Source organism: Streptomyces sp. 1114.5 (assembly GCF_003635085.1).
Classification (GTDB): domain Bacteria; phylum Actinomycetota; class Actinomycetes; order Streptomycetales; family Streptomycetaceae; genus Kitasatospora.
In genome coordinates this window covers 2,402,419-2,457,835 of sequence record NZ_RBXE01000001.1, presented here as the reverse complement: position 1 = coordinate 2,457,835, position 55,417 = coordinate 2,402,419, and the positions used below count along the sequence as shown (strand labels likewise).

Annotated in this window: 56 protein-coding genes (2 of these 56 running past the window's edge); 25 read left to right on the top strand and 31 right to left on the bottom strand. The window is 72.6% G+C overall.

Going from position 1 to position 55,417, the window contains the following annotated elements; all coding sequences use genetic code 11:
• Both BX285_RS10870 and BX285_RS10865 read left to right on the top strand, forming a co-directional pair.
• Positions 1–1,502, top strand: the 3' portion of a protein-coding gene (locus BX285_RS10870; RefSeq protein ID WP_259470492.1) for a transglycosylase domain-containing protein. It extends 937 nt beyond the left edge of the window; 1,502 of the gene's 2,439 nt are visible here — the last part of the coding sequence; its start codon lies beyond the left edge, outside the window; it ends in the stop codon at positions 1,500–1,502.
• A gap of 159 nt (positions 1,503–1,661) precedes the next feature.
• The gene (locus BX285_RS10865) at positions 1,662–2,759 is read left to right on the top strand and encodes a DMT family transporter (RefSeq protein WP_097237794.1); all 1,098 of its coding nucleotides are present in this window, start codon (positions 1,662–1,664) and stop codon (positions 2,757–2,759) included.
• Here BX285_RS10865 and lepB read toward each other — a convergent pair.
• Positions 2,722–3,330: a signal peptidase I gene (gene lepB / locus BX285_RS10860; protein ID WP_101948221.1), complete on the bottom strand. Its 609-nt coding sequence runs from the start codon at positions 3,328–3,330 to the stop codon at positions 2,722–2,724. The two genes, BX285_RS10865 and lepB, sit on opposite strands and share 38 nt — an antisense overlap.
• Positions 3,331–3,722: 392 nt before the next feature.
• Complete coding sequence (locus BX285_RS10855) at positions 3,723–4,058, bottom strand: chorismate mutase (RefSeq protein WP_097237792.1); 336 nt, start codon at positions 4,056–4,058, stop codon at positions 3,723–3,725.
• 273 nt (positions 4,059–4,331) lie between these two features.
• On the opposite strand from BX285_RS10855, the gene BX285_RS10850 reads away from it, so the two are divergent.
• Together BX285_RS10850 and BX285_RS10845 are read left to right on the top strand one after the other, a co-directional pair.
• Positions 4,332–4,757, top strand: a complete 426-nt coding sequence (locus tag BX285_RS10850; protein WP_097240236.1) for an OsmC family protein — start codon at positions 4,332–4,334, stop codon at positions 4,755–4,757.
• Positions 4,758–5,158: 401 nt separating this feature from the next.
• Positions 5,159–7,282 (top strand): bifunctional diguanylate cyclase/phosphodiesterase, encoded by a 2,124-nt coding sequence (locus BX285_RS10845; protein ID WP_259470490.1) that lies wholly within the window; start codon positions 5,159–5,161, stop codon positions 7,280–7,282.
• Positions 7,283–7,410: 128 nt separating this feature from the next.
• Here BX285_RS10845 and BX285_RS10840 read toward each other — a convergent pair whose 3' ends face one another.
• Complete coding sequence (locus BX285_RS10840; protein ID WP_121175009.1) at positions 7,411–8,502, bottom strand: LLM class flavin-dependent oxidoreductase; 1,092 nt, start codon at positions 8,500–8,502, stop codon at positions 7,411–7,413.
• 645 nt (positions 8,503–9,147) lie between these two features.
• Between BX285_RS10840 and BX285_RS10835 the strand changes: the two genes are divergently transcribed.
• Complete coding sequence (locus tag BX285_RS10835) at positions 9,148–9,735, top strand: DedA family protein (protein WP_257033103.1); 588 nt, start codon at positions 9,148–9,150, stop codon at positions 9,733–9,735.
• Positions 9,736–10,143: 408 nt separating this feature from the next.
• Positions 10,144–11,424 carry a hypothetical protein gene (locus BX285_RS10830; protein WP_121175008.1) on the top strand — a complete coding sequence of 427 codons (1,281 nt, stop codon included), beginning with the start codon at positions 10,144–10,146 and terminating at the stop codon, positions 11,422–11,424.
• Between the two features lie 51 nt (positions 11,425–11,475).
• Here the strand turns inward: BX285_RS10830 and BX285_RS10825 are convergent, their stop codons facing one another.
• The 6 genes from BX285_RS10825 to BX285_RS10800 form a co-directional block, all read right to left on the bottom strand.
• Positions 11,476–12,381, bottom strand: coding sequence for an alpha/beta fold hydrolase (locus BX285_RS10825; protein WP_121175007.1), 906 nt, complete (start codon positions 12,379–12,381; stop codon positions 11,476–11,478).
• Positions 12,378–13,463, bottom strand: a complete 1,086-nt coding sequence (locus BX285_RS10820) for a branched-chain amino acid ABC transporter permease (protein WP_259470489.1) — start codon at positions 13,461–13,463, stop codon at positions 12,378–12,380. Before BX285_RS10820 ends, BX285_RS10825 begins: the two co-directional genes overlap by 4 nt.
• A gap of 248 nt (positions 13,464–13,711) precedes the next feature.
• Positions 13,712–14,578, bottom strand: coding sequence for a branched-chain amino acid ABC transporter permease (locus BX285_RS10815; protein WP_121175006.1), 867 nt, complete (start codon positions 14,576–14,578; stop codon positions 13,712–13,714).
• Positions 14,578–15,384 (bottom strand): ABC transporter ATP-binding protein, encoded by an 807-nt coding sequence (locus BX285_RS10810; RefSeq protein WP_121177404.1) that lies wholly within the window; start codon positions 15,382–15,384, stop codon positions 14,578–14,580. Before BX285_RS10810 ends, BX285_RS10815 begins: the two co-directional genes overlap by 1 nt.
• Positions 15,385–15,437: 53 nt before the next feature.
• On the bottom strand, positions 15,438–16,196 hold the full coding sequence (locus BX285_RS10805) for an ABC transporter ATP-binding protein (protein ID WP_259470488.1): 759 nt from the start codon (positions 16,194–16,196) through the stop codon (positions 15,438–15,440).
• Positions 16,197–16,285: 89 nt separating this feature from the next.
• On the bottom strand, positions 16,286–17,560 hold the full coding sequence (locus BX285_RS10800; RefSeq protein ID WP_121175004.1) for a substrate-binding domain-containing protein: 1,275 nt from the start codon (positions 17,558–17,560) through the stop codon (positions 16,286–16,288).
• A gap of 284 nt (positions 17,561–17,844) precedes the next feature.
• Between BX285_RS10800 and BX285_RS10795 the strand changes: the two genes are divergently transcribed.
• The 4 genes from BX285_RS10795 to BX285_RS10780 all read left to right on the top strand — a co-directional run bounded on the left by BX285_RS10795 (position 17,845) and on the right by BX285_RS10780 (position 23,948).
• Entirely contained in the window at positions 17,845–18,606 is a 762-nt protein-coding gene (locus BX285_RS10795; protein WP_097237784.1) for a CoA transferase subunit A, read from the top strand.
• A 4-nt stretch (positions 18,607–18,610) separates the two neighbouring features.
• Positions 18,611–19,378 (top strand): 3-oxoacid CoA-transferase subunit B, encoded by a 768-nt coding sequence (locus BX285_RS10790; RefSeq protein ID WP_121175003.1) that lies wholly within the window; start codon positions 18,611–18,613, stop codon positions 19,376–19,378.
• 489 nt (positions 19,379–19,867) lie between these two features.
• Complete coding sequence (locus BX285_RS10785; RefSeq protein ID WP_220783906.1) at positions 19,868–21,997, top strand: glycosyltransferase family 2 protein; 2,130 nt, start codon at positions 19,868–19,870, stop codon at positions 21,995–21,997.
• A gap of 19 nt (positions 21,998–22,016) precedes the next feature.
• The gene (locus tag BX285_RS10780) at positions 22,017–23,948 is read left to right on the top strand and encodes a kelch motif-containing protein (RefSeq protein WP_121175002.1); all 1,932 of its coding nucleotides are present in this window, start codon (positions 22,017–22,019) and stop codon (positions 23,946–23,948) included.
• A gap of 20 nt (positions 23,949–23,968) precedes the next feature.
• On the opposite strand, the gene BX285_RS10775 is transcribed toward BX285_RS10780, so the two are convergent.
• The 4 genes from BX285_RS10775 to BX285_RS10760 form a co-directional block, all read right to left on the bottom strand.
• Complete coding sequence (locus BX285_RS10775; protein WP_179852866.1) at positions 23,969–25,057, bottom strand: glycoside hydrolase family 6 protein; 1,089 nt, start codon at positions 25,055–25,057, stop codon at positions 23,969–23,971.
• A gap of 207 nt (positions 25,058–25,264) precedes the next feature.
• On the bottom strand, positions 25,265–25,942 hold the full coding sequence (locus BX285_RS10770; RefSeq protein ID WP_097240233.1) for a uracil-DNA glycosylase: 678 nt from the start codon (positions 25,940–25,942) through the stop codon (positions 25,265–25,267).
• A 144-nt stretch (positions 25,943–26,086) separates the two neighbouring features.
• On the bottom strand, positions 26,087–27,253 hold the full coding sequence (locus BX285_RS10765) for a low temperature requirement protein A (RefSeq protein ID WP_121175001.1): 1,167 nt from the start codon (positions 27,251–27,253) through the stop codon (positions 26,087–26,089).
• Between the two features lie 136 nt (positions 27,254–27,389).
• The gene (locus BX285_RS10760) at positions 27,390–28,169 is read right to left on the bottom strand and encodes an HAD-IIA family hydrolase (protein WP_097237778.1); all 780 of its coding nucleotides are present in this window, start codon (positions 28,167–28,169) and stop codon (positions 27,390–27,392) included.
• Positions 28,170–28,430: 261 nt separating this feature from the next.
• Between BX285_RS10760 and BX285_RS10755 the strand changes: the two genes are divergently transcribed.
• A complete protein-coding gene (locus tag BX285_RS10755) occupies positions 28,431–29,522 on the top strand; it encodes a Gfo/Idh/MocA family oxidoreductase (protein WP_121175000.1) in 1,092 nt (363 codons plus the stop codon).
• 99 nt (positions 29,523–29,621) lie between these two features.
• Here BX285_RS10755 and BX285_RS10750 read toward each other — a convergent pair whose 3' ends face one another.
• Positions 29,622–30,044 carry a type II toxin-antitoxin system VapC family toxin gene (locus BX285_RS10750; protein WP_257032739.1) on the bottom strand — a complete coding sequence of 141 codons (423 nt, stop codon included), beginning with the start codon at positions 30,042–30,044 and terminating at the stop codon, positions 29,622–29,624.
• Positions 30,037–30,321: a type II toxin-antitoxin system Phd/YefM family antitoxin gene (locus BX285_RS10745; RefSeq protein WP_097237775.1), complete on the bottom strand. Its 285-nt coding sequence runs from the start codon at positions 30,319–30,321 to the stop codon at positions 30,037–30,039. Before BX285_RS10745 ends, BX285_RS10750 begins: the two co-directional genes overlap by 8 nt.
• Before the next feature lie 166 nt (positions 30,322–30,487).
• Between BX285_RS10745 and BX285_RS10740 the strand changes: the two genes are divergently transcribed.
• Both BX285_RS10740 and BX285_RS10735 read left to right on the top strand, forming a co-directional pair.
• Positions 30,488–30,781 (top strand): DUF6412 domain-containing protein, encoded by a 294-nt coding sequence (locus BX285_RS10740; RefSeq protein WP_097237774.1) that lies wholly within the window; start codon positions 30,488–30,490, stop codon positions 30,779–30,781.
• Positions 30,782–30,869: 88 nt separating this feature from the next.
• On the top strand, positions 30,870–31,562 hold the full coding sequence (locus tag BX285_RS10735) for a YidC/Oxa1 family membrane protein insertase (protein ID WP_121174999.1): 693 nt from the start codon (positions 30,870–30,872) through the stop codon (positions 31,560–31,562).
• A 19-nt stretch (positions 31,563–31,581) separates the two neighbouring features.
• Here the strand turns inward: BX285_RS10735 and BX285_RS10730 are convergent, their stop codons facing one another.
• Complete coding sequence (locus BX285_RS10730; protein WP_259470487.1) at positions 31,582–32,268, bottom strand: HAD family hydrolase; 687 nt, start codon at positions 32,266–32,268, stop codon at positions 31,582–31,584.
• 52 nt (positions 32,269–32,320) lie between these two features.
• Positions 32,321–32,905: an NUDIX hydrolase gene (locus BX285_RS10725; protein ID WP_121174998.1), complete on the bottom strand. Its 585-nt coding sequence runs from the start codon at positions 32,903–32,905 to the stop codon at positions 32,321–32,323.
• 308 nt (positions 32,906–33,213) lie between these two features.
• Between BX285_RS10725 and BX285_RS10720 the strand changes: the two genes are divergently transcribed.
• The 3 genes from BX285_RS10720 (at position 33,214) to BX285_RS10710 (ending at position 36,573) form a co-directional block, all read left to right on the top strand.
• Positions 33,214–33,981, top strand: a complete 768-nt coding sequence (locus tag BX285_RS10720) for a CDP-alcohol phosphatidyltransferase family protein (RefSeq protein ID WP_097237771.1) — start codon at positions 33,214–33,216, stop codon at positions 33,979–33,981.
• A gap of 128 nt (positions 33,982–34,109) precedes the next feature.
• Positions 34,110–34,670, top strand: a complete 561-nt coding sequence (locus tag BX285_RS10715; RefSeq protein ID WP_259470486.1) for a hypothetical protein — start codon at positions 34,110–34,112, stop codon at positions 34,668–34,670.
• Positions 34,671–34,782: 112 nt separating this feature from the next.
• Positions 34,783–36,573, top strand: coding sequence for a hypothetical protein (locus BX285_RS10710; RefSeq protein WP_121174997.1), 1,791 nt, complete (start codon positions 34,783–34,785; stop codon positions 36,571–36,573).
• 7 nt (positions 36,574–36,580) lie between these two features.
• On the opposite strand, the gene BX285_RS10705 is transcribed toward BX285_RS10710, so the two are convergent.
• A complete protein-coding gene (locus BX285_RS10705) occupies positions 36,581–36,952 on the bottom strand; it encodes a helix-turn-helix transcriptional regulator (RefSeq protein WP_097237769.1) in 372 nt (123 codons plus the stop codon).
• Positions 36,953–37,062: 110 nt separating this feature from the next.
• Between BX285_RS10705 and BX285_RS10700 the strand changes: the two genes are divergently transcribed.
• On the top strand, positions 37,063–38,091 hold the full coding sequence (locus BX285_RS10700) for a zinc-binding dehydrogenase (protein ID WP_121174996.1): 1,029 nt from the start codon (positions 37,063–37,065) through the stop codon (positions 38,089–38,091).
• A gap of 28 nt (positions 38,092–38,119) precedes the next feature.
• On the opposite strand, the gene BX285_RS10695 is transcribed toward BX285_RS10700, so the two are convergent.
• Positions 38,120–38,893: an MBL fold metallo-hydrolase gene (locus BX285_RS10695; RefSeq protein WP_121174995.1), complete on the bottom strand. Its 774-nt coding sequence runs from the start codon at positions 38,891–38,893 to the stop codon at positions 38,120–38,122.
• A gap of 51 nt (positions 38,894–38,944) precedes the next feature.
• Here BX285_RS10695 and BX285_RS10690 point away from each other — a divergent pair, with 51 nt between their 5' ends.
• On the top strand, positions 38,945–39,823 hold the full coding sequence (locus tag BX285_RS10690) for an NmrA family NAD(P)-binding protein (protein WP_310794196.1): 879 nt from the start codon (positions 38,945–38,947) through the stop codon (positions 39,821–39,823).
• Positions 39,824–39,913: 90 nt separating this feature from the next.
• On the opposite strand, the gene BX285_RS10685 is transcribed toward BX285_RS10690, so the two are convergent.
• Positions 39,914–40,351 (bottom strand): histidine phosphatase family protein, encoded by a 438-nt coding sequence (locus tag BX285_RS10685; protein ID WP_259470485.1) that lies wholly within the window; start codon positions 40,349–40,351, stop codon positions 39,914–39,916.
• 28 nt (positions 40,352–40,379) lie between these two features.
• Positions 40,380–40,979, bottom strand: coding sequence for a TetR/AcrR family transcriptional regulator (locus BX285_RS10680; protein ID WP_183107045.1), 600 nt, complete (start codon positions 40,977–40,979; stop codon positions 40,380–40,382).
• 99 nt (positions 40,980–41,078) lie between these two features.
• Between BX285_RS10680 and BX285_RS10675 the strand changes: the two genes are divergently transcribed.
• Positions 41,079–41,930 (top strand): SDR family oxidoreductase, encoded by an 852-nt coding sequence (locus tag BX285_RS10675; RefSeq protein ID WP_121174992.1) that lies wholly within the window; start codon positions 41,079–41,081, stop codon positions 41,928–41,930.
• Between the two features lie 407 nt (positions 41,931–42,337).
• Here BX285_RS10675 and BX285_RS10670 read toward each other — a convergent pair whose 3' ends face one another.
• Entirely contained in the window at positions 42,338–42,607 is a 270-nt protein-coding gene (locus tag BX285_RS10670) for a hypothetical protein (RefSeq protein ID WP_097237763.1), read from the bottom strand.
• A complete protein-coding gene (locus tag BX285_RS10665) occupies positions 42,604–42,966 on the bottom strand; it encodes an ATP-binding protein (protein ID WP_121174991.1) in 363 nt (120 codons plus the stop codon). Before BX285_RS10665 ends, BX285_RS10670 begins: the two co-directional genes overlap by 4 nt.
• 218 nt (positions 42,967–43,184) lie before the next feature.
• Between BX285_RS10665 and BX285_RS10660 the strand changes: the two genes are divergently transcribed.
• Both BX285_RS10660 and BX285_RS39455 read left to right on the top strand, forming a co-directional pair.
• Positions 43,185–44,048, top strand: coding sequence for a helix-turn-helix transcriptional regulator (locus BX285_RS10660; protein WP_107474902.1), 864 nt, complete (start codon positions 43,185–43,187; stop codon positions 44,046–44,048).
• Complete coding sequence (locus BX285_RS39455) at positions 44,017–44,238, top strand: DUF397 domain-containing protein (protein ID WP_373560508.1); 222 nt, start codon at positions 44,017–44,019, stop codon at positions 44,236–44,238. The genes BX285_RS10660 and BX285_RS39455 overlap by 32 nt, the downstream gene beginning before the upstream one ends.
• A 45-nt stretch (positions 44,239–44,283) precedes the next feature.
• Here the strand turns inward: BX285_RS39455 and BX285_RS10650 are convergent, their stop codons facing one another.
• Entirely contained in the window at positions 44,284–45,798 is a 1,515-nt protein-coding gene (locus tag BX285_RS10650) for a serine hydrolase (protein ID WP_259470484.1), read from the bottom strand.
• A 272-nt stretch (positions 45,799–46,070) separates the two neighbouring features.
• Here BX285_RS10650 and BX285_RS10645 point away from each other — a divergent pair, with 272 nt between their 5' ends.
• The 3 genes from BX285_RS10645 to BX285_RS10635 all read left to right on the top strand — a co-directional run bounded on the left by BX285_RS10645 (position 46,071) and on the right by BX285_RS10635 (position 49,336).
• Entirely contained in the window at positions 46,071–47,789 is a 1,719-nt protein-coding gene (locus BX285_RS10645) for an immunity 49 family protein (RefSeq protein WP_259470483.1), read from the top strand.
• Positions 47,790–48,386: 597 nt separating this feature from the next.
• Positions 48,387–48,737, top strand: coding sequence for a PadR family transcriptional regulator (locus tag BX285_RS10640; RefSeq protein WP_259470482.1), 351 nt, complete (start codon positions 48,387–48,389; stop codon positions 48,735–48,737).
• The gene (locus BX285_RS10635) at positions 48,734–49,336 is read left to right on the top strand and encodes an HAAS signaling domain-containing protein (protein WP_121174989.1); all 603 of its coding nucleotides are present in this window, start codon (positions 48,734–48,736) and stop codon (positions 49,334–49,336) included. The genes BX285_RS10640 and BX285_RS10635 overlap by 4 nt, the downstream gene beginning before the upstream one ends.
• Positions 49,337–49,570: 234 nt before the next feature.
• Here BX285_RS10635 and BX285_RS10625 read toward each other — a convergent pair whose 3' ends face one another.
• Positions 49,571–50,317, bottom strand: a complete 747-nt coding sequence (locus BX285_RS10625) for a DUF6193 family natural product biosynthesis protein (protein ID WP_121174988.1) — start codon at positions 50,315–50,317, stop codon at positions 49,571–49,573.
• Between the two features lie 208 nt (positions 50,318–50,525).
• Here BX285_RS10625 and BX285_RS10620 point away from each other — a divergent pair, with 208 nt between their 5' ends.
• The gene (locus BX285_RS10620; protein WP_121174987.1) at positions 50,526–50,942 is read left to right on the top strand and encodes a hypothetical protein; all 417 of its coding nucleotides are present in this window, start codon (positions 50,526–50,528) and stop codon (positions 50,940–50,942) included.
• A gap of 100 nt (positions 50,943–51,042) precedes the next feature.
• On the opposite strand, the gene BX285_RS10615 is transcribed toward BX285_RS10620, so the two are convergent.
• From BX285_RS10615 to BX285_RS10590, 6 genes are all read right to left on the bottom strand, one after another.
• On the bottom strand, positions 51,043–51,621 hold the full coding sequence (locus BX285_RS10615; protein WP_147465139.1) for a hypothetical protein: 579 nt from the start codon (positions 51,619–51,621) through the stop codon (positions 51,043–51,045).
• A gap of 119 nt (positions 51,622–51,740) precedes the next feature.
• Positions 51,741–52,511 (bottom strand): ABC transporter permease, encoded by a 771-nt coding sequence (locus tag BX285_RS10610; RefSeq protein ID WP_097237755.1) that lies wholly within the window; start codon positions 52,509–52,511, stop codon positions 51,741–51,743.
• Positions 52,508–53,434 (bottom strand): ATP-binding cassette domain-containing protein, encoded by a 927-nt coding sequence (locus tag BX285_RS10605; RefSeq protein ID WP_097237754.1) that lies wholly within the window; start codon positions 53,432–53,434, stop codon positions 52,508–52,510. Before BX285_RS10605 ends, BX285_RS10610 begins: the two co-directional genes overlap by 4 nt.
• Entirely contained in the window at positions 53,434–54,273 is an 840-nt protein-coding gene (locus tag BX285_RS10600; RefSeq protein WP_097237753.1) for a DUF4097 family beta strand repeat-containing protein, read from the bottom strand. Before BX285_RS10600 ends, BX285_RS10605 begins: the two co-directional genes overlap by 1 nt.
• 118 nt (positions 54,274–54,391) lie before the next feature.
• Entirely contained in the window at positions 54,392–54,982 is a 591-nt protein-coding gene (locus BX285_RS10595; protein WP_121174985.1) for a toxin-antitoxin system HicB family antitoxin, read from the bottom strand.
• A gap of 166 nt (positions 54,983–55,148) precedes the next feature.
• Positions 55,149–55,417, bottom strand: partial view of an adenosine deaminase gene (locus BX285_RS10590; protein WP_373560566.1) — the final stretch only. 805 nt of this gene lie beyond the right edge of the window; 269 of the gene's 1,074 nt are visible here — the last part of the coding sequence; its start codon lies off the right edge, out of view; its stop codon occupies positions 55,149–55,151.

Here is a 55,417-nt window from a genome sequence, read left to right as displayed (position 1 = left end):
GGGACCCGCAGCCCAACCCGGGCCTGTCCGGCCAGGCCGGCTACCTGGTCGACGCGGCCACCCAGTACCTCACCGGGAACGGCGTCATCAACGAGACCGAGCTGGCCAAGGGCGGCTACACGATCAAGCTGAGCATCGACCCGGGCCGCCAGCAGGCCCTGCAGGACTCGGTCCAGGCGCAGCTGCACGACACCCTGAACCCGGACAAGCGGAAGAAGGACGCGGCCGCCCAGGCCGGCGCCGTCTCCGTGGACCCGAAGACCGGCGCGATCGTCGCCCTGTACGGCGGCGTCGACTACGTGAAGCACTTCGTGGACAACGCGACCCGGCGCGACTACCAGGCCGGTTCGACCTTCAAGGCGATCGCCCTGGCCGCCGCGTTCGAGAACGGCGCCAAGACCCAGGACGGCCGCACCGTCACCCCGCGCACCGTCTACGACGGCACCAGCGGCCGGAAGGTCCGCGGCGGCAAGGGCACCCCGTACGCGCCGCCGAACGAGGGCGACAAGAGCTACGGCCAGATCACCCTGCAGCAGGCCATCGACTGGTCGGTGAACTCGGCGTTCGCGCAGCTCGCGCAGGACACCGGACTGCAGAAGGTCAAGGACACCGGCATCGCGCTGGGCCTGCCCGGCAACACCCCGGGGCTCGACCCGGTGCCGTCCATCCCACTGGGCGCGGCCACCCCGAGCGTGCTCGACATGGCGGGCGTGTACGCCACGCTGGACAACGGCGGCAAGCAGATCACCCCGTGGCTGGTGCAGTCGGTGGACCGCGAGGGCGAGGCCATGGCGCTGCCCGCGCACAAGACCACCCAGGCGATCAGCGCGGACACCGCCAACCAGGTCACCTCGATGCTCCAGGGCGTGGTGAGCGACCCGGGCGGCACCGGCTGGCGAGCGAAGGCGCTGGGCCGCCCGGTGGCGGGCAAGACCGGCACCACCGATGACCAGAAGTCGGTCTGGTTCGTCGGCTACACCCCTGAGCTGGTCACCTCGGTCGCGCTGTTCGGCCAGGACCCGGGCACCGGCGCCCAGGTCAGCCTGAGCGGCGTCGGCGGCATCGACGGCGCGGCGGGCGGGCAGTTCCCGGCGCAGATCTGGACCGCCTACATGAAGGCCGCGCTCAAGGGCCAGCCGACCAGCGACTTCCCGACCCCGGCCGACGGCGACACCTCGGACGCCACCGACCTGCCGACCGCCCCGACCACGCCCAGCGGCACCCCGTCGGCGGGCGCGGCCACCGGCGGCCCGAGCAGCGGTGCCACCACTCCGGGCGACGGTTCCGGCGCCGGCACCAACCCGCCGTACGGCGGCGGCGGGGCGACCACGGCACCGACCGCTCCCCCGACCGGCCAGCCGACCACCCAGCCCACCACCAAGCCGACCACCCGGCCCACCACCAAGCCGACGCCGACCACCCAGCCGACGACGGTCCCGACCACGCAGCCGACCACCCAGCCCACGGGCGGGACGGACTCGCTCGCGGGGGTGGGGGGCTGATCGGGGGTGGGGGCTGATCGGGGGCTGTCCGGGGCTGATCCGGGGCTGTCCGGGGTTTTCCCGGGTGGGGTGAGTGCGCCGTTGCGCACAGTTGGATGCAGGACCAAATGACGGAATGGCGCCTTACAGAAGCGCCGGTATGACTGTCACAATGCGTCGGTGCACAGATCAACGGCCTCACCCACCCTCCCCTCAGGCAGAACCCTCGGCCTCGGTCTCGCCCTGGTCTCCGCCTTCGCCTTCGGCGGCTCCGGCACCGCGGCCAAACCGCTGATCGAAGCCGGGCTCTCCCCGATGCACGTGGTGTGGCTGCGGGTCACCGGCGCGGCCGTCGCCCTCCTGCCGATCGCCTACCGGCACCGGGACGCCGTACTGCGCCGCCCCGGCCTGCTCCTCGGCTTCGGCCTGCTCGCCGTGGCCGGCGTCCAGGCCTGCTACTTCGCGGCGATCTCCCGCATACCCGTCGGCGTGGCCCTGCTCATCGAGTACCTCGGGCCGCCGCTGCTGATCGGCTACGTCAAGTTCGTCCAGCGCAAGCCGATCACCCGGGGCGCGGCCATCGGCGCCGGCGTCGCGGTGGCCGGCCTCGCCTGCGTGGTCGAGGCCTGGAACGGCCTGAGCTTCGACGCCCTCGGCGTGCTCTTCGCCCTCGGCGCGGCCTGCTGCCAGGTCGGTTACTTCGTGCTCGCCGACGCCGGCCGCCGGGGCGAGCGCCCCGTGGACCCGCTGGCCGTCAGCGCGTACGGGCTGCTCATCGGCGCCGTCCTGCTCACCGCCGTCACCCGGCCCTGGCAGGCCGACTGGAGCCTGCTCGGCGGCGACGTGGTGATGAACGGGCACAGCCTGCCCGCGTTCGTCCCGGCCGCCTGGATGGTCCTGGTCGCGACCGTGCTGGCCTACCTCACCGGAGTGGTCGCCGTCGGCCACCTCTCCCCGCCGGTCGCCGGGGTGGTGGCCAACCTGGAGGCGATCGTCGCCACCGTGCTGGCCTGGGTGCTGCTCGGCGAGCACCTGGGGCTCCCGCAGATCGCGGGCGGCCTGCTGGTGCTGGCCGGGGCCTTCGCGGCGCAGGCGAGCAAGCCGGCGGCGGAGCCGAGCAAGCCGGCGGCGGAGGTGGGCCCGGAAGGGACTGCGTGGGCCGGGGCGACCGGGGCGACCGGCCTCCCGGATCCGGAGGACGCGAACGGCACCCGCGAGCGGGTGGCCGCCGAGCGCGGGGTCAGCGGCCGGTCCAGCCGAACCAGTCGAGGTGATTGAGCGGCCACACGACGGCCGACACCGGGCCGACCACGTTGCCCACCGGCACCGCGCCACCGCCGGGGCCGCGCTGGTGGTAGCGGGAGTCCGCCGAGTCGCTGCGGTGGTCGCCCTCGACCCAGACGTAGCCCGAGGGCACCTTCACCGGCCCGAAGTCCAGGCCCGCGCAGGAGTCGTCACCGGGGTGCAGGTACGGCTCGTTCACCTTCCGCCCGTCGACGGTCAGGGTGGTGCCCTCGCACTGCACGGTCTGGCCGCCGGTCGCGATGACCCGCTTGACCAGGTAGTTGTCGTCCTTCGGCGGCACCAGCCCGACGAAGCTGAGCACCGAGCTCACCGCGTTGGTGAACGGGTTCGGGTCGGTGGGCTGCGGCGGCAGCCAGCCGCCCGGGTCCTTGAACACCACCGGCTGCCCCGGCTCCGGCTCCCAGCCGGTCAGCGGCGCCAGCTTGTTCACGCCGACCCGGTCGCCGATCCGCAGGGTGTTCTCCATCGAACCGGAGGGGATGGAGAACACCTGGAACAGACAGGTCTTGATCAGCAGCGCGACCACCAGGCCGACCGCGGCCATCACCGGCAGCTCGATCCACCACGGCCGCGGGCGGCGGCTCGTCCGGCCGGTACGGCCTGCCCTGCCCGTACGGCCCGGCCCGCCTGCGCGGCGGGCGCGCGAACCGCGGGCCCGCCGCCTGGCCTCGGCCCGGCCGCCGGGAGCTCCGCCGGACGTTTCACCGGACGTTTCACCGGGGGTTCCGCCGGACGTTTCGCTGGGCGTTTCGGGCAGGTTCACCGCCATCGTCGCTGCTCCACCTCTCCGGCTGGGGAAACCTGCACGGTACGCCAACCGTGGAGCATGACGAAATCGGGCATTTAGCCGCCACCGACATCCGGGGCTTTGCGCGGGGGCGCCCGCTCGGTTCGCCGCCGGTCCGTTCCGGTCGGCCCGTCTCTGCCGCTTGTCCGTCAGGCGCGGGCGATGGCCTCGTGGTGGCGGATGACCTCGGCGATGATGAAGTTCAGGAACTTCTCCGCGAAGACCGGATCCAGCTTCGCTCCGGCGGCCAGCTCCCGGAGCCGCTTGATCTGGTCCCGCTCGCGCGCCGGGTCGGCCGGCGGCAGCTTGTGCTCGGCCTTGAGCCGGCCGACCCGCTGGGTCGCCTTGAAACGCTCGGCCAGCATGTGGACCACCGCGGCGTCGATGTTGTCGATGCTCTCGCGCAGGCTGGTCAGCTCCGCCCGTACGGCGTCGTCGATCCCCTCGGACTGGCCGGCGTCAGGGGTCGTGGAGTGGTCCGTCATCGGGGCGGCTCCCGGTGTCTGGGTGGGCGCCCGACCATACGGCGGCCGGGCTCGGGCCCGGGCAAATCTAACAGGGCCCCTGCTCGGGACCCGCACCGTCGCACGGATCCGTCCACGATCCGGACACCCCCGAACCGCCGCCCCGGAACCCGACGCCACCACGCCGTCCGGCCCGGCGTGACACCGCGGTCGCGGACGGGGCTGCCCGTAGGCTGGTGCGTGCATGACCGGAAGTGACCGCTCAGCTGTCCCCCAGTTATGGAGGTACCGATCGTGGCAACCACCCGCACCGCCCGTACGGCCTGGAAGGGCGACCTCATCCACGGGCAGGGCGAGACGACCTTCGCCTCGTCCGGGATCGGAACGTTCCCGGTGTCCTGGCCGGCCCGCGCCGAGCAGCCCAACGGCAAGACCAGCCCGGAGGAACTGATCGCCGGCGCTCACTCGGCCTGCTTCTCGATGGCCCTGTCGAACGGACTGACCCGCGCCGGCACCCCTCCCACCGCACTGGACACCCAGGCCGACGTCACCTTCCAGCCCGGCGAGGGCATCACCGGCATCCACCTGACCGTCACCGGCAACGTGCCAGGCCTCGACCAGGAGGGCTTCGTGAAGGCCGCCGAGGACGCCAAGGCCAACTGCCCGGTCAGCCAGGCCCTGACCGGCACCACCATCACCCTCACGGCCAACCTCGCCTGACCGTCCGCATGACCGTTCTCCTGACCCTCCGGCAGCCCCTCCGGCAGCCCTGAACCCCCGGCCGCTCCCGGCGCGCAACCAGCGCCCGGGGGCGCAGCTTCGGCGCACACGCCCCTGGCGCACATCATCCGATGTGCACCGGGGGCGTCCGCCCGTACCGCCATCCATGATCACAAAGCGGGGCGAATCACCCTCGCGGCGGTCACCGCGCGTTGTCGTCGCGGCCTATGATCGGCCGCAGCGCCCTGTTCTTCACGCGGGTCCCCGCGCGACAACGCCCCACGGCGGGCGTCCCGCAGCGGACCGACTCCGAGGACCTCGACAGAGTGCGGAGCCGGTCGTCGGATCCCGACTCACCGGCCGGACCATCGTCAAGCGTCAGCAGCGGACGGGAGCATGCCGTGCCGGGCCAGAACGAGGGGGCCGACGCACACCACCCGGGCGTGCGGCACGAGGAGACACCACACCAGCGCCACCTCGGCGCGCCGTTCCCCGGCCCGGCCGCGGGATCCGTCACCGCCCTCGGCGTCTGCCGCACGCTGCAGGAGCCCGAGGTGCTGCTCTGCCCCACCTGTTCGGCCCCACTCACCGACGGCACGCACCGGGGCCGGGCCGAGGGAAGCGGTACGGAGGACGGCGGGCCCGGCTCGGAACAGGACGGCGGAGGCGGTCCGGCGGGCGGGGGCGGTTCCACGGACGGGGGCGGTTCCGCGAGCGGGGGCACCGACCGGATGCTGGCCGCCCTGCGGGCCAGCGAGTCCCGGTTCCGGGCCGCCTTCTGCGACGCGGTCATCGGGATGGCCCTGATCGACCCCGAGGACCGGATCATCGAGGTCAACCCCGCCTTCGCCGCCCTGATCGGACGGAGCGTCGGCGAACTGGTCCGCACCCGGCTGTACGAGCTCATCGACCCGGAGGGCATGCCGGACCGGCTCTTCGCCGAACTCGTCCACGGGGAGCGGGAACGGTTCCGCGTGGAGAAACGGCTCAAGCACCGCGAGGGCCACGAGGTCTGGAGCAAGGTCACCTTCTCGCTGATCCGGGACGGCGCCGGGCAACCGCTCTACACCCTCGCCCTGGTGGAGGACCTCACCGAGCAGCGCCGGCTCGGCGACCGCCTGGAGTACCAGGCCCTGCACGACCCGCTGACCCGGCTGCCCAACCGCACCTTCTTCTTCGAACGGCTCGACGCCGCCTGCCTCGCGGTGACCGAGGAACCCGGGTCGGGCCCGGCCACCGGCGACGGACGCCGGGTCGGCGTCTGCTACCTGGACCTCGACGGCTTCGCCGCGATCAACGAAGCTCTCGGCCACCACATCGGCGACCAGCTGCTGATCGCCGTCGCCACCCGGCTGCGGCGCGCGTTCTCCGGGCACGACGCCCACCTGGTCGCCCGGATGGGCGGCGACGAGTTCGCCGTCCTGGTCACCGACAGCCTGGGCAGCGAACAGCTGACCGGGTTGGCCGGCCGGATCCTGGAAGCGCTGGAACGTCCCTTCGACGTCGCCGGGCACCGGCTGGTGATCACCGCCAGCGTGGGCGTGGTCGAGCGCTCCGTGCACGAGACCACCCCGACCGACCTGGTCAAGGACGCCGACGCCACGCTCTACTGGTCCAAGGCCGACGGCCGCGCCCGCTGGACCCTCTACGACCCGGACCGCGGTGCCCACCAGCTCACCCGGCAACTGCTCACCACCGCGCTGCGGCCGGCCCTGGAACGCGGCGAGTTCACCATCGAGTACCAGCCGCTGGTCGGCCTGGCCGACGGCGCGGTGCACGGCGCCGAGGCACTGGTCCGCTGGCGCCACCCCCGCTACGGGACGCTCTCCCCCGACCGCTTCATCCCGCTCGCCGAGGAGTCGGGCGCGATCGTGCCGCTCGGGCGGTGGGTGCTGGAGGAGTCCTGCCGCCAGGCGCAGCAGTGGCTCACCGAGTTCCCCGACACCGAGACCTTCGTGAGCGTCAACCTGGCTGCCCGCCAGATCTGGGACTCCGACGTCGTCGCCGACGTCGGCCGGGCCCTCGAACGCACCGGACTGCCGGCCCGGCTGCTCCAGTTGGAGATCACCGAGAGTGCCCTGCTCGGCCCCGGCGGGCGCCCCCTGCAGGCCCTGCAGGCGCTCGCCGACATGGGCGTGCGGATCGCCATCGACGACTTCGGCACGGGCTACTCCAACCTGGCCTACCTCTCCCGGCTGCCGGTGCACGTCCTCAAGCTCGACGGCACCTTCATCGAGGGCTTCCGCGACCCGGCCCCCGCGGACCCGGCGGACCGCCGCGGCCGCCCCGAGCTCGGTACCCGGCGCAGCGACGCCGACGAGCAGATCGTCGGCGCGATGGTGCAGCTCGCCCACACCCTCGGTCTGACCGTCACGGCCGAGGGCATCGAGAGCGCCGCCCAGGCCGAACGCCTGCGGCTCACCGGCTGCGACACCGCCCAGGGCTGGTACTTCGCCCGGCCGGGCGAGGCGGCGCTCGTCGCGGCCATACTCCGCGAGGGCCGCCCCGCCCTCGACGGGCGGTAGGCGCGTCGCTCGGGCGCCCCCGGCGGCGCCGACGGGGAGTCGGCGGGGGCAGGTAGCGGCGCGCCGGAGGGTGGTCAGGCGGCGGCGGTCGGGCGGTGACCGTCAGGCGGTGGCGTCAGGCGGTGGCGTCAGGCGGTGGCCGTCAGACCGTAGGCCTCGGCGATCAGGCCGTAGGAGCGGAGACGGGCCTCGTGGCCGTGGATGTGCGAGGTGACCATCAGCTCGTCCACTCCGGTGCGCTTGCGCAGCGCCTCCAAGCCGTCCGCGACCCGGCCCGGGTCGCCGAGGACGACGTTGTCGAGCCAACTGTCGATGAAGTCCGCCTCCGCCGGGCTGTACGGGTACTGCTCGGCCTCCTCCGGGGTGGGGATCGGGCCGGGGTCGCCACGCCGCAGCCGGAGCATGCCGAGGGCTGCGGACCTGGCCAGGCGGCGGGCCGAGGGCTCGTCGTCGGCGGCGACGGCGCTCACGCCGATCAGTGCGTACGGCTCGGCGAGCACGGCGGACGGGCGGAAGGACGACCGGTAGAGGTCCAGGGCCGGGAGGGTGTTGGCGCTGCTGAAGTGGTGGGCGAAGGCGAACGGGAGACCGAGGCGGCCCGCCAGTCGGGCGCTGAACCCGGAGGAGCCCAGCAGCCAGATCGGCGGACGGCCCTTCCCCTGGGGAACGGCGGTCAGCCGCTCGTACGGGTGGCCGGCGGGGAAGTCGCCGTCGAGGAAGTGGGTCAGCTCGGCGAGCTGCTGCGGGAAGTCGTCCGCGCCCTCGGCGAGGCCGCGGCGCAGCGCACGGGCGGTGGCCGGGTCGGTGCCGGGGGCGCGTCCGAGCCCGAGGTCGATCCGGCCGGGGTGCAGGGCCTCCAGCAGGCCGAATTGCTCGGCGACGGCCAGCGGGGCGTGGTTGGGGAGCATCACACCGCCGGAACCGAGCCGGAGCGTCGTGGTGTTGGCGCCGAGGTGGGCGAGCAGGACGGCCGGGGTCGAGCTGGCCACCCCGGGCATGCCGTGGTGCTCGGCCACCCAGAAGCGGTGGTAGCCCCACTGCTCGGCCTTGCGGGCCAGCCCGGTGGTGGCCGCCAGGGCTTCGGCGGGCGTGTAGCCGACGCCGACGGTGGCCAGGTCCAGGATCGAGAGCGGGGCGGGTGCCGTACCGCGGGCGGCGCCCCGGATCGCCGCGCCGGGCGTCAGCCGGGTCCCGTGCTCCTGCTGGTCCTCGGTGGTCATGCCGTCCGCCCTCCTGGCTGTCCTGGTGCCGGCCTTCCTGGGGCCGGCCTGAGTCGGCGACCGTGCGGGTCTCGGGGGGCCCGGCGGTCGCTGCTGCCGACCGGGGTCAACCACGGTCGGGAGCTCGCTGTTCCCGCGCCCGGGGTGCCGTTCGGCCCTGCTCCGGCTCCGTTCTCGGCCGTTCTGCACGGTGCCGCCGAGCCGGCCCCGGGCTGACGGAGAGCCAGCGGGCGGACACGGTTGGCGACTTCACGCCAGCGCCGGAAGTCGCCAGCGCCAGGGCTCGCGGCGGGGGCCCGGCGTCCGGCAGTCTGGTGATCAGGAGCGGGTCGCCGGATGGGCCCCCGCACTCCACCTGCAAGATCGTCGGGCTGGACCAGCCTCGGACGATCACTGCGAGCCCTCGGTGCGGCACCCCGCCCCGGGGGCTCGTTCGGTTTCCGGCGCCCCTGCGCCACCGCCGGCGAGTCCGTCCCCGCCGGTCCGGGCGGGCGGCCCCGCCGCCCGGTGGGCGGCCGGAACCGCTGGCCGTGATCTACGGCATACCGGGGTGCTTCATGGCATGAAAAGTCGAGGCGCTAGCGTTGAGGCCTACAGCCACCTGCTCGCTCGGGCGGCGTGGAGGGAGTAAGGGCCTTGAACTTCATGGCGGCGATCGGATCCTCGTGGATCTGCGCCCTGGCTCTGTTCGCCGTACTCGGAGACGCCCTCCTCCCCTTCATCCCCAGCGGAACGCTGGTCATCCTGGCCGTGCTCAAGACGGCACAGGTCAACGGTGCCCCGCTGCTACTGGGCCTCGGTGTGGCGGTGGCCTCCTTCCTGGGCGATCTCCTCCTTCTCCACCTGGCCCGGCGCGGCGCCCCGCTGCTGAACCGCCGGCTCGCCCGGCGCCCCAAACTGGCGGCCAGCGTGACCCGGGTCCAACAGGCCCTGGTCGAACGGCCGCACGGCGCGGCCGCGGCGATGGTGGTGATCGCGAGGTTCGTCCCGGCCGGGCGGACCGTCCTGGACCTGGCCATCGGCCACTCCCCCGCCCATCCGCACCGCTTCCTGCACTGGTCGGCGCTGGCGGCGCTGGTCTGGGCCGCCTACATCGTGACGCTGGGCTGGCTGAACAGCCACTGGTTCAACACCGCCTGGCTGAGCCTCGCGGTCTCCTGCGCAGCGGCCACCGCCATCAGTACGGCGATCGCGCGCATGGTGCGGCGGCACCGTCGGCTCGCCGCGCTCTGACCGGACCTTCCCGGCCGTCCTTCCCGACCGGCGTCCTCCGACCGCTCCGCGCTGCCGCTGCCCCTGACCCCTGTTCGTACGGCCGGGCCCAGTAAGGGGCAAAAGTTTTCCCAAGAGGGCGATCAACCGGGCCGAACCCTGACGAACTGCGGCTGGGGCCGGACCGACCGGCGGTACCGTACAGCGCGGGCCGCGAGGGATCCGAAGCGTCACAGCACGGCAACAGACGAGGGATACCTGCAGCCCAGCCGGGGGTGCCTGGCGTGTTGAGAGTCGTCGGAGCTCGGCGGCCTTGGTGGCCGCCATGGCGACATGACATGCTAACGGCGGAATAATCATCAATTGCCCGATTTGACCGGTGCGGCCGCGGGCCGTCCTCACCACCGGCATCGGCACCCAGGGGAGACCATGACCAGCATCTCGCGCAGGACTGTGCTCAGTGCGACCGCTGCGACCGCGGCCCTCGGCGCGGTCGCAGCCTGCTCCAGCGGCGGTTCCGGTTCGAGCCAGGACTCCACCCCTGCGGGTTCCGGCGGCGGCAGCAGCGCCCCCCAGACCGGCACCGGCGACCCGACCCAGGCGGTGGTGCCCAAGGGCACCCCGATCGGCGACGGCTCCAACGCGGACACCGGGCCGCAGCCGAACCAGCCCAAGCCCGAGAAGCTCAAGCCGGGCGAGCGGCCGCCGCAGTTCGTGGTGTTCTCCTGGGACGGGGCCGGCGGCACCGAGGACGGCCAGTTCCCCCGCTTCCTGAAGCTGGCGGAGCAGTACAAGGCCACGATGACCTTCTTCCTCTCCGGCATATACGCCCTTCCCAAGGGCAAGGCCGACCTGTACCACCCGCCGAAGCACTCGGTCGGCGCCTCCGACATCCCGTACCTGTCGGACGGTGCGGTCAAGAGCACGCTCAAGCTCATCAGCCAGGCCTGGCTCGCCGGTCACGAGATCGGCACCCACTTCAACGGGCACTTCTGCTCCAGCCGACCGGACAAGAACGGGGTCAACATGTGGACCCCGGAGGACTGGCAGAGCGAGATCGACCAGGCGATCGGCTTCGTCACCCAGTGGCGGACCAACACCGGCTTCACCGACGTCGACCCGCTCCCCTTCGACTACAAGAAGGAGCTCATCGGCGGCCGCACCCCCTGCCTGGAGGGACAGAAGGCGCTGCTGCCGACCATCGCCAAGCTCGGCTGGAAGTACGACGCCAGCTCCTCGGGCGGGCTCCAGATATGGCCGCAGAAGGTGCAGGACGGCAAGGTCTGGGACTTCCCGCTGCAGTCCATACCGTTCCCCGGGCACACCTTCCAGGTCCTGTCGATGGACTACAACATCCTGGCCAACCAGTCCAACGGCAGCACCAAGGGCGACCCGGCCAAGTACAACGACTGGCGCACCCAGGCCACCGACTCCTACCTGGCGGGCTTCGACCGCGCGTACAACAGCAACCGCGCACCGTTCTTCATCGGCAACCACTTCGAGCAGTGGAACGGCGGCATATACATGGACGCCGTCGAGCAGACGCTCAAGACCATCGCCGGCAAGCCCGAGGTGCGGCTGGTCTCCTTCCGGCAGCTGGTCGAGTGGCTGGAGGTGCAGGACCAGTCCACCCTGCGCAAGCTGCGCTCGCTCAACGTCGGCCAGGCGCCGACGGGCGGCTGGGAGAGCTTCCTCGGCACCGCGGGCTGACCCGCCGGCCGCTGCCGGCCCGGGCCTCCCTGCCCCCGCGGGCAGGGGTGGCTACCCCGCGGCGGGGGTGTCCGCGAGCAGGCTGCGGACGATGCGGTCGGCCCCCGCCTCGTTCCAGAGGATCGAGTAGTGGTTGGTGCCCGGCACCGGTGAGGCCGGGACCCGTTCCGGGTCCAGCCCGGCCAGCCCGATCCGCTGGTGGTCGTAGAGGCCCTGCGGTTCGTCGAACAGTCCGCGCTCGGCCCACAACAGCTCGGCGGGGCAGGTCAGCCGGTGCACGGCGGCCGCCGCCTCCCGGTCCAGGAGGACCTGGGCACCATCGATCCGGACGGCCTCCGGCACGCAGGAGGAGCGCAGTTCGGGTGCCTCTCCGACGAGGTCGCGCTGGGTGTGGGCGTCGATCCCGTCGGTCCACGCGGCTCCGACGGCCGGGTGCCGCTGCCAGAACGCCCGGTAGGCCTCGCGGTCCGGGAAGGTCATGGACAGCCGGGCCACCGCGGGCCCCAGCACCGCGGCCAGGGCGTCCTCCTCGCGGACGCCCGCCGGCAGCGGGAAGGTCAGCGCACCGTCCACCAGCAGGACTCGGCGGACGAGTCCGGGGTGCCGGAGGGCGGCCAGGGCAGCGATCCAGGCCCCCATCGAGTGGCCGACGACCACCGCGGGCCCCGAACCGAGGGCGGCGATCAGCGCGGCCACGTCATCGGCGTGCCGGACCAGCCCGTACGGCCCGGCGACCGAGCGGCTGGCACCGCGGCCCCGCAGGTCGGGCGCGAGCAGGGTGACCCGTCCGGCGAGCCGGTGGGCGACCTCGTACCAGGCGAGGCTGTTGGCGGTGATGCCGTGCACCGCCACGACCGTCGGCGCCCCGGGCTCCTCGGCGGGCCAGCGCAGGACGGCCAGGTCCCCGCCGGGCACGGGGACGGTCAACTCCTCGGGGTTCAGGGGGGACTGGCTCACGCGGGGGTACCTCCGGTGGGGCGGGCGGTGCGGACGGCGGTGGTGCGGGCCGAGCGGGCGGATCGGGCGGCGCGGATGCGGGCGGGCAGACCGGCCAGGCCGCCGGGCAGCAGGTAGACCACGGCGACGAACAAGGCGCCCAGCAGGAAGAGGGGTTGGGAGAGCGGCACGCGCAGCGCCGCGGGCAGGTCGGCGACGGCCGTCGAGTTGGCGAGGTCGCCGAGCCGGTGGCTCGCCCACGTGTACAGGACGCCGCCGAGCAACGGCCCCCAGCGGGTGCCGGATCCGCCGAGGACGACCATCACCAGGAGGGCGAGCGTGGCGTCCGAGGTGGCGGCCTGCGGGGTGGCACCACCGGTCAGCAGCAGGTAGACCACCCCGCCCAGGCCGGCGAGGGTGCCGGCCAGCACGAAGGCGACCAACTTGTAGCCGTAGGGCCGCAGTCCGAGCACCTCGACCCGGCGCTCGTTCTCCCTGATGCCCTCCCAGACGCGGCCGATCGGCGAGTTGACGGCCCAGTGGACCGCGGCGAGCGTCAGCACCAGGTAGCCGACGGCGATCCAGTAGAGGTTGGCGGTGTTCTCGATCCCGAGCAGGCCGGAGGGCAGCAGGTCGGCCGGGGCCGAGCGGCCCTCCTCGCCGCCGGTGACGCCACCGGGGTTGCGCTGGACAAGGATCGAGCCGGCCTGGGCGAAGGCGAGGGTGACCATGGAGAAGCCGATGCCGGTGACGCGCAGGCTGACCGAGCCGAGCAGGAGGGCCAGCAGCACGGTGCAGGCGACGCCGAACACCGCGGCGGCGGCGAAGGGCAGTTGCAGCTCCAGCATGCCGAGGTCGGTGGCGTAGAGGCCGGTCGCGAAGTAGAGCGCGTGGCCGAAGGAGAGCAGTCCGGTACGGCCGAGCAGGAGGTCGTAGCCGGTGGCGAGGGCCCCGTAGAGCAGGCACAGGGCGAGGAGTTGGAGGCTTCCGGGGCTGCCGAGCGGGCCGTCGAGCAGTCCCGGGAGGGGAAGCGCACTGTATGGGGCGACAAGGAGCGTGATCAGCAGAGCGATCGGCCACCAGCGTAGCGCTCCGTGCAGCACTGTCCAGCGATTAGTGACTGAATCACCTGTTCGAGGGATGGCGCCGGACTCGCGAGTGTGTTCACATGGGGTCTCGGCAAGGCTGGTGTCAGTCCCCCTTGCCACAGTGACGGTGTCGGCGGAGCTGGTGTCAGTCCCCTCTGCTGATATGGCGGTCACGGCAGGGCTGGTGTCAGTCCCCCCTGCCGAGGTGGCGGCGCTGCGGCGGACCGCGGGGCCACCGGTGCTCGTGATCGGACGTTCGGCGTTCACGCGAGCCTCCCGGTGAGTCCACGGGGTCGGACCAGAAGCAGCACGGCGAGCAGGACGACGACCGAGAGGTCGCCGAGCCCGGCGCCGGTGTAGTAGTTGGCGAACTGCTGGACGAGGCCGACGCCCACCGAGGCGGCGGCGGCCCCGGTCACGGACCCCATGCCGCCCATCACCACGACGACGAAGGCGAAGATGAGCAGGCCGGTCCCCTGGCCGGGATTGACCGAACCGAAGTAGAGGCCGCCGAGGGCACCGCCGAGCGCGGCGGCCGCCCCGCCGATGGCGAAGACGAGGGTGAACGCCTTCCGGACGTCGATGCCGAGCGCGGTGACCATCGCCCGGTCCTCGACGCCGGCCCGGACGATCAGCCCGTAGCGGGTACGGGCGAGGAACAACCGAAGAGTGAGCAGCAACAGCGCAGCGGCGGCCACCAGGACGAAGCGGTTGACCGGGACGGTCGCACCGAGCACGTGCCAGGTGCCGGACAGCAGGGCCGGCTGGGGGAAGGGGCGGGCGTCCGCGCCCCAGATCCCCATGAGCAGGGCGGGCACGGCGAGTCCGACCCCGACGGTGGCGAGGATCTGGTCGCGCGGGCGGCTGTAGAGCGGCCGGATCACGAAGAGCTCCAGCAGGACGGCGGCGGCCGTCCCGACCAGGGTGCCGAAGGGCACCGCGAGCCAGAAGGAGAGGCCGGCCTCGGTGCCGGCCCACCAGGTGGCGTACGCGCCGATGGAGAGCAGGGCGCCGTGCGCGAAGTTGAGCACGTCCATCAGGCCGAAGATCAACGACAGACCGGAGGCGACCAGGAAGTACAGCGCACCGAGACCGAGTCCGGTACAGGAAAGGAGAACGAGGGTGTCCATCAGGGCTTCACCTCCGCGGTGATGACAGGGGCAGCCGGGGAGGCTGCGGGCCGGGACTCGCCGGCGAGCGGGCGACGGGAGCCGACGCCGAGCAGGCGGCGGGCGGCCTCCTCGTCGGCCAACAGCTCGGCAGTGTGGCCGCGGTGGGCGGTGCGGCCGTCGGCCAGGACGGCGCAGGTGCCGGCCAGTCGGCGGACCAGGGCGAGGTTCTGCTCGACCAGGAGGACGGGCACGGCCTCCGCGGCGCGGGCCAGCACCTCGGCCACCTCGGCCACGATCCTCGGGGCCAGACCCTTGGTGGGCTCGTCGGCGATGATCAACCGGTTGCGGTTGAGCAGCGTCCGGCCGATCGCCACCATCTGCTGCTGGCCACCGGAGAGTGTCCCGGCCAACTGCCCGGCCCGCTGCTTCAGTTCGGGGAAGAGCTCGTGCACGAGCGGATAGTCCGGCTCGACGGCTCCGGCCCCGCCCTGGGTGCCGCGCTCGGCGAGGCGGAGGTTCTCGGCGACCGTCAGGCCCGCGAAGATCCCCCGGTCCTCGGGCGCGTACCCGATGCCATGACGAACGACCAGATACGTGGGAAGGGAGGAGAGTTCGGCGCCGGCGAAACAGATCCTGCCAGTGCGCGGAACCAGGCCCATCAGGGCCTTGACGGTGGTGGTCTTGCCCGCACCGTTGCGGCCGAGGAGCGCGGTGACCCCGACGGGGGCCACGTCGAGGTCGACGCCGTGCAGGATGTGCAGCCCGTCGATGACGACCCGCAGATCGCGGACGGAGAGGAGGGGTTCGGTAGCGGAGGAGGGCACGGAGAACGGTACGGAGGATGAGTCGGAGGACGACGAGGAGAGCGGAGAGGAGGTCACAGCGCCTCACCCAGGTAGGCCTGTTGCACGGTCGGGTCGGCCATCACGGCCTCGGGGGTGTCCAGGGCGAGCAGGGTGCCGTGGTGCATCACCGCGAGTCGGTCGGCCAGACCGAGCAGGACGTCCATGTGGTGCTCGACCATCAGGACGGTCCGGCCCAGGTCGCGGTGCACGGAGCGGATCAGCTCGGTGAGGGCGGGCACCTCCTCCGCGCCGACGCCCGCCATCGGCTCGTCCAGCAGGATCACCCGCGGATCGGAGACCAGCAGGACGGCCAGCTCCAGCTTGCGCTTCTCTCCGTGCGAGAGAGTGCCGGCCAAGGTGTCCGCGCGGTGGGTGAGTTCGGTGCGGTGCAGGGTGTCGGCCAGCTGGTCCTCGTAGTGGTCGGCGCGACGCCAGAGCCGGTACGAGGCGCGGGGCCCGGCCGCCGCCTGGGCGGCCAGGCGGACATGGTCGGCGACCGTCATCCCTGGCCAGAGTGAGGAGGTCTGAAAGGTGCGGCCGAGGCCCCGGCGGGCCCGGGCGTGCACGGTCTCGGCGGTGACGTCCGCACCATCGAGGTGGAGGCTGCCGTGCGTCGCCGGGTGGATGCCGGAGACCAGGTTGAAGAGGGAGGTCTTGCCGGCGCCGTTGGGCCCGATGAAGGCGATGAACTCGCCTTCGCCGACGGAGAAGGAGACGTCCTCGACGATCGGCACACCACGGACGGACCAGCCGAGCCCGTCCAGGCGCAGCACCGGGGAGGAGGAACGCACCGACGACGCCGAGGGTGTGGAGGCAGTACCGGCGGAGGGCGTACGGGCGGAGGCAGAACGAGAGGAGGACGTACGGGCGGGCACCGGGATCAGCCCGCCATCGGGGTGACCGGAGGGGCCACCTCGTCCGCGGTCAGGGTCTTCTCCACCTTGGGCTTGGCAGCGGCTCCAGTGCCGGTCAGCCGGACCTGGAACATCGGCTGGAGGAGGGCGTGGTCCTCGGCTCGTACCGTGGTCTTCCCCTTCACCCCGTCGAAGCTCCAGCCCTCCAGCGCCTTGACCAGCGCCGAAGTGTCGTCGGCAGAGCCGTGGTTGGCCTCGACGGCGTGCACGATCAGCTGCGCGGCGGTGAACCCGTCGGGCGTGAAGATGTCGCTCTTCCCGCCGGCGGCGGTGACGGCCTCGTCCATGGCCTTCTCCACCGGGGTGCCGGCGGCGCCGCCGAAGTAGTGGTTCAGGAAGGAGATCTTCTCGCCGGCCGGGCCGAACAGCGGGTAGGAGGCGGCCAGGTCGAGGCCGGTGACGACCTTGGTATCGGTGAACACGTCCTGCTGGTTGAGCGCCGTCCACAGGGCCGAGGCGGTGTCGCCGGCCCAGGCGACGAACAGCAGGTCGGGTCTGGCGGTCTTGGCCTGGGTGGCGAAGGGGGTGAGGTCGGTGGCGCTCGGCGGGGCGAGCACCTGCTCGACGGTCGCCCCTTCGGCGCCGAGCACGGCCTTCACGGCGGCCACATTGGCCTGCCCGAAGGCGTTGTCCTGTGCGAGCACGGTGACCTTCTTGCCCTTGGCGTCACCGACGAACGAGGCCGCGGTCCTGATGTCCTGGTAGGACTGGCGGCCGGAACGGAAGGTGTACGTGTTCAGACCGGTGACCTTGTCGGCGGCGGCCGGGCCGCTGATGAAGAGCACCTTGTTCTGGGCCGCGATCGGGCCGACCTGGAGGGCGACGCCGGAGGCGGTGGAGCCGGCCAGCACCTTGTAGCCCTTGCCGATCAGGTCCTTGGCGGCGGACACCGCCTTGGCCGGGTCGCCCGCGTCGTCCTGCTCCTCGAACTCGATCCTGTGCCCGTCCACCGCGCCGGTGCCCTTGGTCGCGTAGCCCAGGCCGGCCTTGAAACCGTCCAGGTACTGCTTGCCGTAGGCGGCCAACGGTCCGGTCTTGGAGTAGACCAGGCCGACCTTGATCGGGCCCTTGGCTCCGCCGTCCGCAGCGCTCGTCCCGGCGGTGCCGGCCTTGGCGCAGCCTGCGGCGAGCAGGACGCACGCCGCGAGGGCGGCGAGCCTCCGGGCCGGGCCGCCGCCGGCCTGGGGCCCGCCCGGGCGGTCGCCGGAGGCGGTCCTGGTGGGGACTGTCGAGCTGCGCATGGTGACCGACTCCTGAGGTCCGGCGGGGTGGATGCCGGAACCGTAGGTGTGCGGTGGGAAGGGCGACATGTGCCCGGGCGACGTATCAGCCCGGCGGGATGTGGCTGCGGTCGACATACCGCCGACCCGGAGCCGTCCTCCGGGTGCCCGGGTGTGGTGCACCGACACGGGTCATCGCGCACCCATGGAGCCGGCCGCCATGGCTGCGAGGGCCCGCGCCCGGTGACGGTTGGGGGACACCCCTCCCCTCTGCCCCTCCCTCCCACTCCTCATGAGGTGATCCCTTGGACAAGGTCCTGAACTCCCCCGCCGACGCCGTCGGGGACATCCCCGACGGTGCGGTGCTGGCCGTCGGCGGCTTCGGGCTCTGCGGCATCCCGAGCACACTGATCGGTGCGCTGGTGGACGCCGGCGTCACCGGGCTGCGCGTGGTCTCGAACAACTGCGGGGTGGACGACTGGGGGCTGGGCCTGCTGCTGCGGGCGGGCCGGATCGCCCGGATGACCTCCTCCTACGTCGGGGAGAACAAGGAGTTCGCCCGGCAGTACCTCTCCGGCGAGCTGGAGGTGGAGCTGACCCCGCAGGGCACGCTGGCCGAGCGGCTGCGGGCGGGCGGCGCCGGCATCCCGGCGTTCTTCACCCCGGCCGGGGTCGGCACCCAGGTCGAGGAGGGCGGGCTGCCCTGGCGCCACGCGGCGGACGGCTCGGTGGCCCTGGCCTCGCCGCCCAAGGAGGTGCGGGAGTTCGGCGGTCGGCGGTACCTCATGGAGGAGGCGATCACGGCCGACTTCGCGCTGGTCCGGGCCGAGGTGGCGGACCGGCACGGCAACTGCGTGTTCCACGCGGCCGCCCGCAACTTCAACCCGCTCTGCGCGGCGGCGGGCCGGGTCACCCTGGTCGAGGCGGACCGGATCGTCGAACCGGGTGGGATCGCCCCGGACGCCGTGCACCTGCCCGGGGTGTACGTCGACCGGGTGGTGGCCGCCGACCCCGGAGACCGCCGCATCGAGCGCCGGACCGTCCGACCCGCACGCCAGGAGGCCTGAGCCGATGTCCACTCCGAGCAGCGCCCGTACCCTGCACGACACCAGCACCGCACCCGGCGCCACCGCCGTCCCTGCCCTCGCTCCCGCCCGCGCCTCCGCCTCCGCCTCCGCCTCCGCCGCCCCTTCCCCCAGCCCAGGTCTCGACCCGCGCAACTTCCTGGCCGCCCGCGCCGCACGGGAGTTGCTCGACGGGCAGTACGTGAACCTGGGGATCGGCCTGCCCACCCTGATCCCCGACCACCTCCCGCCGGGTGTCGAGGTGGTGCTGCACTCGGAGAACGGCGTCCTCGGTGTCGGCCCGTACCCGGAAGAGGGCGCCGAGCACGCCGACCTGATCAACGCCGGGAAGGAGACGGTGACGGTCGCCCCCGGTGCCTCCTACTTCGACTCGGCCTTCTCCTTCGGCATGGTCCGGTCCGGTCGGATCGACGTCTCCGTGCTCGGCGCGATGCAGGTGTCGGCCGAGGGGGACCTCGCGAACTGGATGATCCCCGGCAAGATGGTCAAGGGCATGGGCGGCGCGATGGACCTGGTGCACGGGGCCCGTCGGCTGATCGTCGTGATGGAGCACACCGCCCGGGACGGCTCACCGAAGATCGTCGAGCAGCTGTCCCTTCCCGCGACGGGACGCGGAGTTGTGGACCGGATCGTCACCGAGTTGGCGGTGATCGACGTGACACCGGAAGGACTGCGCCTGGTGGAGACGGCGCCGGGTGTGGGGTTCGCCGAGGTCCGGGCGGCGACCGGCGCCACCCTCCTCCCTCCGGCGTGACCACGTCGGCGACGGAAGACGTGGGCGGAAAGCGTGGACGGCACGCGTGGACGGAAAGCGTGGACCGTACGCGCGGACAGAACTCGCGGAGGGAAGTCGCGGTGGGAACTCGCGGACAGAACTCGTGAAGGGACTTCGCCTCGCTATCACCTCCGGGCGACAGAATGGCCTGGAACGGCAGGAACTTCATGCCTGAGTGGTGATCATTTCTCGGAACGGTTGCGATCACCGTGACGCTCCGGGAGAGTTGAACACGTCGAGGATCCGAGCGCTCGGAGGGGAAGCCGGGACATCCGCCGGGATCCCGCATTCGAAGTCACCGTGCAGGCGCATAACTGAACCAGTCGCACACGTCATGTGCCGAATAGTCACAGCCCGGTGAACTGCCCGAATGGCCGCAGTTCACCGGGCTGTGTTTCTGCCTGGACGGTGGCTCCGCGACGAGGCCGAGCAGCGAAGCAAGGCGCGAAGACTCCGGGGGAGCAATCAATGACCACGCCGTTCTCGCGACGGAAGGACGTCGGGACGGCCCGCAGGCGAGGGGCCGGGCACCTGGACGAGGGCGCCCTGGGTTCCTTATCCGTGCCCGAAGCCCCGTACGACTACGGCCACTTCAGCCGTCTCGCCGGGCCGGCCCACGATCCGGACGAGGACGACGACCTCGGCGGCGGCGTCTACCGGCCGGAACCGGCGGCCCACGCGATACCCGCGTCACCGCCCACACCCGCGTCACCGCCCACACCCGCGCCACCGCCCGTACCCCCGACGGCCCCCTACCGCGTCCGGTACCGCAGTCTGCTGCGCCGCGAGCCGCACCGGATCCGCGCCGCCCTGCTGCTGACGGCGGCGCCCGTGGTGGAGGCCGTGCTGCTGGTCTGGCTGCTGCTGCCGGAGCACTGGCCGGAGCGGCTGGACGAGACGAACCCCCTGGTACTGCTGGGCGACAAGGTGATGATCGGGATCATCGCCGTGGTCGAGCTGTTCCGGCTGGTCAACGTGGTCTCCAACACCCACGCCACCCTGGTCGCCCGCGATCCGGTACCGGTGACGCCGGAGCCGGGCACCCGGGTCGCGTTCCTCACCACCTGCGTGCCGGGCAAGGAGCCGCCGGAGATGGTCCGGGCCACGCTGGTCGCGGCCCGTGCGGTGCGGCACGAAGGGCCGTACGAGGTCTGGCTGCTGGACGAGGGAAACGATCCTGCAATGCAGGAGCTCTGCGCCGAGCTGGGCGTCCGCCACTTCAGCCGCGCCGGCCGCCCGCACTGGAACCGCCCGAAGGGCAGGTTCCGCGCCAGGAGCAAGCACGGCAACTACAACGCCTGGCTCCAGGCGCACGGCGACGACTACGACTTCTGGGTGTCCGTCGACACCGACCACGTCCCGCTGCCCGACTTCTGCGAGCGGATGCTCGGCTACTTCCGCGATCCCGACGTGGCATTCGTGGTCGGCCCCCAGGTGTACGGGAACTACCGCAGCTCGGGTTCGGCCGTCACCAAATTCTCCGAGAGCCAGCAGTACCTCTTCCACGCCCTCATCCAACGCGCCGGAAACCGTTACGGCGCGCCCATGTTCGTCGGCACCAACAACGCGGTCAGAATCCGCGCGCTCCAGTCGATCGGCGGGTTGTACGACTCCATCACGGAGGATATGGCGACCGGCCTGGAGTTCCACCGGAGCCGAAACCCGGAGACCGGAGAGCGCTGGAAGTCCGTGTACACCCCGGACGTGCTGGCGGTCGGCGAAGGACCCTCCTCCTGGACCGACTTCTTCTCCCAGCAACTGCGCTGGAGCCGGGGTACCTACGAGACCCTGCTGACCCAGTACTGGCGGGTGTTCTGGCAGCTCTCGCCGGGCCGGCTGCTCAACTACTCCCTGATGGTGGGCTTCTACCCGATGGCCGCGCTGACCTGGCTGCTCGGCGGCCTGTCCAGCGTGCTCTACCTGGGCTTCGGAGCCTCCGGCGTGCACGTCTCCTCCGAGCTCTGGATGATGCTCTACAGCGACGCCGCCGCGCTCCAACTGCTGCTCTACACCTGGAACCGCAAACACAACGTGAGCCCGCACGAGCCGGCCGGCTCCTCGGGGGTGGCCGGCATGATGATGTCGGCTCTGTGCGGCCCGATCTACGCGGCCTCGCTGCTGCAGGCGCTGGTCCGCCGCCGCAGCCGCTTCGAGGTGACGCCCAAGGGGCGCTCGGCCAGCACCGACCGCCTCGGCACCTTCCGCTACCACCTCTTCTGGACGCTGGTGTTCGGCGGCGCGATCGCCGCGTCCTTCGTCACCGGCTACGACCACGTCGCGATGCGCACCTGGGCCGGGATCGCCCTGGCGCTGACCCTCCTGCCGGTGCTGATCCTGGCCGGCGACGCCGTCCGCCGCCTCCGCACCCGCCCCACCGCGACCCTCACCGTCACCGGCGGCCCGGCTGCGACCCCGAAGGTCGTCCTGGAGAAGCGCCGCCCCCGCCACGCCCGCGACCCACGCGCAGCCCAGCACGACCATCCGACGCAGCACGGCCGGCCAATGCGGCACGACCATCCGACGCAGCACGGCCAGCCCGCGCACCCCGCCCATCCGACGCAGCACACCCGGGCCGAGAGCGGCACCCCCATCCACTGAGACTGAGGGAGCAACCACCGTGAGGATCCGCCAGACCGGCCGCACCAAGCGCTTCGCCCTCGGCAGCACCGTCGCGCTGACGGTGGCCGGGATGAACGCACCGGCCGTCCTCGGCTTCGCGTCCCAGCAGTACCACCACTACGTGATCAACCGTCCCGAGTACAAGGCGCAGTACGGCCACTGGCAGACCCTGGCGCTGCCCGCCGAGTTCCGGGTCAACGCCGTGCACGCCACCCTGCTGCGCACCGGCAAGGTCCTGATCGTGGCCGGCTCCGGCAACGACGAGAAGCAGTTCGGCGCGGGCACCTTCAAGAGCCTGCTCTGGGACCCGGCGAGGAACGGCTACAAGCTGATACCGACCCCGGCCGACATGTTCTGCGGCGGCCACGCCTCGCTGCCGGACGGCCGGGTGCTGGTGGCCGGCGGCACCCAGCGGTACGAGAAGCTGGCCGGCGCGGTGAAGAAGGCGGCCGGCGTCATGCGGGTGCGCAACGAGAGCCCGGAGCGCGACCGGACCTTCCCCAAGGGCACCGTCTTCGTCGCCCCGAACGGCCGCGAGTACGCCACCACCGGCCCGGTGACCGTCCCGGCCGCGACCAAGAGCGGCTCCGGCCGGCAGACCGTCGTCACCGCCGGCGAGCAGCACGTGTTCGTGGAGGCGGTCGGCACCGGCCCCGACTACGTGGCGGGATCCCCGGCCCAGTACCGGATCAAGGGCCTGACCGGCACCGACGCCCACAACCTCTACGGGCAGAGCGACAAGCTGACCCTGGACAAGCAGGAGTACCAGGGCATCCGCTCCGCCTTCGAGTTCAACCCGGACACCGAACTGTACGAGCCGGTCACCGACATGGCCCACGCCCGCTGGTACCCGACGCTGACCGGGCTGGGCGACGGCCGGGTGGTCACCGTCTCCGGGCTGGACGACACCGGGGAGATCCTCAACGGCAACGACAACGAGATCTACGACCCGAAGAGCAGGACCTGGTCCAGGGCGCCGGAGCGCTACTTCCCGACCTACCCGTCGATCTTCCTGACCGCCTCCGGCAAGCTCTTCTACTCCGCGTCCAACGCCGGTTACGGGCCCGCCGACAAGGGTCGCGAGGCCGGCGTCTGGGACCTGTCGACCAACGCCTTCCAGGCCGTCCCCGGCCTGCGCGACCCGGGCCTGACCGAGACCTCCTCCTCGGTGCTGCTGCCGCCCGCGCAGGCGCAGAAGGTGATGGTGCTGGGCGGCGGCGGGGTCGGCGAGTCACCGCTGTCCACGGCCCGCACCGACATCGTCGACCTCTCCGCCGTCAAGCCCGCCTTCACCCCGGGCCCGGACCTGCCGGCCGGCGGCACCCGCTACCTCAACAGCGTGATCCTCCCGGACGACACCGTCCTCACCACCGGCGGCTCCAGCGGCTACCGCGGCCGCGGCGACAGCGACCTGCTCAAGGCGCAGGTGTACCACCCGGATTCCAACAGCTTCAGCACCGCCGCCGAGCCGACCGTCGGCCGCAACTACCACTCGGAGGCCCTGCTGCTGCCGGACGGCAGGGTCGCCGTGCTCGGCTCCAACCCGCTCTTCGCGGACAAGGCCGAGACCCAGCCGGGCGGCTTCGAGCAGCGCATCGAGATCTACAGCCCGCCGTACCTGTACCACGGCGACCGCCCGCAGGTCGGCTCCGCACCGTCGACGGCGAAGCTCGGCGGCACCCTCGCCGTCGGCACCTCCCGAGCGGACGCGGTGGCCACCGCCAAGCTGATCCGGCCGAGTTCGGTCACCCACGTGACGGACGTCGAGCAGCGCTCGGTGGCCCTGGACATCACCGCGCGGACGGCGGACGGCGTCTCGCTCACCCTCCCGAGCAACCCCAACCTGCTGCCGCCGGGCTGGTACATGCTGTTCCTGACGGACGCCGCCGGCACCCCGTCGGTCGCCCGCTGGGTCCAGGTCACGGGGTAGCGCGCCCGCGTCCGACGCCGTCAGCGCGCCGCCTGCGCCAGCCCGAGCGCGTACGGCAGCCAGAACTCGCCCGCCCGGGGCTCGCCGCGGCCGCACTCGCCGTCCGACTCCCCCGGGTTCTTGATCCACAGGTAGGCGTCCACCCCGGGTCGGCCGGTGTCGGCGGTCGGCCGCTCGCCGAGCGCCCGCCCGGGCGGGTTGCACCAGGAGTCGCCGCCCAGCGCGCCGTTGCCGCTGCGGCTGGTGTCGATGACGAAGTTCTTCCCGCCCAGCACCGCCGAGAGCCGGGCGCCGTACGCCGCGTTGCGCTCGGTGTCGTAGAAGTTGGCGACGTTCACCGCGAAGCCGTCCGCCGCGGCGATGCCCGACTTGCGCAGGGCGGCGGCCAGCTCCTGCGGGTCCTGCGCCCAGCCGGGGTTGCCCGCGTCCAGGTAGACCCGGACGTTCGGGCGCTTCTTCAACTCCTGGACGGCGAAGGCCAACAGGCCGTACCGCTCGGCGGCCAGGTCGCCCTTGACCCCGCAGGCGTCCAGGGTGTGCGCGACGGCGTCCGGCTCCAGCACGACCCAGGCCCGGCGGTCGCCGAGGGCCTGCGCGACACCGGTGATCCAGGCCCGGTAGGCGGTCGCGTCGGGGGCACCGCCGGCCGAGTACTGGCCGCAGTCCCGGTGCGGGATGTCGTACGCGACGAACACCGCCGTGCGGCCCGTCTCGGCGGCCCGGCGGCTCACCTGCTCGGCGATCTCCCTGGCGCCGTGCTCGCCGAGCCACTGCGAGGAGGGCTGCGAGGCTATCCGCGCCAGCGTGTCGGCCTCGGCCGTCCGGCCCTGGCCGCGCAGTGCGGCCAGCTGGCGGGCGGCGTTGGTCTGGTCGGAGACGTAGAAGGTCTGCCCGGGGAGCTGGGCGAGGGCGCCGGGAGCGGTGGCACCGGCGGTGGTCGTCGGACCGGCGGAGCCGGTCCTGCCCGGTGCGCCACCGTCCGCGCCACCGTCCGCGGCGCCGGTCGTACCACCGTCCGTACCACCGTCTGCGCCACCGTCCGTGCCGCTGCAGCCGGACCCGGCGAGCAGCACCCCGGCCAGCGCCACCCCCACGGCCCACCGGGACACCCCCGACCCCCGCAACGTCCTCGACCGCCGCAGCCCGTGCACGTACCGCCCCTCCCACGACCGGTCCGGCGACCGGTCGGCACCAGCTAAGCACACCCGGCCCAGGCCGACGGCCGACCGCAGTGAACGCCAAGTGGCCGTGGGCGCACGGGAGATCGAACCCGCCCGGCCCACGGCCACCCGACGATCGGGGCCCCGCCCCGGTGCTCAGGCCTGCTTCAGGTTCGGCACCCGCCAGTCGATCGGCTCGCCGCCGAAGCCGTCCAGCGCCTCGTTGATCTGCGAGAACGGGCGGCTCCCGAAGAACAGCTTCGCGGACAGCGGGGACGGGTGCGCACCCTGCACCACCACGTGCCGGGAGACGTCGATCAGCGGCAGCTTCTTCTTCGCGTAGTTGCCCCACAGCACGAAGACGACCGGCTCCTCGCGGTCGCTCACCGCCTTGATCACCGCGTCGGTGAACTTCTCCCAGCCCTTCGCCTTGTGCGAGTTGGCCTCGTGCGCACGGACCGTGAGCACTGCGTTGAGCAGCAGCACGCCCTGCTCGGCCCAGTGCATCAGGTAGCCGTTGTCCGGAGCCGGGATGCCCAGGTCGGCGTCCAGCTCCTTGAAGATGTTGCGCAGCGAGGGCGGCGTCTTGGTGCCGGGCAGCACCGAGAAGCTCATGCCGTGGGCCTGACCGTTGTCGTGGTACGGGTCCTGGCCGAGCACGAGCACCCGGACCTTCTCGTACGGAGTGGCCTCCAGAGCGGCGAACTCCTGACCGCTCGGCGGGAACACCTCGTGCTCCGCACGCTGGGCCGCCACGAAGGCCTCCAGCTCGGCGAAGTACGGCTTGTCCGTCTCGGCGCTCAGCACCTCGCGCCAGGACCCGGGCAGCTCCAGCCCGCCGCCCGCGCCGGCCCCGACCACGCCCGCCCCGACCGTGTCCGCCTCGACCGTGTCCGTCACGACATCTACCTCCCACACCGCGGCTGCTGTGCCGCACGCCCTCTTTCACCCAGAACGCTACACAGGCCCACCGACAACTCACGCCCCAGGAGCGGTCGGGGGAACACTGGCAGGAACGGGAGCGGCGGCGGCCCGGGAGGTGCGCTCCACCCGGAGGTGCTCCAGCACGTTCAGTGCCACCAGCAGCACCGCCAGTACCACCAGCACCACCAGCGCCGGAAGCCGCACCACGGCCGGCAGCAGCACCAGCGTCACGGCCGCCGCGCCGATCCGGGTCGTCGCGACCTGGCGGAACATCATCCAGCGCGTGTACCCGAAGGTCAGCAGGTACAGCGCGCACCCGCCGTACAGCAGCGCCACCGCGCCCGGGCCGAGCGCCCGCCACGGGTCGGCGACGGTCTCCCCGAAGCCGACCGCCACCCCGATCACGCCGGCGACCAGCGCCAGGTGCCCGTACTGGAAGATCCGCCGGACCACGTCCCGGCGCGAGTCGGCGGTCACCACGGCGTGCCGCATCGCGTCCGCCGCGTACACGAAGTACTGCCACCACAGGCTCGCCGAGATGGTGAACGCAGCTGCCACGGCGGCTAGTTCGGCCGCGTCCAGCCGGGCCGAGGCGGCCGTGCCGCCGATCCCGACGATCGACTCGCCGAGCGCCACCAGCAGGAACAGCGCGAACCGCTCCGGCATGTGCGCCGGGTGGTAGGCGACCTTGGCCAGCCGCCGCCGGAACACCGTCGGCGCGGCCAGGTCGCCGAGGGCGGCCGCCGCCCACAGGGCGAGCCGCGGCCCGTCCGGCAGCAGTCCGCCCGCCACCAGCAGCGGTCCGCTGACCAGCACGCCCACCCCGTACGGGCCGCGCCAGACGCCCGGGATGCGGACCAGCAGGAGCAGCAGTACCACCCGGGCCAGCCAGTACGCGGCGCCGAGCAGCACGCCCCGCCCGCCGTACGCGCCCGGGATCGCCAGGGCCATGAACAGGCCGGCCAGCCCGACCAGCAGGATGCCCAGGCGGTCCCGCGGGTTGTCCACGTCCCGGATGTTGGCCTGCACGGTGGTGCCGACCCAGCACCAGTACACCGGGACGAACACCACCAGCGCCCGGACCAGGCCGGTCGCGTCGTGGTGGTGGTGCAGCAGCCCGGAGACCTGGGTGATGGCGAGGACGAAGACCAGGTCGAAGTACAGCTCCGCCCAGGTGACCCGCTTCTCCCCGACGTCTTCCGCTTCCGCCGGCGTACTCATCCGCCCACGCCTCCCCCGCACCTACGAACCACGAGCACGAACCACGAGCAGGAACCACACGTACGAACCCACACGTACGAAGCGGGCCCCGCCCCGGCGACCGGCCGGAACGGGGCCCACGACAACACCGCAGAGGCTAGACCAGCTCGATCAGGTCCGCGATCGACTTGACCACGCGGGTCGGCCGGTACGGGAAGCGCTCCACGTCGCCGGCCGAGGTCAGGCCGGTGAGCACCAGGATGGTCTCCATGCCGGCCTCCATGCCCGCGACGATGTCGGTGTCCATCCGGTCGCCGATCATCACGGCGGTCTCGGAGTGGGCGCCGGCGGTGTTCAGTGCCTCGCGCATCATCAGCGGATTGGGCTTGCCGACGAAGTACGGGTCGACGCCGGTCGCCTTGGTGATCAGGGCCGCGACCGAGCCGGTGGCCGGCAGCACGCCCTCGGTGGAGGGGCCGGTCTCGTCCGGGTTGGTGCAGATGAACCGGGCGCCCTGGTTGATCAGGCGGATCGCCTTGGTCAGCGCCTCGAAGGAGTAGGTGCGGGTCTCACCGAGGACCACGTAGTCGGGGTTGTTGTCGGTCAGCACGTAGCCGGCCTGGTAGAGCGCGGTGGTGAGGCCCGCCTCGCCGATCACGTACGCGGTGCCGTTGGGGCGCTGGCTCTTGAGGAACTTGGCGGTGGCCAGGGCGGAGGTCCAGATGCACTCCTCGGGCACCTCCAGGCCCATGCCGGCCAGGCGGGCGCTGAGGTCGCGCGGGGTGTAGATGGAGTTGTTGGTGAGGACGAGGAAGGGCTTGCCGGACTCCCGCAGCCTGCGCAGGAACTCCTCCGCCCCGGGGATCGGCGTGCCCTCGTGGATGAGGACGCCGTCCATGTCGGTCAGCCAGGACTCGATGGGCTTGCGGTCTGCCACGTGCGTGTCTCCCGGAGTGTTGCAACGTCTTGCGTGATGCGAGGGCCCTGACGCGGCACAGCCTAATCCGCACACATGGCCGACGGCAGTGCGTTCCGCCCACCGGTACGGCGCCGGCCACCGACCGGCTGCCGACCGGCCACCGACCGGCCGCCCTGGCGCCACCGGTCGGCTGCCCCGGGCGGCCCGGGCGAAACCGGGAGCAACAGGAGCAACAGGAGCAACGGGAGCAACCGGTCGGGTCGTGATTGAGTAGGCCGCATGAACCCGCAGACGACCTCCCGCCCCCGGCCCGACCGCCCGTTCCGCGTCGGCCTGATCGGCTACGGCCTGGCCGGTTCCGCGTTCCACGCGCCGCTGATCGCGACCACGCCGGGGCTGCGGCTGGACGCCGTGGTCACCGCCAACCCCGAGCGGCGCGCGCAGCTGGCGCAGGAGCACCCCGACGCCCGGGCCGTCGACACCCCCGAACAGCTGCTCGCCGACCCGGACGCGCTCGACCTGGTCGTCATCGCCTCGCCGAACCGCACCCACGCCCCGCTCGCCCGCGCCGCCCTGCGGGCCGGCCTGGCCACCGTGGTGGACAAGCCGCTGGCGGCCACCGCCGCCCAGGCGCTGGAGCTGTGCCGGCTCGCAGAGGAGCGGGGCGTCCTGCTCTCCGTGTTCCAGAACCGGCGCTGGGACGGCGACTTCCTCACCGCGGGCCGGCTGGTGCGCGGCGGCGCGCTCGGCCGGGTGCACCGCTTCGAGTCCCGCTTCGAGCGCTTCCGCCCCAAGCCCAAGGCCGGCTGGCGCGAACTGGCCGACCCGGCCGAGGTCGGCGGCACGCTGTACGACCTGGGCAGCCACCTGGTCGACCAGGCGCTCACGCTGTTCGGACCGGTCGAGACGGTGTACGCGGAGATCGACGTGCGGCGCGACGGGGCGGTCGTGGACGACGACGCCTTCCTCGCCCTCACCCACGCCTCCGGCACCCGCTCGCACCTGTGGACCAGCGCCATCACCCCGCTGATCGGCCCCCGGCTGCGGGTGCTCGGCGACGCTGCCGGCTACGTCAAGCCCGGCATGGACCCGCAGGAGGCCGACCTGCGGGCGGGCCTGCGCCCGGACGGCGCCCGCCCCTGGGGCGCCGACCTGCCCGCCCAGTACGGCACCCTCGGCACCGACGAGTCGGCGGTCCCGCTCCCGACCGACCCGGGCGACTACCCCGCCTACTACGCGGGCATCGCCGCCGCCCTGGCCACCCCCGGCACCCCGCCCCCGGTCGACCCGCGCGACGCGGTGGCCACCCTCACGGTCCTGGAGGCCGCCCGCACCTCCGCCGCCACCGGAACGACGGTCCGCCTGGGCTGACGGCTCTCCGGGCTGACGGCTCCCCGGGCTGACGGTCACCTGGGCTGACGACCGTCCCACCGAGCGCCGCCCGGGCCGACGGCCCCGCACCGGCGGCGCTCAGATCCCGATGACCTCCACCGCCGAGCCCAGTCCGCGGAAGTCCGCCACGTTGCGGGTGTACAGCGGCAGCCCGTGGGCGGAGGCGACGGCGGCGATCATCAGGTCGATCCGGCGCGGGCGCGGCTGGCGACCGGCGGCGATCGTGAGGGTGACCAGTGTCCCGTAGCGGGCGGCGGCGGCCGCGTCGAAGGGCAGCGGGTCGAAATCGGCCATCGCCGCGCCCAGCACCTCCAGCCGGGCGGCCCGGCTCGCCGGGTCCCGGGCCATCGAGACGCCCTGCTGCAGTTCGGCGAAGGTGATCGCGGTCAGCTCCGGCACGGCCGGCAGGTCGGCCGGGCTGAGCAGCGCCAGGTCGATGTAGACGCAGGTGTCCAGCACCCCGGCCGGCCGCCGCCGTGGCGACCGCCGGCGCTCAGCCACGCCGCCGCTCGAACGGGTCGTCGCCCTCGTCCCCCACCAGCTCCTCGGGCCCGAAGTCCTCCTCGGCCTCCTTGCGCATCTGCTGGTAGTCCACCCGCGGCAGCTTCACGTGCCGCGCCACCAGCTCCTCCGCGGTGAGCCGTCGGCGCCCGGACACCGGCCGCAGCTCCGCGACCTCGACCCCGTTCCTGGTGATGTGGAAGGTCTCCCCCGCCTCCACCGCGTCCATCACCGCGGCGGAGTTGTTCCGGAACTCCCGCTGGGTAATCGTCCTCATCCCTCCACGGTAGCTCCGCGTAGCACCGATGGCTACGGCTCTCGCAGCACCTTCCGGACTGCAGCACCTGCCCGGCACATCCGGTGCGGAGCGGGAACCCGGGAGGCCGTACGATCGTCCTGCTTGTACGTCCGGACCCGCGGAACACCGAAGGAGGAGCAGGGCCATGGCTGTTGTCGCGATGTTGCTCGGGCTGCTCCGGGTGCTGACCGGGGGCCTGGCGGCCGACAACGGGACGCTGGCGTCCGTTGCCGCCGTCGCGGCCGTGGCACTGGTGGCCGGAGCGGTCGCCGGGGCACTGGCCGGGGCCCGGCTCCTGGGGGCGCGGGCGCCCGCGGCGGTGCGCAGCGGGGTGCTGCGACGCCGGGCGTTCCGTACGGCGTTCCTTCCGCAGCGTGATCCGGATGCCCGGGGCCGGCGACGCCCCAGGGCGCCCGGGGCGGCCCTGGCGGCCGCGTAACCCCTCGCCGTACCACGGCTCTTCGCGTCTTCGCGGCCGTCCTCCGCCGATCACTCATGTCCTGAGACCCCGGAGGGCTCGCTTCACCATGTCCGTTCTCGCCGTTCTCGACCCGGCCGTCGCCGCCGCGCACGCCGCCGTCGCCGCCCTCGCCCACGTCCTGCCGACCGCGCTGGCGATCGTGCTGTTCACCGTCGCCGTACGGCTCTCGCTGCACCCGCTGGCGCGGGCGGCGGCGCGCGGGGAGAAGGCGCGGGCCGAGCTCGCGCCGAAGGTCGCCGCCCTGAACGCCAAGTACAAGGGCCGGCCGGAGAAGCTGCGGGAGGCGATGGCCGAGCTGTACCGGAAGGAGCAGGTGTCGCCGGCCGCGGGCTGCCTGCCGATGCTGGTGCAGATCCCGTTCTTCTCGGTGATGTACCGGCTGTTCACGACGCCGAACGACCTGCTCGACCACACCCTGTTCGGCGTGCCGCTGGGCCTGCACGTCACGGGCGCGCACGGCGTCGGCCAGTTCGCGGTGTTCGGCCTGCTGTACGCCGGGCTGGCGGCGGTCGGGTACGTCAACTACCGCCGGGCCCGGCGTGCGGCGGCGGCGCAGCCCACCCCGCAGCCGGGGGCGGCGCTGCTGCCGTACCTGTCGTTCGCGTCGGTGCTGTTCGCGCTGCTGGTGCCGGTGGCCGCCGCGCTGTACCTGCTGACGACGAGCGTCTGGTCGGCCGCGGAGCGGGCCTGGCTGTACCGGGACGGGACGCCGGTGCCGGCGGCCGTGCTCGCGGCCTGAGCGCCGGTCGGGACGCCGCTCAGAAGTGGCGCAGCAGCTCGGGGAAGGCTCCGAGCTGCAGCGTCGCCTCGTCCGGGCCCAGGTCCTGGTGCTCCAGCACCCAGGTGTGCTCGTGCGGGATGAAGACGGTGCGCAGGCCGGCCCGGCGGGCGGGGGCGATGTCGGACTTGGGCGAGTTGCCGATCATCCAGGTCCGGTCCGGGGCGAGGCCGAGCTCGGCGGTCAGCTGCCGGTAGGTGTCGACGGACTTCTCGGCCACGATGTGGACGCCCCGGAAGTGGTGGTCGATCGTGGACTCCGCCACCTTGCGCCGCTGTTCGTCCTGATCGCCCTTGGTGAGCAGCAGCAGGTGGTGGCGGTCGGCGAGGGCGGCGAGGGTGGCGGCGACGCCGGGGATCAGCTCGACCTGCCGGCTGTTCAGCGGGGTGAGCAGGTCGTCGATCCGGGCCTGCTCGGCGGACGTGGGGGTGCGGCCGCCGTTGAGCTGCTGCAGGCAGTCGGCGAGGCTCTGCCGGAAGACGGCGGCGCCGTAGCCGAGGGCTGCGGAGTTGGCGGCCTCGATCGCGTCCAGGACGGCGCGGGTGCGGTCCCGCTCGGCGGGGGTGGCGACCCAGTCGAGGAAGCCGTCGATGGCCCGCTCGAAGAGGACGTTGTTCTCCCAGAGGGTGTCGTCGGCGTCGAAGACGAGGATCTGGTCGGTGTGCACGGTGGGTCTCCAGGGGGACGTGCGTCGGGCCGGTGGGGTCAGGTGGGCGGGCTCAGGCGGGCGGGAGCAGGCGGGCCGCGCGGTCGAGGGTCTGGCGGAGGTTCTCCTCGGTGGTGCGCTGCCTGGCCTCCTCGACGGTGAGCCACTCCAGCGGGGAGGCCGGGTTCTCCGGCCGGGCCCGGTCCGGGGTCCCGGTCGCCAGGAGGAAGCGCAGGTCGGCGTGCTCGTGGGCGGGTTCGACGGGCGAGGCCGGGACGGGGACCACGGCGAGGTGGACCAGGGCGGCGTCGGGCCACGGGGTGAGGTCGGTCAGACCGGTCTCCTCCCGGCCCTCGCGCAGGGCGATGTCCAGCGGCAGGGTCTCCCCCGGGTCGCCGTGGCCGCCGACGTGCAGCCAGGCCTGCTGGCGGACGTGCCAGCGCAGCAGGACGCGGCGGGTCGGCGGGTGGACGATCAGCGCGGAGGCGGTGAAGTGGAGGGGGAAGGTGCTGCGGGACCAGGCGTCGGCCGGGTCGGTGACGTCGGCGAGGCGGCGGGCCCGCTGGTGGTCGGCGGTCTCCACCGGGCCCTGCGGCCGGTGGCGGTCCAGCAGTCGGGCCAGGTCGGGGTTCTGCGGCGAGCCGTCCGTGCTCTCCATGGATCAACAACTCCTCGTTCTGCTCCGGGACCTCGTCAACGGGCTTGCGGGAACGGGTGATCGGGCCCGGGCGTACGGTTCCGGCGAACCCGCGCAGCCTAGCCCGGGGCCGGTCGGCCGGCCCACCGGTTTTCGCCCGCCTCCTCGCCCGCTTCTTCGCCCGCCTCCTCGCTCGATTCCTCGCCCGCCTCCTCGCCCGCCTCCTCGCCCGATTCCTCGCCCGCCTGCGGGGCGTACCGCCTGGTCGGGGCGTTTCCCGGAGGCCGTAGCCTGTGGTGATCGTCACGGACAGGTGGAGGGATGTCGTCATGGTGGCTGCTCCGGCGCTCGCCGAGCTGCGCGAGGTGTGCCAGCCGCAGGCCAAGCTGCAGAGCCGCAACGGTGAGCACTGGGCGGGCCGGCTGTACATGCGGCGGATCTCACTGCGGACCACCCGGCAGTTGGTCCGGACGTCGGTGTCGCCGAACACCCTCACCTGGGTGATGGTGGTGTGCGGGGTCGGCGGTGGCGCGGCCCTGCTGATCCCGGGACCGACCGGCGCGGTGCTGGCGGCCGTCCTGTTCCAGCTGTTCCTGCTCTTCGACTGCGTGGACGGCGAAGTGGCTCGCTGGAAGCGCCAGTTCAGCATGGCCGGGGTGTACGTGGACCGGCTCGGGGCCTACCTGGCGGACGCCGCCCTGATGATCGGCGCGGGCGTACGGGCGGCGCGCGGCGGCTCGGAGCTGTGGGTGTCGGCGGGCCTGGCGGCGGCGCTGGGCGTGGTACTGCTCAAGGCCTCGACGGACCTGGTGGACGTGGCCCGGGCCCGCAGCGGCCGGCCGCCGGCGGACGAGGAGTCGACGCAGCCGCGCTCCCAGGGCATCGCGACGGCCCGCCGGCTGGCCTCGATCTTCAAGATCCACCGGGTGACCAACGGCATCGAGGCCTCGCTGGTGCTGCTGGCTGCGGCCGCGGTGGACGCCGGGCTCGGCAACCTGGACGCGACGCGGGCGACGCTCGCGGGGATCACGGTGATCACCTGGGGCATGGTGGTCGCGCACCTGGCGTCGATCCTGTCCTCCTCGCGCCTGCGCTGAACTGCGGCCCGGGCGCCGAGCCTCGCCGCCGAGGGGTGAGACGCCCCTCCCCCGCCCGGGGGAGGATCCCGGGCGGGGCCCGCCGCCGGGTGGACGCGGCGGTCCGGGCCGCGCGGGAGGGTGAGGGCATGACGATGACTCAGCCCGTCGCAGCCACCTCCACCGCCCTCACCGCCACCCTCACTGCCGGTCCCGCCGCCGTCCCCGCCCCGCCCCGCTGGGCCGTGCGCGCCGCCCACGTCGCGGCCGTCACCGCGCTGCCGGCCGGGCTGTGGCGGCTCGGGCTGGTCGCGGGCTGGCACGGCGGGTACACCGACGCGGGCTACCAGGCGATGGGCCTCAGCGGGTGGGGTGCGGTGTGGCCGGTCTTCCTGAGCCTGTTCACCGAGGCGCTGGCCCTGCTCACCCTCGGGCTGGTCCGCCCCTGGGGGACGGTGCCCCCGCGCTGGGTCCCGTTCGTCGGCGGACGCCCCGTCAACCCGCGGGCGGTGGTCCTCGCCGCCTCCTGCGGCGCCGCCGGGCTGGGTCTGCTGTGGACGCCCTTCGCCGGGTGGTGGGAGATGCCGGGCACGGGCATGACCCCGCTCGGCCACTTCCTGGTCGGCTTCCTCTACCTGCCCGCCGTCGCCTGGGCGCCGCTGCTGGCGGCGGTCACGGTGTCCTACCACCGCCGGCACCGGGCGCGCTGACGCGGCCTCGGGCCGACCCGTGGGGATCGCCCCCTCCTGTGGAACCAGTCGGACTACATATTCAGTCCAACGACATATACAGTCGTCCGACAGAACAGAAGGGGGCGCGCCCATGCCGCCAGCCACCACACCCCGGCCGAGCCCGCTCCGGCCCGCCACCACCCGGCTCGCTGCCGTCCGGTCCTCGGCCATCCCGTCCGCGGTCATGCGGTCCGCCGCCGCCCGGCCCGGGCTCGTCCTGCTCGCCGGCTACCTCGCCGAACTGCTGTTCCGGCTCGTCCTCGTCCGGCACATGAGCTTCCCGTCCGTCCACCCCGACGAGGACTCCTACCTCGCCCTGACCCGCGTCCTCGCCGGCCGCCCCGCCACCGAGATCCCCGTCGGCGTGGTCATACCGGGCGGCTACCCCCTGCTGATCTCCCCCGCGCTACGCCTGGCCGACGACCCGACGACCGCGTACCACCTGATCATGGGCATCAACGCCGCCGTCAACGCGCTGGCCCTGCCGCTCGCCTACGTCGCCCTGCGCCGCCTCGGCCTGGGCCGGGCACTCGCCTACGTCTTCGGCGCCGCGACCGCCCTGCTGCCGCCCCTGGTCTTCTACTCGCAGTTCGTGCTGACCGACGCCGTCCTGCCCGTCCTGATCCTGGCCTGGCTGCTCTGCCTGCACGGCTGGCTCGCCGACGGCACGCTGCGCCGGCGCGCCTGGCACGCCCTCGGGGCGGGCGGGTCCGCCGGTTACGCGATGGCCGTGCACGACCGCGGCGGCGTGGTGGTCGCCCTGACCGCCGTCGCCTTCCTCGGCGTCCTGCTGCTGCGCCTCGCGCCGTGGCGGGCCACGGCCGCCGGGATCGCCGGACTCGGCCTGGGCGTACTCGGCGCCCGACTGCTGGCGTCATGGCTGCACGCGCAGTTCACCGTCGACAACAGCGATGTCGGCGGATACCTGTGGGACGGCCTGACCGACCCGGAGGCGGCCGGACGAACCCTCACCCGGACCGCCGGCCAGCTCTGGTACTTCACCGTCTCCACCTGGGGCATCGGCGGACTGGCCGTCGTCGCCTGCCTGGTCGCCGTGGCCCGCCGCCGCTTCCCGCCCGCGTACCGGATCACCGGCGGGGTGCTGGTGGCGCTGCTGGTCGGCACCGCCCTGGCCTCCGCCGCCGCCCTGCCGCCCGGCGGCCGGATCGACGACTGGGTGTACGCCCGCTACACCTCCTACCTCGTGCCGGCGGCCTTCGTGACGGGCGTCGCGGTGCTCGCCCGCTGCGGGCGCCCCGCCCTGGGCCGGGCGACGGCGGCAGCGGCCGGACTGACCCTGCTGCTCGCCGAAACGGTGGTCCGGTCGGCCGGTTCGCAGCTGCGCACCGGGCTCTTCATCCCCTGGTGCATGCCGGACGTCTCGTTCCTGGCCGCCGACTGGGGCCGGCTCAGCATGCTCCGGTCCACCGCCGCCGCCCTGGTCCTCCTCGGCGCGGTGGTCCTGGTGCGGACCTCCGGAGGACGTCGGGTGCTGCCGGCGATCGGCCTCTCGCTGGCGATGTTCGCCGCCTTCGCGACCGCGACGATCACCACCCAGGTCGCCCAGCCGCACGCGAAGTGGCGCGCGGGCCTGGCCACCGGCTTCACCCGCGCCGCCGGGATCGGCGGGGGCGACAACGTGGTGTTCGCCTGGGACATCGACTGGGCGCTGCGCGCCGCCCAGGCCTTCGAGGTCTACCGGGGCCGGATCTGGTACCGCGACCCCCGCTGGCAGCCCGTCCCGGCGGAGGCGAACGTCCTGGTCACCCCGCTGCCCGGGGCCGGACAGCCGCCGGAGGCCTACTGGCCCGACCACCCCGCCGACTGGTCCGTCGAGCGGGCCGACGCCGGGCAGAACTGGGCGGTCTGGCGGCGGCACTGAGCGCCGGTCAGCCCTCCTCGTCGCCGGCGCCCCGGCTCTCGGCCCCGGTGTGGGTGCGGGCGTGGGCGGCGAGGACGGTGTCGAGGAGGCCGGGGAAGCGCCGCTCCAGGTCGACCGTGCGCAGGGCGGAGAAGCGGCGGTTGGCCTCCTCGCGCTGGGTGATCAGGCCGGACTCGCGCAGCACCTTGAAGTGGTGACTGAGGGTGGAGGGCGCGACGTCCACCGGGAAGGTGCCGCAGGCGCGCTCGGGTTCGGAGCGCAGGACGCGGACGATGGTCATCCGGGTGGGGTCGGAGAGGGCGTGCAGGACATCGAGGAGGTCGATCTCCTCGGTCGCGGGGTGGGCGAGAGCCGGTCGGCGACGGGTGCTGCGGGGCATGCTCAGACCTCCCTGATCTGCGATGTTCGACATCCATGGAAACGGCGTGGTACCACTGTTCCCGCACCTACTTTGTAGTTCGTCGAACATCGTAGCTCAGGGGGACCGACATGCGCGCACTGGTGATGACCGCACCCGGTGGAGCCGAGAACTCGCAGGTACGGGAGGTCGAGGCACCGCGCCCCGGGCCCGGCCAGGTGGCGATCGACGTCGCCTACGCGGGACTGAACTTCGTGGACGTGATGACCCGCCGCGGTGACGCCGCGTACAGCACCGCATGGCCGTACCTGCCCGGCAAGGAGGTGGCCGGAACGGTCCGGGAGCTCGGCGAGGGCGTGACCGGCCTGGCCGTGGGCGACCGGGTGGTGGCCGCACCGGTCGGCGCCGGACTCGCCGAGACGGTGGTCGCCGAGGCCGCGCTCACCGTGCCGCTCCCGGACGGGGTGGGCCTGCGCGAGGCCGCCGCCGTCCCGCTGGGCCTGGCCACCGCGGTCCTGCTGCTGACCGACGCCGGCCGCTTCACCGCTGGCGACACCGTTCTGGTGCACTCGGCGGGCGGCGGCATCGGCACCGCCGTCGCCCAGCTCGTCCCGCTGCTCGGCGGCGGCCGACTGATCGGAACGGTCGGCCGACCGGAGAAGACGGCGGCCGCGATCGCCGCCGGGTACGACCACGCCTTCGCCCGCGGCGAGGCATCGTCCGAGGCCCTGGCCGAAGCGCCTTCCGACGCCCTGGTCGAGGCCGTCCGGGCCGCCACCGACGGCCGCGGCGTCGACCTCGTGCTCGACCCGCTGGGCACCGCGGCCCTCGACCTCGACCTCGCCGTGGCGGCACCCGGCGCCCGGATCGTCCTGTTCGGCAACGCGGGCGGCGGTGCCATCGCCGACCTGCCCCCGCTCGCCCGCCTGATGGCCGGCAACCTCACCGTCACCGGCTTCAGCCACCGCGGCCTGGCCGCCACCGCCCCCGAGCGCGTGGCCCGCGCCATCCGCCGGGTCCTCGACCTGCTCGCCGACGACGGCGCCGACCTGCAGCTCCCGGTCACCGAACTGCCCGACCTGGCCGCCGTCCCGGCCGCCCACGACGCCATGGAGAACGGGCGGGCGACCGGGAAGTACGTGGTGCGGGTGGGCGGTTGAGCCGCCCGAGGTGAGCGCGGGCCGAGCGTCAGACCGTGAAGGTCGCGCCCGGGTCCGCGTGGGCGACCGGACCGGCGAAGCGGGTCCCCGCGCGGGCGACGGCCTCGGCCGGAGCCATGGCGCGGCCCACATGGGTGACCAGCAGCCGGGCGGCGCGGGCCACGGTGGCGGTGGCACCGGCCTGCTCGGGGGTGTGGTGCACGGGCCCGCTCCCCGGCTCGGCCTCCGGGGTCGGACTCTCCGCCTCGCAGAGCAACAGGTCGCAGCCCTCGGCCAGTTCGGTGAGGGCGGCACACGGGGCGGTGTCACCGGAGTAGACGAGCGAGCGGCCGCCGGCCTCCACCCGGAGGGCGAAGGCCGGCATGCCGTGGTCCACCGCCCGGCTGGTCAGCCCGAGCGGGCCGATGTGCACCCGGTGGCCGTCGGCCAACTCGGTGACGGCGAAGGCGGATTCGACCGGACTGCGCCGCGCCGTGTTGGTCAGGAAGTCCGCCAGCCGGTCCGCCGTGCCGGGCGGGCCGTAGAGCGGGATCGGCGCCGCGAGCCGGACGTCCGCGTAGAGGGCGCCGTAGTAGGCGGTGAGCAGGTCGGCGCAGTGGTCGGCGTGCAGGTGCGAGATCCAGATCGCGTCCAACTCGTCCAGCCGGGCGTGGCGTTGCAGCGGGCCCAGGGTGCCGGTGCCGGCGTCCACCCACACGCGGGCGCCACCGCCGGACACCAGGTAACCGGAGCAGGGGTTGTCGGCGCTCGGGTAGGGCGTCGCGCTTCCCAGGACGGCGAGCTGCAGGGGTTCGTCGGACATCCGGCGAGCCTAGCGCCACGGCCCGTCCACGCACCGTACGGGCTCACGTCGGTGGCCGGGCATACCGCCGGGCCGGGCGGCGTTGGGGCGGGCGTGACCAAGGTTCTGGTGATCGGCGCGAACGGCAGTGTGGGCAGGCACGTGGTGGCCTCGTTGGCCGAAGGAGGCCATGAGGTAAGGGCGTTGGTGCGGGATCCGGCAAGGTCGGTGCTGCCCGCGGGGGTTGAGGCCGTACGGGGTGGACTGGCGGTGCCGGAGAGCCTGGAGCCGGCGCTGGCCGGCGGGGTGGAGGCGGTCTACCTGATGTGGCCCGGGCTGCCGGTACAGCCCCGGGTGGTGGAGTCGATCGCCCGGCACGCGAAGCGCGTCGTCTACCTGTCGGCGGATGTGCCCGATCTCGCGGACGACGAGCCGGCGGTGATCTTCCACCAGGAGATCGAGCGGCTGATCGGGCGGTCGGGCCTGAGCTGGACCTTCGTCCGGGCGATCGACTTCGCGGGCAACCTGCTCGCCTGGGCCGACCAGGTGCGGGAGGGCGTGGTCCGCTGGCCGTACGGGCAGGCGCGCCGGTCGCTGGTGCACGAGCGGGACATCGCGGACGTCGCTGTGCGGGCTCTCACCGAGGACGGGCACGACGGCGCCCGGTACGTGGTCACCGGGCCGGAGCCGCTGGCGCACGCCGAGCTGGCCCGGATCATCGGCGAGGAGCTGGGCGTCGCGGTGCGGTGGGAGGAGCTGGCGCCGGAGACGGCCCGTGAGCAGCTGACGGCGGCCTGGGGCAATGCGGGGTTCGTGGAGTCCCGGCTACGGGCGTGGGAGTCCTTCACTCGCGAGCCGGAGCGGGTGACCGACACGGTGGAGCGGGTGCTCGGCCGTCCGCCGCGCGACTTCCGCAGCTGGGTGCGGGATCACGCGGCGGACTTCCGGTAGACGGGCTTCCGGCAGACGGGCTTCCGGTAGACGGCGGACTTCCGGTAGGCGGCGGGGCGGGGCCGCGGCGGACGTGACGACGGTCCGCCGCTACGGGACGTTCCAGGCCGAGATGACGGGCTGCCCGTGCTCGACGGCCAGGAAGCTGAGCGTGCCCGGATGCGGATGGCCGAGCAGGCAGGCTGCGGACGCATCGAGCCCGAGCCACCGCACGGTGAGCACACGCGCCAGATGGCCGTGAGCGACCACGGCGACATCGCCCTCGCCGAGCAACGGCCGGATGCGGTCCAGCACCGCATCCGTACGCGCGGCGACCTGCTGGAGCTGCTCACCAGGACGGTCGGCACCGCCGGCAACGACGCCGTCCCGCCAAAGGTCCCAACCCGGCCTGGACTCCTGGATCTGCTCGGCGGTCAGGCCCTCGTAGCCGCCGTAGTCCCACTCCACCAGGTCCGGGTCGGGCTGGACACCGGTGAGACCCGCAAGCTCAGCCGTCCGCATCGCACGGATCAGCGGGCTGCTGAACACCGAAACCAGACGACGAACGAGATGGCTGCTAGGCCGGGTCCACAGCCTCCAGCGAGTCGAGCCAGCGCAGCAGGCGGGCACCCTCGCGGGTCATGACGTCCGGGTCGCGCAAGGCGTTGGCCAGGAGCGACATGCCCTGGTACCCGGCGACGAGGGTGAGGGCCAGGCCGTCCGGGTCGGGCAGGCCCAGCTCGCGGAACTGGCCTGTGGCCCAGTCGAGCAGCCGCCGGAGCATCGCACCTGCCTCCACGTCGAGGTCCCCGTCGGCGCGCTTGTCGAGCTCGACGGCGAGGGTGCCGGTCGGGCAGCCGAACCGGGCGGCGAGGTCGCGCTGGTCGATCCAGGCCTGGACCAGTGCCTTGAGGCGGTCCCGCGGATCGGCCAACTGCTCCAGTCCGCCCGTGAGTTCGTCCAGGTAAGCGCCGTGTTCGGAGAGCGCGGCGCGGACCAGCTCGTCCTTGGTCTTGAAGTAGTAGTAGACGTTCCCGACGGGGACGTCAGCCTCGCGCGCGATGTCGGCGAGGGTCGTGCGCTCGACCCCCTGCTCGTGCAGGACACGGGCCGCGGCGGCCGAGAGCCGTCGGCGCTTCTGCGAGGCCCGTACCCGCCGATCCACTGAGTCAGTCACCCGACTGACTATAGACAACCGCCGGTGGGTGCGTGCTACGGTCCATCTGAGTCAGCCAACTAACTCAGTTGCTTCACAGGACCATGGGAGGGGATCGCGATGATCACAGTGACGGGCGCCACCGGAAACATCGGACGGACACTGGTCGAGCTGCTGGCCGCACAGGGCGAAGAGGTGGTTGCGGTGTCGCGGCAGGCCCGGCCCGCGCAGCCCGGCGCGGCGGGGGTCCGATGGGCCCAGGGGGACGTCGGCGACGCCGCGAGCCTGCGACCCGCCCTCGACGGGGCCCGGGCGCTGTTCCTTCTGCTGGGCGGCGAGCTCAACACCCGGGGCGAGAGCCCGGACGCCCTGCTGGAAGCCGTCGCGGACGCCGGTGGCGTCGAGCGGATCGTCCTGGTGTCCTCGCAGATCAGCGCCACCAGGCCGGACGCCCCGTCGCACGCCCGGCTGCGCGAGTTCGAGGCGGCCGTCCGCACGTCCGGACTGGAAACCACCATCCTGCGACCCGGCGGCTTCGCCTCCAACGCCTTCGCCTGGGCCGAGACGGTCCGCACCAAGCGCACGGTCTTCGCCCCGTTCGGCGACGTGGCCCTGCCCGTCGTCGACCCGGCGGACATCGCGGCGGTCGCGGCGGCCGTACTGCGCGAGGACGGACACGCGGGCCGTGCGTACGAGCTGACCGGGCCCGAGCCGATCAGCCCGCGCGAACAGGCCGCGGTGCTGGCCGAGGCCCTGGGCGAGGAGCTGGTCTTCGTGGAGCTGTCCCGCGAGCAGGCCCACGGCCACCTCGCGCAGTTCATGCCGGCGGAGGTCGCCACCGGCACCCTCGGCATCCTCGGTGCCCCGCTCCCCACCGAAGTGGCGGTCAGCGCCGACGTGGAGACGGTGCTGCGGCGCCCGGCCGCACCGTTCCGGGCCTGGGTCGAGCGCAACCTGCCCGCGTTCCGGTAGGCGGATAGCACCTGCCCACGGCAGGACCCGCCCACCCGGAAGCCGGGCGGGCGGGTCGAACAGACGGGGCTCCGGCTGCCACTCGGCCGGCGACTACGGAGCCGAGGCCCGCCGCACAGGAAGTCGGCCGATCCGACTTCCTGTGCGGCGGGCCTGCCGTCAGGGCATGCGCCAGCAGTCGGCCGGGTCGTCGAGCCACGCCCAGTGACCGTCCGGCATGACGGTCAGGCCCAGTCGTGTGGGCCCGGGGCGGTCATCGGCGGGCCACCACCGATGGGCGGCTTCGACGCCGTACCGGGAGACGGTGCGCGGGGGCCCGTTGTGCGGTCAGGCGAGGGTGGCGGTGCGGAGGTGGCGAGTGCGGACTTCGCAGAGGGCGCCGAGGAGAGCAGCCGCGAGGTTGAGGGTCAGCAGTCCGAGCATCGGTGGTGGGTGTCCCGGTTGCGCTTGTACTCACGGAGGAGCGCGAGGAGGTTGATCAGGGTGCTGGCCGGGATGTTGCCGAGGTTGATGAGGCGCAGGCCGTGGAGGTTGGTCTCGCCCGGGGCGGCGGAGGGCCAGAGGAGGCCGAACTCGCGCCCTTCGGTGCGGAGTTCGATGATCAGCTCGGAGAGCTGGCGGATGGTGAGGTGGAGCAGGGCCGGGTCGGCGGGGTGGAGCGGGTGGTGGGCGCTCACGCGGCACCGTCCAGTTCGAACCAGACGGTCTTGCCGAGGTGCTGGGGGTCGACGCCCCATCGGTGGGTGAGGCCGGCGACGAGTTGGAGGCCGCGGCCGGCCTCGGCGAGGACGGAGAGGGGCTGCTGCTCCGGGAGGTCCGGGCCGCGGTCGGAGACGGTGACCCGGAGGGTGTTGGCGAGGAAGAGGATGAGGACGACCGGGGAGGTCGTGTTCGCATGGCGCCACGCGTTGACGATCAGCTCGACCATGGCGAGTTCGGCGTCCGCGATGGAGGAGGGCGGCCAGCCCGCACGGGTCATGCCGTCGCGCAGGGCGTCGCGGGAGAGGGTGAGGGAGGGGGAGTTGAGGTTGCGCACAGGAATCTCCCTGGAATGAGGGGGGATTGAGGTGAGCGGGCTGTCGCCGTGAGCGAGTCCGGACAGGATGCTCTGCGGTGCGAGGCAGCGTTACTGACGCCCGCATCGGTGATCGGTGCATCACCGACTGTAGGGCATCGGTGGTACATGTAGGGGTACTTCTACCCCGCCCTTCACTCGATCGATGGATTGCTGGACCCTTCACGGGATCGAGATGGATGCTTGGGGGCATGCCACCACGAACCACCCCGTCAGCCAGGCAGGAACGAGTAGGCACTGAGCTGCGGAAGATGCGCGACTGTGCCGGCCGCACGACCGCCGACGCTGCCGCGCTGTTCGGGTTTGCCCGAACGAAGATCACCCAGATCGAGAAGGGGCAGTACCCGATCAGCGCTGAGCGGGTGAGGATGCTCGCCAGCGAATACCAGGAGAGCGATCACGCCTTCGTAGAAGCACTCGCGGCCATGGCCGAAGAACGCCACAGGGGTTGGTGGGAGGAGTACCGAGGCTCCGTACCGGTCGGCTTCCTGGACATCGCGGAGGTCGAGTACTTCTCCAAGGGAATGCGCACCTATCAGATCTCGCACGTCCCAGGCGCCATGCAGACCGAGGAGTACGGACGGTCCATCTTCCGAGATCTCTACCCGCCGCTCTCGCCACGTCTGCTGGAAGCCCGTGTAGAGCATCGAGTGCAGCGTTCCGCCTTCCTGATGCGGGAAGATGGCGAACCGTACTCGGCGTTGGTCCATGAAGCGGCCCTGCGAATGCTGTTCGGAGGCCGTGATGCCGCAAAACGACAGATGGACAAGCTGCTTGAGTACTCGGAGCTGCCCCACGTCACTCTTCGGGTGATCACCTTCGGCACCAACGGCTTCATGGGGGCGGGACAAGGCATCGTCTATGCGAACGGCCCAGTGCCTCGCCTCGACACCGTCCAGCTCGATGCGGTCGGCGGTCCTGCGTTCCTCCACGAGCAGCGACAGATGGAGAACTACCGTCACATCATCGACAAGATGACGGAGCGAGCTCTCACCGAGAGCAAGTCTCGCGATGCCATCAGGCTCATCAAGAAAGAGATCTAGCGCCATGGAAACACTTCGCTGGAAGCGACCGGAAGCCTGCCCCGATGGCTCAAGCTGCCCGGAGGTGGCCATAGGCCCCGACGCCGTCTATGTCCGCAGCAGTCTTCTGCCCGAGGCCATCGCCCAACTCACCACCGACGAATGGCGTGACCTCGTCTCGGCCATCCGCGCCGGGGAGTTCGACGTCTGACCTCACCGGGCGGGCGGGCCGTTCCTCGAACGGCCCGCCCTTCCCTCACGCCGCCTTCGCCGTCGCCCGGACGCCGAAGTGCACGTAGCGGCTCCCATCAGCCAGCGCGTAGAACACCACCGGTATCCACGCGTCCTTCTCGTTCCTCCGCCCCGCGAACACCGTCTTCGCCGGCGTGTGCGACACCGCCGTCAGCTCCCACACCAGCGGGTCGAACGTCCCCGCGAGGCCGTCGGCCCCCTCGTACGTGAGCGTGAGCGCACCGCTCTCCGCCTCCCCGATCGTCATCAGGAAGCCCTCGCGCTTGTACCTCCCGACGAACTCCCCGACCTCGACCGCCACCGGCTCCGCGGGCGGCTCGAAGCCGGGCATCGTCACGCCCGCGAACTCCGCCGACAGCTCCCTGCACAGCGCCTCGAACACCTTGGGCGCCGCTCCCCCGCCGTTCGTCAGCAGCACCACCGCGACGCCCTTCTCCGGCATCGCCCGCAGGTACGCCAGCTGCCCGAACGTGCTGCCGTCGTGACCGAACCCGCGTACGCCGTCCCACTCGAACAGTCCCCAGCCGAGCCCCCAGTGGGCCCCCAGGAACCACTGGTCCGGCATCTCGACCTCGCGGTTCAGCATCGCCTCGACCACCGCCGCCGGCAGCACCCGCGTACCGTCCGGAGCGAGACCCCCGTCCACGAACAGCCTGGCGAACCGGGCGACATCGGCCGCCGTCGCGCAGATCCCGCCGTACGGGCCGGCCGAGCGGGGCAGCATGTTCCACAGCGGGGTGGGCACCGGCTCCTCACCCGGGTCGGCCATGTGCCCCATCGCGGCCCGGAAGCGCAGCACCTCCTCCGGCAGGGTCATGGTGTGCTCCAGGCTGAGCGGGCCGGTCAGCAACTCCTTCAGCGCCGCGTCCCAGGTGCCGCCGGTCACGACCTCCACGATCCGACCGAGGACGTTGTACGCGGTGCTGGAGTACGAGACCGTCGCCCCGGGCGGGTTGGTCAGCCCGACGTTCCGCGCGCCCTCGATGTAGCGGGCCAGGCAGTCGTCCCCGCGGCCGGTGTCGTTGACGTAGTCGCCCTCGATTCCGCTGGTGTGGTTGAGGAGTTGACGCGGCGTGATGCTCCGACTCGCCTCGGCGTCGGCGACGGCGAACTCGGGCAGGACGTCGACCACCGGGGCGTCGAGGTCCAGCTTTCCGGCCTCGGCGAGCAGCACCACCATCGCTGCCGTGTAGCCCTTGCTGACGGAGCCGATCTGGAACACGGAGTCGGTGGTCACGGCGACGCCGGTCTCCGAGTGCAGGATGCCGGAGGCCAGTTCGTGGATCTCGCCGCCGGCGAGCACGGCCAGGGTGGCGCCGTGGATGCGGTGCGCGGTGAGCAGTTCGTCGAGGCGGGCCTGCCAGCGGGCGGCGTCGAAGGCCGGCGTCTCCGGCATCGACTCGGGCACGCCCAGCGCGCGGTTGACGGTCCGGGCGACGTCCCGCTCCGTCCGCTCCAGGAGCTTGGCCACCTCCTGGTCGACGACCCTGGACACTGCGCGGCTCAGGTCTTCCGTCATGTGTTCTCCCTCGTGGTCACGACGGTCGGGTGCGGCAGCGGTGGGCTCGACATCCGTGCGGCCGGCCGAAGCGACCGTCAACTCCCCCGTGGCATACGGATACAGGGCTTCGCCCCCGACTGGGTCCGTTGCTGCCGATCACGACACTAGCGCGAACACGACCCATTTCAAACACCGTTTGAAACTCTGCGGCCTTCCACCGCCCCCACACCGGGCGCTGTCAGCCCCCGCGCCTAGGCTGGCGGCCAAGCAAGGGAACGAGGAGCAGAGCTGTGCGGATCGAGCGTCACCAGGTGGACCAGTCGGCGGTTTCGACGGCCCGCGAGGACTTCGTCAACCGGATCGGACGCATGGTCCACTCCTACTCGCGCGCCGGCCTGATGACCGCCACCGAATGGCGGCTGATCACCGACGAGTTCCTCGACTACCTCGGCGCACTCTCCGCCGAGTCCCCGGCCCTGGACACCCCCGAGGCCAAGGCCGTCCTCAAGGACGCCACCGAGGCCGCCGCCGGCGCCATCTCCTTCGCCGCGTACTACTCGTACGACAGCTTCCAGGTCTTCCTCGACTACCCCAACTTCGGGATGAGCTACGACCCCGACGACGCGGAGGAGGGCTTCCGCCGAAGGACCGTCCTCCCACAGCACTGGCTCGACGCGCTCTGCCTCGCGATCCTCTCCGACAAGGTCTCCCGGCACGGCGAGGCCTTCGCCTTCACCTGGCAGGCCATGCCCGCCGGCGGCGGCTACTCCGCCGCCCAACTCGCCAACGGCTTCATGGCGCACCTCTTCGGCGACACCCGCGACGGAGACGCCGAGGACGCACCCGCCGCCGACACCCCCGAACAGCGGCTCGCCGCCATCGACACCGCACTGGAGCAGATCGAGGACCGGGACAGCGAAGCCACCCTGGCGCTGCACACCCTGCGCGCCCTCGCCGCCGAGGACCGCGAAGCCTTCGACACCGGGCTGCACTCCCTCCTCGACCGCACCGGCGGCACCCGCCCCCGCAGCCTCCTCCCGCTGCTCCCCCTCGCCCTCGCCGCGCTCGCCCACCGCACCCACGGCTGGCTCCCCGCCGTCGACACCGACTACCTGCCGCGCGCCGTGATCACCGGCTTCCCGACCTCCGGCCCCCGCGTCGCCGCGCTCGGCCGCGACCGGCTCCCCGAGGCCGTCGCCCGGCTCGCCGCCGGGCCCTTCCACATCGACCGGCCCACCCCGGCCCTCCCGATCCACCCCGACAGCGAGGCGCTGTACGAGCGGGCCACCCGGGAGGCCGTCAACCCCGGGCCCGACGACCGCCACACCGTTTCCCGCCTCGCCCGCGCCCTGAGCAAGCAGGCGCTCCTGTTCCAGGCCCGCGCCTCCCAGTCCGCCGACGTCACCGACACCCAGCTCGCCGGCCTGCGCCTGGCCTCCCAGCTGGGCGCCGCGCTGTTCCGCAGCGCCCTCGCCGAGCCCGGCACCGAGGCCGAGGTCACCATCGACGGCCGTACGGTCCGCTACCCCGCCACCCGGGGCGAGGACACCGGGCCCGGGCACTGGCAGCTCGCCCTCGAACTCGCCCTGATCAGCGGTGCCCGCGAGGACCTCGCCCCGATCGTCCTCGCAGGCCCCACCCACTCCACCGCCGACCGCTCCGCGTTCGCCTCCTACCGCGTCGCCCTGCACGACTACTTCCGAGGCGTCGACCCGCTCCCGGCCACCGAACAGGCCCTGCGCGACCTCAAGCGGGCCGAGGACTGGGGGTTCGCCCCGCCGCCCGTCGTCCTCTTCTCCCAGCTGGTCGAGGGCGACGAGACCAGCTTCAACCTGGCGCTGGTCGACGCCCTCGAAGCCCACCGCGACCACCACTCCGTCGCCGACCGCGCCACCGACTCCGACGCCGCACTCAACCTCGAAATCCTCGCCCTCGCCTGCCACGCCCGCCGCCGAGGCTGGACCATCCACATCGACTCCCCGTACCTCCCAGCCCGCCTCCTCGCGTAGCAGCGACGCCGGCAGGCCCGGGGCCCGGGCCGGGACCCGGGCCCTGGTTAGGCCCTCGGATGAAATATGTCGACCGGTCTACTGATTCTGCTGGCCCAGGCAGCCGCTCGCATAGGAAGTCGGCCAAGCCGACTTCCTATGCGAGGGCCGGCAGCCTGCGCGCCAGAAAATATGCAGACCGGTCTACATATCGTGGATGCCCGGGACGCCAGGGCGGCATCGGGCGGGCGAGCCTGCACCAAAAGTCGGCCAGGCCGACTTCCTGTGCGGGGCGCCCGGCTCGGGAGAATATGCCGATCGGTCTACATATTCCCTCTCCAGATAAGCCGGATGCCCGGCGCGTCTGCTCGGGCGCCAGAAGTCGGGTCGGCCGACTTCTGGCGTTCGGGATGAGGCGATGTGAGCCGCCGTCGGCGCCGGGCTTCCCCGTGTGCGGCTTAGTGCGTGCGCTGTCTTGCTTAGCCTGCTACCTTGTGATGCATGGTACCTGGCATCACCAACCCGGGCGGCTCTTCCGATGCGTCCGCTGCTTCCGATGCGTCCGCTGCCTCCGATGCGTCCGCTGCCTCCAATGCGTCCGCTGCCTCCGATGGGCCGGTGGCGACCCAGTTGCGCAAGGGCGTGTTGGAGTACTGCGTGCTGGCGCTTCTGCGGGACGGGCCGCGCTACGGCGTCGAGTTGCTGCAGGAGCTCGGCCGGTACCCCATGCTCGCCACCAGCCAGGGCACGATCTACCCGCTGCTGTCCCGGCTGCGCCGTGCCGGGCTCGCCGACACCTTCCTGCGGGACTCCGCCAGCGGTCCGTCCCGTCGCTACTACACGCTCACCGACGCCGGCCGGGAAGCGCTACAGGAATTCGCGGCGCTCTGGCCCGCCTTCCGCGAAACCGTCGACCACGTCCTCGACCTTGACCTCGACCTTGACCTCGACCCGGGAGAGAACCCGTGACCAACCCCATCGAGCACCCCCTGGTCCGCGCCCACCTGGACGCGGTCACCCGCTACACCGCGCCGCTGCCCGAGGAGCGCCGCCGCGAGCTCCTGGCCGACCTGCGCGAACACATCGAGGTCACCCTCGCCGAGCACGACCCGACCGACGAAGCCGCCGTCCGCGCCGTGCTCGACCAGTTGGGCAGTCCCCGGCGGATCGCCGACGCCGCACTCCAGGAGGAGGGCCTGCCCCGGCCCGAGCCGGAGGCGTCCGGCCGCACGAAGCTGACTCTGCTGTTCGCCGTACTGCCGTTCCCTCTGCTGCTCGTCCCGGCCGTCGGGCCCGCGCTGGCGCTGGCCGCCGCCGTCATCGCCGCCACCCGGGTCTCCAGGTCCCAGGTGTGGACGCGTCGACAGAAGAAGCAGGCTGCTCTGCTCCTGCTCGCGCCCGTCCTCACCACTCCGCTGGCCGGCGCCGTGTTCGCCGCCCTGCCGGGCGGGCTGACGCCGGTCAACCTGCTCGCCGCCTGCGCGGTGGGCTTCAGCCCGGTCCTGGTCGCGGCGGCGCTGCTGTCCCGCTCCGCCGCCCGCCTGCGCGGCGCCGCCGCCACGGGCTGAATCAGCGGCCCCGGCGGCGGCGGAACTCCACCAGCCACTCCCGTACCTGCGCCTCGTCGTGCAGGTACGGCCCAGCGGTCGGCCTCGTTCCGGCTCACCCGGCCGTCCGCCACCCCGACGAACCACCGCTCGATCTCGTCCAAGCCCGGCTGCCCGGCGCTCTCCACGGCGTCACCGCGCACAGGACACCGCTCATAGGTCACCCCCCACACGTCGCCGCTCACAGGTCACCTCTCACAGGTCGTCGGACCCGATGACGGCCGGGCCGAGGCCGGCGGGGAGCAGGGCCACCGCAAGGGCGGCCGCCTCCTGCGCCGTCGCTGCCTCGCCGGTCAGGTCCCGGTCGCGCAACTCCGGGTCTTCCGCATGGCCGCGGCTGCACTGCACGAGGAACGGGCGGGTCTCCGTCCCGGGGGTGATGAAGACCGCCAGCGAGCACGGGAAGCCGACGCAGGCCCGGAAACCGACGCGCCACATGCTGGCGAACGGGAACAGCCGCCGCAGCCGCGGTTCGGCATGCGTCGCCTCCACCAGCTCCCCGAACTCCGGGAATTCGGGCGCCTCCGCCGCCTGCCGCCGGAGCCGACCCCAGGCCAGGTCGACCGCCTCGGCCGGGCCGCGCTCGACAGCCTGCGCGAACTCACTGGACTCCAGCCACGGCAACAGCTCGTGCAAGTCCCGCAGGCTCTTCCCGCTCCCCCAGGCCACACCCGCCCGGACGACGTCCCGGAGGTCCGTGGTGGCACCGCTGATCATCTCGATCCCATGGGTCGTGCCGGTGACGCCGAACCAGCGCCGCTCGGAGCCGATGTGGACGTCCAGTGGCTTGCGGCCGGGGGCCGAGGCGGAGATGCCCGCCGACGTCACACCCCACAACCCCGGCACCACCGTGATGTCCAGGGCCAGCTCGGCCGCCGTCCGTTCCAGGAGCGCGCCCAGGCTGCCGGCGGCGGCGAGGTCGGGGTAGAGCTCAGAATCCATCCCGCCAGTATGGCGATACGGCGATACGGCGATACGACGACCGCGGACCGGGAAACGGCTTGATCGCATCGCTTCCGAACTCCCCGAGCGGAAGGCGGTTTTCCGCTGCGCGAGGCCGGGGTAGTGGTCGAGGCGTTCGCATCCGTACGGTCCACAAGTCCGATGTGGAACCGAATCTTTGACATTCCGTCAATTCAAGGGACTTCCCATGGACAGGCTTCTCCGCAACACCCTCGCGATCGTCGTGACCGCCGGAGCCCTCGGCATCGCCGCCGCACCCGTCGCCACCGCCGCCGACCAGGCGCAGCCGATGGCCGGGGTGCAGGCAGCGGCCGGCGTGCAGGCGCAGGTCCGCAATCCGAAGACGGTCAAGGCCGACGCCTACAACCAGGCCCGCAGCATCCTCGCCAACGCGGGCAGTCAGACCGCCGCCAAGTCGCACCCGATCCACGGCAAGAACGACGTCCCGGTCTCCTACGGCACCGGCCTGCTCGCCTCCGCCCGGGACGAGTTCCGCGCGGCGGACAAGAACCTGCCGGCGGGCCAGAAGAAGTCCGACATGTCGATTCCCCACTACAACGCCATCCACAATGCGGCGAAGGTCATGGGCATCGACCGCTGGTGAGCACCCGACCGCGTCCGGCGGCAGACCCCAGCGGCAGGCCCCGGTTACCGGCTACCGGCTACCGGCTACCGGCTACCGGCTACCGGCTACCGGCCCGCCGCTACCGGCGGGTGACCTCCGGTCCGGCCGGCCGACCGTCCCCGTCGACGGTGTAGACCCTGGTCTCGTGCGTCGCGGTCACCGTGATCCGGGCCGGCCCGGTCCACTCGGCCTTCAGGAAGCCGTCGTTCTCCCCCCAGGTGCCCAGGCTCCAGTGCCGGGCGGACCAGCCGCTGCCGGTCAGCAGCTCCACGCGGTAGACCGGGTCGATCGAGAAGGCGATGTCGGTGACCGTCAGCACGTGGTCGGGATGGTCCGGGCCGGGCTTGCGTTCGATCAGCCGCCCGTCACCGCCGACGACGAACGACAACGTCCCGATCGCGATCCCGATGACGATGAGCGGCGACAGGACGGCCGCGAAGCCGATCTGCGCCCATCGCGTCCGGAACTCGAACCGGACCACCACGGAGGCCACCAGGAGGACGACCGCGGCGCCGATCAGCAGCACCGGATGGTTCAGCCGGCGCTCGACCTCCACCAGGCCGCCGGAACGTGAGGACAGGTACCCCGGCAGGTACACCAGAAGCGCCGCCAGCGCCGCGCCTCTGAGCCACCACACGATCCGATTGCGGCGCGTCACCGTCATTTGCTCCCCCCGGAGTTGCCCTTTGCCGGGACTTTACTACGGGATGCCCAGCAGGCCCGGGCAGCGGATTCGCTCCGCCGCCCGGGCCCGGTGGACCACCGGCCGCACCCCCGTCACCGCCGGTGGAAGACGCTCCTCGACCAGAAGTAGCCGAGCAGCGTCAGCCCGGTGCACCAGGCGAGGGCGCTCCAGGCGCTGGTGCCGATCTCGGTGCCCGTCAGCAGGCCGCGCAGGGTCTCGATGACGGGGGTGAAGGGCTGGTACTCGGCGAACCAGCGCAGCACGGTCGGCATGGAGTCGGGCGGGACGATGGCGCTGCCGATGAAGGGCAGGAAGGTCAGCGGCAGCGGCGTGTTGCTCGCGCTCTCCGGCGTCTTCGACACCAGCCCGATGCCGGCCGAGATCCACGTCAGCGACAGCGTGACGAACATCAGCAGCCCCGCGGCCGCCAGCCACTCCAGCGGGCCCGCGTTCGACCGGAAGCCCATCGCGAAGGCCGCCCCGATCACCAGCACCAGCGCGGCCATGGTCTGGATCACACTGCCGACCACGTGGCCCGCCAGGAACGCCGACCGGGATATCGCCATCGTACGGAAGCGGTTGACGATGCCTTCCGTCATGTCGACGCAGACGCCCACCGCCGTGGCGACCGAACCCGCCGTCGCCGTCATCAGGACGATGCCCGGCGTCACGTAGTCGATGTAGCTGCCGCCGCCGATCCCCGCTCCCAGGGCGCCCCCGTAGGCGTAGTTGAAGAGCGCCAGCATCATCACCGGCATCAGCACGACCGAGAAGGTCATCGCCGGGTACCGCTGCGCGCGCTTGAGGTTGCGCCGCAGCATGGTCAGCGAGTCGCTGACCGCGTAGCTCGTCGTCGCGCTCATCGCGCACCCTCCCCGGTGAGTGTGAGGAACACGTCGTCCAGATCGGCCGTCTCCACGACCAGTGACTCGGCCCGTACGGAGGCGTTGTCGAGCGCGTCCAGTACGGCCTTCACCGTGAGGACGGAGTTGTCCCCCGGGATGTCCAGCCTCAGCGCCTCGGTGTCGACGGCGGCGTAGTCGAACAGTGCCGCGGCGGCGCCCAGTTGACCGGCGTCGGCGAACCGGATCCGGATCCGCCCGCCGGGGACGATCCGCTTGAGCTCCTCGGCGGTGCCCTCGGCGACGATCCGGCCGCCGTCCAGGACGGCGATCCGGTCGGCGAGTTGGTCGGCCTCCTCCAGGTACTGGGTGGTGAGGAAGATCGTCACCCCGTGGTCGGCGACCAGCCCGCGGATGATCTCCCACATGGTGCGCCGGCTGCGTGGGTCCAGCCCGGTGGTCGGCTCGTCGAGGAAGATCACCTTCGGGTCCCCGACCAGCGTCATCGCCAGGTCGAGCTTGCGCCGCATGCCGCCGGAGAAGGTGGCGACGGGTGTGCGCGCGGCCTCGGTGAGATCGAAGCGCCGCAGCAGGTCCTCGGCTCGCCTCCGCCCCTCCCGACGGCGGAGGTGATGGAGGTCCGCCATCAGCATGAGGTTCTCCTCGGCGGTGAGCAGGTTGTCCACGGCCGAGAACTGGCCGGTGACCCCGATCGCCTTCCGTACCCCGTCGGCCTGCCGGGCCACGTCGTGCCCGGCGACCTGGGCCGAGCCGCCGTCGGCGGGGATCAGGGTCGAGAGGATCTGCACGGTGGTGGTCTTGCCGGCGCCGTTCGGCCCGAGCAGGGCGAACACACTGCCTGCCGGGATGGCCAGGTCGACGCCCCGCAGGACCGCCTTCTCCCCGTACGACTTGGTCAGCCCGACTGCGGAGATCGCCGACATCAGGCCCTCCGGATGGTGACGCTGCCGACCTGGGTCTGACCGCGGACCTCGACGGTCTCCCGGGCGTCGCCCGGGCCCTCGCTCGTACCGAGGTCGTGCCGGACGCTGCCGAACTTGCTGTGCACGTCGAGCCAGGCCGCGGTGCCCTCGGCGATGCCGACCTCCAGGTCCCCGACGCTGGTGTTCAGGGCGACCTTGCCCCGGACGACCCGGCCGAGCCGGATGTGGCCGTTGGCCGTCTTGGCGTCCACGCCCGCCAGGGCGACGCCGACGTGGATCCGGCCGTTGGAGGCGTTGGCCGTCAGCTCGCCGTGCACCTCGTCGATCTCGGTGTCGCCGTTGCTGTTCTTGACCGTCAGCCGGCCCTCGACGGTGCCGACCTCGATCCGGCCGGCGCCCGACACCTCGGCGTCACCGGTGACCGTGCCGAGCCGGATGTCCCCGTGGTCGGTCTTGAGCCGGACGTTCTCGGCCCGGTCGAGCTGGATCCGGCCCATGGAGGCCTTCAGCCGGCAGTCGCCGAGCGGGCCTTCGGTGACGAAGTCCGCCATCGGGGACTCGGCGTGCACCTCGGAGCCGGCCGGCAGGTCGAGCAGGACCTCGATCGAGCCCTTCTTGTTGGAGAACACGGTGCGCTGCTTGGGGCCCTTGAGGGTGAGTCGGCCGCCGGAGAAGCCGACCTGGGTCAGCTCGGCGGCCTTGACGTCCGCCTCCCTGGCGGCGTTGGCGGGGCGGACCTCGACCACGGCGTCGGTGCGCTTGCTCGCGCGGATCCACACCGAGCCGATCTCGAAGTCCAGGGTGGCGGAAATCGGTCCGTCGGTCTCGTACGTAGGCATGGCTGTCCCGTCCTGTTGGCTCGTGTTGGTGTTCCCGCTGGTCGGAGCGGGGGTGACGTCGAAGGTGCAGGGGAGGTGCAGAGGGTGGAGACGGAGGCGAATCAGGCGGTGGAAAGGGTCAGTGGACCCAGCCGGTGAAGCCCTGGCCGCCGCCGCTGCGTGGGGCGCGGGTGCCCGGGTCGGCGGCCGGGCGGGCGGCCGGCTGACCGCCCTCCAGCGCCCCGGCGACGGCCCGGACCAGCCAGGCGTTGAGGGAGAGGCCCTCCTGTCCGGCGGCCTCCTCCGCCCGGGCCTTGAGGTTGGCGGGCAGACGCAGGTTGATCCGGGCGGTGCCGCTCTCGTCCGACTCCGGCACCGCCGCCGTCGGAGCCACCGGAGGCACCATCGGCGGCGCCATGGGCGGCACCATCGGTGGCACCACGGGCGGCACCACCGGCGCCGCATCGCCGTGGAAACCCTCCGGGCCCGGCGGCGCCGTCACCACGAACTCCGGGTCGAGCCCGCGCAGGCGCACGTCCACCGATCCGGGAGCGAGGTCTCGGGTGACCTCGCCCATGGCGGCCGAGAGCGCATTGAGCAGGGTGAGCCGCACGGCCGACTCCAGCGGGAGCGTCAGCCGATCGGCCAGCGCGCGGGCTTCGTCCCCGCCGGCTGCGGCGGCCACCGCGAGCTCGTTCCGGAGGTTTTCGACGTACGGCGTGAGGTCCATGGCTCAAGCATGGCACAGCAGTGGTGCCATGTCGAGTCATTGATGGCACCACTTTGGCGCCACCCGCTGGAGGGCCCCTCGAAGGGCCCGGAAAACGGCACCGCCCCGCCGGCCGAAGCCGACGGGGCGGTGCGCTGCGGTGCACTACACCAGAGGAAGGGGCAGGTCAGCGCCGCCAGCCCGCCAGGTGGGCGTCGATCTCGCCGACCAGCCTCGCCTTGCCCGCCTGGTCCAGGAAGGACGCCTCGACCGCGTTGCGGGCCAGCGCCGCCACCCCGGCCTCGTCCAGACCCAGCAGCCGCGCCGCCACCGCGTACTCGGTGTTGAGGTCGGTGCCGAACATCGGCGGGTCGTCGCTGTTGACCGTCACCAGCAGACCGGCGTCCACCATCTGCTTGATCGGGTGGTCCTCGATCCGCTCCACGGCCCGGGTGG

What these genes read in the sequence shown, in the direction of transcription:
- lepB (WP_101948221.1), bottom strand. Translation starts at nt 3,330, where the DNA reads ATGGCCGCGGTCGGCCTGGTGGTCGCGCTGCTGATCAAGACCTGTCTG.
- BX285_RS10855 (WP_097237792.1), bottom strand. Translation starts at nt 4,058, where the DNA reads ATGACGGACCACTCCACGACCCCTGACGCCGGCCAGTCCGAGGGGATC.
- BX285_RS10840 (WP_121175009.1), bottom strand. Translation starts at nt 8,502, where the DNA reads ATGACCACCGAGGACCAGCAGGAGCACGGGACCCGGCTGACGCCCGGC.
- BX285_RS10835 (WP_257033103.1), top strand. Translation starts at nt 9,148, where the DNA reads ATGGCGGCGATCGGATCCTCGTGGATCTGCGCCCTGGCTCTGTTCGCC.
- BX285_RS10830 (WP_121175008.1), top strand. Translation starts at nt 10,144, where the DNA reads ATGACCAGCATCTCGCGCAGGACTGTGCTCAGTGCGACCGCTGCGACC.
- BX285_RS10815 (WP_121175006.1), bottom strand. Translation starts at nt 14,578, where the DNA reads ATGGACACCCTCGTTCTCCTTTCCTGTACCGGACTCGGTCTCGGTGCG.
- BX285_RS10800 (WP_121175004.1), bottom strand. Translation starts at nt 17,560, where the DNA reads ATGCGCAGCTCGACAGTCCCCACCAGGACCGCCTCCGGCGACCGCCCG.
- BX285_RS10790 (WP_121175003.1), top strand. Translation starts at nt 18,611, where the DNA reads ATGTCCACTCCGAGCAGCGCCCGTACCCTGCACGACACCAGCACCGCA.
- BX285_RS10785 (WP_220783906.1), top strand. Translation starts at nt 19,868, where the DNA reads ATGACCACGCCGTTCTCGCGACGGAAGGACGTCGGGACGGCCCGCAGG.
- BX285_RS10765 (WP_121175001.1), bottom strand. Translation starts at nt 27,253, where the DNA reads ATGAGTACGCCGGCGGAAGCGGAAGACGTCGGGGAGAAGCGGGTCACC.
- BX285_RS10755 (WP_121175000.1), top strand. Translation starts at nt 28,431, where the DNA reads ATGAACCCGCAGACGACCTCCCGCCCCCGGCCCGACCGCCCGTTCCGC.
- BX285_RS10745 (WP_097237775.1), bottom strand. Translation starts at nt 30,321, where the DNA reads ATGAGGACGATTACCCAGCGGGAGTTCCGGAACAACTCCGCCGCGGTG.
- BX285_RS10740 (WP_097237774.1), top strand. Translation starts at nt 30,488, where the DNA reads ATGGCTGTTGTCGCGATGTTGCTCGGGCTGCTCCGGGTGCTGACCGGG.
- BX285_RS10735 (WP_121174999.1), top strand. Translation starts at nt 30,870, where the DNA reads ATGTCCGTTCTCGCCGTTCTCGACCCGGCCGTCGCCGCCGCGCACGCC.
- BX285_RS10725 (WP_121174998.1), bottom strand. Translation starts at nt 32,905, where the DNA reads ATGGAGAGCACGGACGGCTCGCCGCAGAACCCCGACCTGGCCCGACTG.
- BX285_RS10720 (WP_097237771.1), top strand. Translation starts at nt 33,214, where the DNA reads ATGGTGGCTGCTCCGGCGCTCGCCGAGCTGCGCGAGGTGTGCCAGCCG.
- BX285_RS10715 (WP_259470486.1), top strand. Translation starts at nt 34,110, where the DNA reads ATGACGATGACTCAGCCCGTCGCAGCCACCTCCACCGCCCTCACCGCC.
- BX285_RS10710 (WP_121174997.1), top strand. Translation starts at nt 34,783, where the DNA reads ATGCCGCCAGCCACCACACCCCGGCCGAGCCCGCTCCGGCCCGCCACC.
- BX285_RS10705 (WP_097237769.1), bottom strand. Translation starts at nt 36,952, where the DNA reads ATGCCCCGCAGCACCCGTCGCCGACCGGCTCTCGCCCACCCCGCGACC.
- BX285_RS10700 (WP_121174996.1), top strand. Translation starts at nt 37,063, where the DNA reads ATGCGCGCACTGGTGATGACCGCACCCGGTGGAGCCGAGAACTCGCAG.
- BX285_RS10695 (WP_121174995.1), bottom strand. Translation starts at nt 38,893, where the DNA reads ATGTCCGACGAACCCCTGCAGCTCGCCGTCCTGGGAAGCGCGACGCCC.
- BX285_RS10675 (WP_121174992.1), top strand. Translation starts at nt 41,079, where the DNA reads ATGATCACAGTGACGGGCGCCACCGGAAACATCGGACGGACACTGGTC.
- BX285_RS10660 (WP_107474902.1), top strand. Translation starts at nt 43,185, where the DNA reads ATGCTTGGGGGCATGCCACCACGAACCACCCCGTCAGCCAGGCAGGAA.
- BX285_RS39455 (WP_373560508.1), top strand. Translation starts at nt 44,017, where the DNA reads ATGCCATCAGGCTCATCAAGAAAGAGATCTAGCGCCATGGAAACACTT.
- BX285_RS10650 (WP_259470484.1), bottom strand. Translation starts at nt 45,798, where the DNA reads ATGACGGAAGACCTGAGCCGCGCAGTGTCCAGGGTCGTCGACCAGGAG.
- BX285_RS10625 (WP_121174988.1), bottom strand. Translation starts at nt 50,317, where the DNA reads ATGGATTCTGAGCTCTACCCCGACCTCGCCGCCGCCGGCAGCCTGGGC.
- BX285_RS10620 (WP_121174987.1), top strand. Translation starts at nt 50,526, where the DNA reads ATGGACAGGCTTCTCCGCAACACCCTCGCGATCGTCGTGACCGCCGGA.
- BX285_RS10610 (WP_097237755.1), bottom strand. Translation starts at nt 52,511, where the DNA reads ATGAGCGCGACGACGAGCTACGCGGTCAGCGACTCGCTGACCATGCTG.
- BX285_RS10605 (WP_097237754.1), bottom strand. Translation starts at nt 53,434, where the DNA reads ATGTCGGCGATCTCCGCAGTCGGGCTGACCAAGTCGTACGGGGAGAAG.
- BX285_RS10600 (WP_097237753.1), bottom strand. Translation starts at nt 54,273, where the DNA reads ATGCCTACGTACGAGACCGACGGACCGATTTCCGCCACCCTGGACTTC.
- BX285_RS10595 (WP_121174985.1), bottom strand. Translation starts at nt 54,982, where the DNA reads ATGGACCTCACGCCGTACGTCGAAAACCTCCGGAACGAGCTCGCGGTG.